The organism is Aquaspirillum serpens DSM 68 (assembly GCF_000420525.1).
Classification (GTDB): Bacteria; Pseudomonadota; Gammaproteobacteria; order Burkholderiales; family Aquaspirillaceae; genus Aquaspirillum; species Aquaspirillum serpens.
The window spans coordinates 1-44,024 of sequence record NZ_ATVC01000013.1 but is presented as its reverse complement, the minus strand read 5'-3'; the positions used below and the strand labels follow the sequence as shown (position 1 = coordinate 44,024).

Genomic DNA, 44,024 nt, shown 5'->3' with positions numbered 1-44,024 from the left:
CAAGGCTTGGCTTGGTGATTCTCTCAGCCAAGCAAATTCTTGCTTCCAGCTGGGCAAAAGATTAGCCAATTTGACGTAAGAAAACTTGCTTGTCGGGTCAGTCTGATACCATTCCTTTTGCAACGCCAACGCCTTATTAAAGACGAACCGACACGAACCCGCAAAGCGCGACATTTGCCGTGTTTGCTGGCCGTTGGGTGTCAGTTGGAATTTGAAGGCTTGGAGTCGTTTCATACGCTCATTATACAAACAGCAAAGCAAACATTGATTTGTTTTTACTTTACAACCACAACACCAAACCCTAAAACAGCTTTGCCGTTTGCGCCTGATATCCCCGCCATGAATGGCGAGGTTTTACGGCGCAGGGGATAAAACCAATCTGTTGTCACTGAATGCCTCGATTGAAGCTGCGCGGGCAGGTGAAGCGGGGAGAGGGTTTGCTGTGGTAGCTGATGAGGTGCGCGTGTTGGCCAGCCAATCGGGGACTTCAGCCAAACATATTGGGCAATTGGCACAAGAAGCACAAAGCTGTGTCGCAGCGCTGTCTGATTCGCTACAACGCCTCAGCCAATCTCAACGCGGCCAAGAACGCTAAAAAAATACCCCCCGCCGCAGCGGGGGGGGATACTCACACAACAAAGCCAAACTTAATCGCGGCTCATGCCTGTGAAGGCCATCAACAGCTGTAACAAGCTAGTGAACAAGTTGTAAACCGCAACAAACAAGGTCAGGGTAGCAGACACATAGTTTGTTTCACCGCCGTGCACGATTTCGGACACTTGGAACAAAATCAGCATCGAGCTAAACAACACAAAGGCCGCGCACAAGGTCAGGTGCAGCGCAGGAATTTGTAAGAACAAATTCGCCACTACCGCCACCATCAACACGACAGCACCGATACTCAAGAAATTACCTAGAAAATTAAGCTGTTTTTTGACTGTAGTGGCAATCGCAGCCATCACAAAGAACACAGCTGCTGTCCCCCCTGCGGCGACTGCAATCAGCTGACCGCCATTCGCCATCCCCAAAGCAAGTTGCAAGATTGGGCCAAGCAACACGCCCATGACAAAGGTAAAGGCCAACAACAGACCCACGCCTAGGCTGCTATTACGATTCCGCTCGACCGCAAACATCAAGCCATAAATCACCGCTAGCATGGCAATGGTTGAGACAATCGGGCTGGACTTCATGAAGCTGAAGTTCAGGTTCACCCCAAACATCGCCCCCGCCATTGTTGGAATCAGCGAGATAGCAAGCAATAGATAAGTATTCCGCAGCACTCGGTTTTGGCTGGCAGAAAGGGGATAAGATGTAGATGATGTCGGGTACATGGTAAGCCTCCTTAGGAATGGCAAAATCGTCTTCCGGCACAGCTAATTTTTATCAAACCTGCCAAATTTCAAGACGTGCTAGCGACTTTTTAACTGAGTTTCCTTGTTTTAAGCTTAAATCTACGTTATTATTCGCCTCCCTCAAGTGCGAGGATGGCGGAATTGGTAGACGCACTGGATTTAGGTTCCAGCGCCTTTGGCGTGAGAGTTCGAGTCTCTTTCCTCGCACCAGCATGATTTTTGACATGCTTCCCACAGTAAGTTCCCAGCAGTTTCCCTACTACGTTTTTCTGTTTCGCTCATTGCACGATCTCGCAGTCAGCCAAGCCTAACAAGGCGATTTTTACTCGCCAAAATTCAAATCAGTATTCACCAAATGATGGTTTTGCTGTGCAGAACGATGAAAAGCACTGCTGATAGTCATCGCAATATCCCAACCAATCTGACCACCGACGCCTAATCCAATCAGCAACAGCACTGCTAGCCAGTATTTTGCTTTCCCTTTCATATCACTTTATCCCTTTCTGTCATCGGCAGAATGCTGTGCACCGGTAAACCAGTGACTGTCCAGCCTTCGAAATGCAAACAAAACCCACAGCGCTTCAGTGCTTCGGCAAAAGTTTGCTGGATTCTCCCAATTATTCTTTGTGTCATCGTCATCATCCCCATACTAAATACGTCTGATGCCTGAAAACTCATAATACAAAAGCATTGTATATGGTTCCAAACCACTTATTGCATTATTTTTCCTAGCATTTTCGGCTGGATGTTGAGAAAACTTGAGAAGTTTTTACTCGAGAGAAGTTTTTACGGATGAAAAGCAAATTCATGACATGAATTTAACAAATAATGTCTTTTTGACTTTATTTATTGGATTAACCACATAAAAACCAAAAACAAGCAAAGAAAGGTAACAGCCTTTGTTACAGCAAAGGAAAAGACTGCTTAGGGATTAAAATGGCATGCAATCTGGCAAATTGACAACAACTGTGCACGCATTTCGGTTAATGACTGTCCTAGATCGACTGTCTTAAATCGGAGACAGTGGCCGTGTAATACCAACCACTCATCCACGTTTTCTGCCACCACCGGATGCAATAACACCCCAGTGGCTGTTTCCGCCAACAGATCGCCACGCCCCTCTTGCGTTCTTAGATAGGCATAGAGCTGGTAGAGATAAGGGCTGTGCAATGTACGTTCACGGTACCAACCGGGCTTTAACAAAGCGGTTAATTTCGTATCTATCACAATGCGATGAGGTGGAAAGGTGTGCTCTAACACAATGTCGGTTTTCATACGCGGCAAGATGCTAGCCATACCACTGCTTTGTGCTTCAACGGGCCAATGCCAATGCTGGCCGGTTTTGACTTTCCATTGTTGAGGATCAAGCACCGCACGATAAAACCCCGCTATCGCCTTTTCAAATAAACGGCGGAGGCTGGTCGCATCTTGAATAGGTTGTGAAATCTCAGAACAACTATCGTTTGGATGGGGTAACCCCAAACGCAATAATAATTCGGCAATCAGCAATAAACGCCGATCGATTGGCTCTCGTATCCCACTTAAACGGGGTAGGTGAGCTAAAGCTTGCTTCGGTGTCAATGTGGTAACACCAAAACGCTGTAACTGCTGTGTCAGCCGCCGGCATTGCCCTTGCTGGGTACGATCGCTGGCCCAGGCCCCCGCCTGTTGCACTGCGGCTAATAGCAGACGATGAAATGCAGTGTCGTAATCTAAGGCAGAAAACTGACAGACAACTTGACCGCGCAACAGACGCTGTTGCACCAACGTCGGCAAAACTTGAATACGCCCACGCACCTGTGCCACAACTGCCTGCTGAGGTAGATGTTCAACGGCTAAGGGGCGGTGTAATTTACGTTCTAGCTCGGGCAAGAACAGTTCAATCAGAACCTGCGGCAAACGATCAATCGCGCTTTCAATACCATGCGGAGCATAATCAGGTTCAACCGCCAATTCCGAGGCATACCACAGCAACCACCACAGGTTACGAATGGGAATGGCAAGATTGTTTGATGACATTAGGGGGTAGCAAGCAATTGTTGGCAGAAAGTTTCCACCTGATCGGGGGCATCAAACCAATATTCTTGCAATAAGGGTTGAATTTCGCTGGTCACACATTGAGACCACCAATCCCATGCCGTATCAGCCGATAGTGTGGTGTGCGGTGTGGCATAGCTATGACCGAGACAAAACGCTGGACCTAACCGCATGTCAGCAGCAATGTGTTCATTTAGGGCCAACATGCGCTGCCGTATCGTGTCAGCCAACGGGAGAGGCACAGCGCAGGTTTGTTCTAACCATTGGAGCCATGATGAATTGAATGCAGGAGTGAGGGTGATAAATGCAAAGCGGCGGCGCAGGGCAAAATCCACTACCGCCAAGCTGCGATCAGCAGTATTCATGGTGCCAATCAGATACAAATTATCTGGCAAATAAAAAGGCCGCAGTTGACCCTCGGCATCGGGATAGCTCAATAATAATGCTTCACTTGGCGTGCGCTTGCTAGCCTCGAGTAGGGTCAAGCACTCGCCAAAAATTTGTGCCGGTTGACCACGGTTGATTTCTTCAATCAACAAGACAAAGGGTACATCGGGACAACGCTGTGCCTGTTGCGCTAATTGCAATAACACCCCATCACGAATCAATAATTTACCTTCTGCCGTTGGTCGCCAACCTCGGACAAAATCTTCGTAACTTACATTGGCATGAAATTGCACCGCACGCAGTTGTTGTTGTCGTTGGTAACCGATCAAGGCAAATGCCAACCGTTTTGCTAACCAAGTTTTACCAGTGCCGGGGGGCCCTTGCAGAATCAGGTTTTTCTTTTGCCGCCAGATGGTAAGAAAACGCGCTAGCGTCTCCTGTGCTAAAAAACAGCCCTCGCTGACAATATCTTCTACGCTATAGCGATCTAGTTCACTCTCTGCGAGTGGTTCTTCGGGTTCGGACAACACATCGGCAGGAGAAATAGCAGGGGATGCTGGCAGAAAGTCAGCAATATTTTGTGGTTGTTGATCGAAGGCAAAGGCAATCAGCGCATCACCGCGTGGATCGAGTCCATAAGTCACCGCTTGAATCGTATTGCGAAAGGTATAGCGGTACCATTCCTTGATCGTTGGAAATTGATACAACCAATTCACCGCAACCGATTTACCATTTAGCGGATTGGCGGTAATGACACCAATGGCCTTGATATTCATCACCGACACCACTTTACCGCGCTGCTGTAACAATGGAGGCAGGCCATATTTGCGGGTGTATGCTGCTTTTACTGCAATATATTCCCCAACCTGCATTTGCCGGACCGCCTCTTGATAGCGATCGTGATAGCCGTTTTCCCAGATACCTTCTGCCAAAAAGCGGGCCAGTTGGTCATCTTGATGACCATACGATGCACCGACAAACCAATGACGAGCAGGTCGCTGAGAAAGCGTAGGGAGAGAAGGAGGTTGACTCATGATAACCGCAGGCCATATCAAACGATGGGCCAGCATCATACGCCAACCACCGGCAGCGAAAAGCGTCGTCTGACTAGATTAAGCAGCGAGGGCGAGCGCCAATTGTCGGCACCGCAATGCAAATTGTTCTAATAACAGCAAACCCTCGGTCCATTCGGTATGGCCGGAAGCGACATTGATATGCCCAGCTTGAGGGAGCCACGTTAATGCCGCCCCCCATTGCTGAGCCATGATCTGTGCCCGCTGTGGCACACAAAACGGGTCGTTATCACTGGCGATAACAGACACCGGACAAGGAAAATTAAGCGCAGGAAGGGGAGCAAAGCGAGCCAAACATTCGGGGGCATGTTGCCGCTCGACATCAGCCGGTGCCACCAAAAACACGCCGGCAATGTTCTTGGCTAGATGATTTTTTAAATAATGCGCAACCGTGACACACCCTAAGCTGTGGGCGATGATAATCACCGGTTTTTGTGCTTGGCTCAAGGTTTGGTGGAGCTGCTGTAGCCATGCCGTGGGTGTAGGGTCGAGCCAGTCATGGTTTTCCACTCGCAAAGCGCCCAGTTGCTGCGCCCAATGGCTCTGCCAATGTTCTGGCTCGGAGCCTTTCCAACCCGGTTGAATCACATAATCAAAGGTATCTAACACTGTCGATTTCCACACGATGGCGCGCCCTTCCCTGATTTCACTGAACAGGAAACAGGATAGCGTGAAACCATTACAACCTAAACGAATAAAAAACGATTTATTTATTCTTTTTAGTGGTTTGCAAATACCTTCGCCGAACGATGGTTTTCAATCAACAGCGTTTGATACGGTTGGTTGGGAACACCAGGCGTTTCCATCCCTGGCGAGCCGGTCACCATCCCCGGCACAGCCAACCCAATGGCTTTCGGCTTTTGTAATAACAGCTGTTTAATGTCCTGCGCTGGAACATGACCTTCAATCAAATAACCACCCACTTTTGCTGTATGACAAGAACCATATTGACTTGGCATCCCTAATTGTTGTCGTGTCTGGTTGATATTAGCAACATGATGAATTTTGACTGCAAAGCCGTGTTGCTCAAGATGCGCCGCCCATTTTTTACAGCATGGGCAACTGGGGTCCATATACATCTCTGCTTGCAGCGGCGGTGTTTGAGCAAATGCCGACAAGCTCAACAGGGCATAACACCCCGCCAACAACCATGGTTTCCACTGAGTCGCCATCGTAATACCTTTCTCTCATCAAACATTGAACGGATCTTTTTGACAGTGCGCTAAGATATCATGTTCCCGTTGATAGACTTGTGTTTGAACTTGCATCAAACCCAGCAAAGTAGAAAAGACATTATCATGGCTGTAAAGACGTGCTGTTTGTTTACCCAAGCAGGTTAGAGAAACACGGTTTTGTTGCTGCCAATTTGCGGAAAACCACATTAGCATTGGAATATGCTTTTGTGCATCAGGTGCAAAAACATAAGGCGTGGCATGTAAATAAAGATTATTTTCTCCCAATGATTCGCCATGGTCAGAGAGATACCACATGGCAGTGGTAATATGCTGTTGTGTATTTAATAAACCAATTATTTTATCCAACACATAATCGGTATATAAAATCGTATTATCGAAAGAGTTAGTAATTTCTGCTTGAGTGCATTTTTGTAACTCAGAGGTTTGACATTCTGGTTGAAAGACAGCAAATTTTTTTGGATAACGCTTGTAGTAGGCAGGGCCATGACTGCCTTTTTGATGTAAGACAATCACCGTATCACGACTAATTTTCTTCAGTTTTTGCTCTAAATTTTCTACCAACACTTCATCAAAACACTCTTGCCCCTCGCAATAGGTAGCTGATGGCTTCGTTTCAAATAGTTTTTCTCCCGCCACACGCTCACAAACCCCTTTGCAGCCTGAATTATTATCCAGCCACAACACATCAATTTTTTTTGTATGTCGTAATACATCGAGCACGTTTTCTTGACCAGCAGCAATATCTAGCTCAAATTTCTCTCGTGGAATACCCGAAAACATGCAAGGGATAGAAACAGCTGTTTCTGTTCCACATGACCACATGTTGGAAAAATTGATGATATCTTGAGCCTGACTAAGCTTTGGATTGGTTTCTCGTGAATAGCCATTTAAAGAAAAATGATCAGCACGCGCTGTTTCGCCAACCACTAACACCAATACCTGTGGCTGATTTGAGCGAGTAAAGTGTTTCGCGTCTTGACCAATTAGCACTAATGCTTTCGGCGTGGCAAAATGCTCTTTCAAATAAGAAGAGGTCGCTTGCAGATAGTTAAAGGGCGTAACAACAAAACGAATTTCACGGTGATTACGAAAAAGCGAGGCAAAATCTTGATAATAACAAAAACCAACAAGAGCAATGGTACAACATGCAGCAAAAACAAAAGCACTTCTTACTAATATCTCACGGTACAAACTGCGATATTGAATTTTAGTTTTTATAATAATCGCGATTGGCAATAAAGCCGTCAAAAAAAGCCAAACGATCATCCCCCAAGAAATAAGGTCGAGAGACTCTAGGAAATCGGTCTGGGCTGCATTCCTCACCATGTTTTTTTCAATCATCACGCCATACTGCATCATAAAATAACTGATAGCCGATGTTGCAAGAATTAGACTGATTACAACCGGCTTAAACAAAAATGGAATGAGCAACAAACAAAAAACCAAATATAAAACAGCACTAATCAGCAAAAACACCATAAAAAAAACAGTTATTTCATAGAATCCTAACGGACTCAACCAAACAGAAAGACGTTGCCAAAAAGAGATATTAAAAACAGTGATAAAAAATAAGGTACAGAATAAAGCCATGTGTTCTGGCTTGTGGCATAGCAGTGATTGGCGATTAATTTTTAACATCATTGAGCACAGGGAAATTGAATGGTGATAGAAAAGCCAGCAGGAGAAGAGAAATTCACTTCAGCCTGATGAAGAGCAGCAATTTCTTTTATCAGTGATAAACCAATTCCAGAACCACTCACCTTTTGACCTGCAGGGCGATAAAAACGATTACCAAGATTTGACAATACCTCTTCGGATACCCCAGGCCCGTTATCTTCTATGGTGAGACAATGATTATTGACAGAAACCTGTACTGTGGTCGCACCATATTTCTCACTGTTATCAATCGCATTCCTTAACATGACAGCAATTAAATCTTCATCGAGCTGTACTGGATAATCGCTTTTGTCTATGGTAGAAAAATCAATTTTTATTCCGCCATCACGCTTGATGTCTTGTAATTTATTTTTTACTACTTCAGCCAAGTCATTTTCTTTAAGTGTTATCACTTTGCTATCAACACGCGCTAACAATAGTAATTGCTCAACCAAACGATGAGCACGTTCTGTTGATAGCCGAATATTGCGTAAACCACGTTGTTTTGCCTCTTGGCGTTGTGTAGTTTCAATCACATCCAAACTCAATAAAATACCTGCCAAAGGGGTACGGAGTTCATGGGCAGCATCTGCAACAAAACGTTGTTCACGCTGCCTAAACTGAGAGATTCGGTTTAATAACTGATTCAGCGCTTGTGGTAATACCTCAATTTCTTTCGGCACCTGCATCATAAAAGCCGATAAATCATCACCCGGACGGCAAGCGACTTCTTGCGAAAATAGTCTTAATGGCGCAAGTCCGCGCCATACGCCAAAAACCATGGCAATACCCAACAACAATAGGCAAATAATGACAACCGGTGAAACATCTTTTGCCACATCCGCAGCAAGATAATTACGCACATCTAATGAAATAGCGACGATAATTTTTTGATCATTTTTTATCTCGCTATGAGTTTGCCAAGTTGTATCATCAAGCACTATTTTTGCTGCAGCATCAAAGGGAAAAGCAGGGTATTGATTACTCGCTACCAGCTGTTGAGTTTTAATATTATATAAACTGTATTTAGCAAATAAGGAATAGTCTTTATCTAAAACCAAATCAGCAGGAAGTTGCTTTAATACTTTTTGCGGTAGTAGTTGATAAAAGCGAGCCGCTTCGACTAATCGAGTTTCTATGATTTCATCGACTTCGTGGCTTACTTGTCTTGCTACCAGTGCCAACATGACAAAAGTAGCAATGATGATACCTAGCAAAATGTTCATGCTAAGATTTAATAAAATAGAGTGTTTTTTTAATTGAGTCGCCACCCTTCACCTCGAATATTTTCTATGTAGGTATCACCCAACATTTTTCTAAGCCGTGATAAATGTGAAGCCAGTGGATTACTGTCATGCTCAACGGTGTTACCATAAAGATAATCATTGAGTTGTTGATACGATAATACTTGTTGTGGATGCGTCATAAATGCGTGTAATAACCGCAACAGGATGGCACTAGACAGTAAAGGCTGATCTGCTTTCCATGCCATCGAACCATCATGAGTCATACGTAAATCACGCCACACAATATAGCTGACCGTTTTTTTATGTGTTCGTCTAATCAATGCCTGTAGCCGAGCAATTAGCTCGGCCAAGTTAAATGGCTTGGCTAAATAATCATCTGCACCAGTATTCAACAATTGAATTTTGCTGTCTAACTGCCCTCGGGCAGTTAATACTAATGTAGGAATGGCATTTCTACCATGTCGCAGTTTTTTTAATAAAACCTCGCCATCCAAACTCGGCAAACCTAAATCTAAAATCAACACATGATAATCTTGGTTATCTTGTAATTGCGCTAGCCCTTGCAAGCCATCTTGACACCAAGTGACCTCAAAGTTGGCATCCCATAGGCCATCTAACAGGCTTTCCCCTAAAACAGGATCATCTTCTAGTAAAAATAGCTTATATTTTTCCGTGGATGGATTGTTCATTGTTTTTGACCTTCTTTTTGCCGTGAATCATGGCAGCAATCAGATTATCTTTTTGCAAGAAACTTTCTAAAATAGCAGCAGCAACATGAACAAAAACCATGACATAAATCATATTGACTAACCATTCATGCAGTTCCTCAACCCATTCTTCACCCCAAAATTGATCTAAAGTCATCATCCAGCCGCTAATAATAAGTGCAGACATCACACCCCATAGGGCTAACATCATCATAGCAGCCAAGGGATTATGTCCTAGACCATGTTTTTCACCATCATGAATATGTTTAATGTGTGACACAACCCGATGAGGTGTGGGGACAAAAGAAGAAAATCTCGCATACGGTGTGCCAATAAATCCCCATATCCATCGAACAAACATAATGGCAAGAATGGCATAACCTAAGTAACGGTGAATCTCATCTCCTTCTTCAGTTAAAAACGCATTAATGAAAAACAGCCCTGCAACTAACCAATGCGAGGCTCGCACCAACTTATCCCACACCAATATTTTATTTTGCATAATATTTTCCTATAGAAAAAGCCAGCACTAGCTGGCTTTTTCACTGACAAAAATTAGGACTCTGTTTTTGTCTTAACAACTTTGCCATCAACAGGGTTGAAATACACTTCAACTTTCTGACCTTGTTTGTTTTTGCCATAGATTTCATAGCAGTTGCCATCGGTCACTTTGAATTTCTTAATCTGATAACCTTGCTCAACCAACTGCGCTTGGAATTTGTCCTGATTTTGCCAAGTGCTTGGCTCTGCTTGGGTACAGGTTGGGCCAGCGACAGCAACACCAGACAACAAAGCCACGGCAACAGCAGATAACAGTTTCTTCATTACATTCTCCCTATCGAGGTCATTACCACAAGTTCGGCAGGTGCTATTAGACAGGGACAGATTCAAACCTAACTTAAGCAGGTAGCAAGCAGCAAAGAAATATAAAATGGTATTGCAGATGGAAAAGTCCATCACGCAATACCGTGTTAAAGGCTAGGAATTATTTGACACCATAAACTTGGTCAAACACGCCACCGTCGGAAAAATGTGCCGTCTGGTTCTTGGCCCAACCGCCTAAATCAGCAATCGAGAATAATTTGACCTGTGGGAAGGTGTTGCGATATTGCGTGGCAACCTGTGGGTCGATAGGGCGGTAGTAATTTTGGGCGATTAACGCTTGTGCTTGTGGCGTATATAAGAATTTCAAATAATCAGTCGCCAACTGTCGCGTGCCTTTTTTATCGACGTTTTTGTCAATAATCGCCACCGGTGGCTCGGCCAGAATCGATAGCGACGGCACCACGATATCAAACTTCTCAGGTCCTAATTCTTTCTTCGCCAAAATGGCTTCGTTTTCCCATGCCAGTAACACATCACCGATTCCACGCTCGGTAAAAGTCATGGTTGAACCACGGGCGCCAGTGTCAAGAACCGGCACGTTTTTATAGAGTGCGCGCAGATAGTCTTTGGCTTTTTGTTCGGTAGCCCCTGGCTGTTTCAACGCCCACCCCCACGCCGCCAGATGGTTCCAACGTGCTCCCCCAGACGTTTTTGGATTCGGGGTAATGACCTGCACCCCGGGTTTAACCAAATCGCCCCAGTCTTTAATTTGTTTAGGATTGCCTTTGCGGACCAGAAAAACAATGGTTGAGGTATAAGGCGAGCTGTTATGGGGCAGGCGGCTTTGCCAATTTGCCGGCAACAACTTCGCTTTTTGGCTGATTTCATCGATATCGTAAGCCAACGCCAATGTCACCACGTCGGCACTTAACCCATCGATGACAGAACGGGCTTGCTTGCCAGAGCCGCCGTGAGATTGTTGAATCGTTAAGGTGTCTTTAGTATTGCGCGCTTGCCAATCTTTGATAAAGGCCGCGTTGATCTCTTTATATAGTTCACGAGTCGGGTCATAGGAGACATTTAAAAGCGTCACCGGAGCAGCCCACACCGATGAAGATAAGCCGACAGCAGCCAGTAACCAAGTCAAACGAGTCATGATGTAGTCCTTAATTGAATTGACTCGCCTAGCTTACTGGATAAAAAACCAAATAAAAAATAATAAATAACACTTCTTTTATTACAAAACAATCTATCTATCCGGTGCCGCCCACAGGGTTAGGGATCTCAAACACCACACAACAGCCGCCATAATAGCTATCTTCAATCCACACCTTGCCGCCACAACTTTCTACAATACGCCGCACAATCGCCAAACCAATCCCCGTGCCGCCACCATCGCGTTCACCAAGGGCATTCGATTGTAAACGCTCAAACACACGAAACACCCTTTCACGATAAGTCGCCTCGATACCCACGCCGTTATCACACACGGTATAGCGGACGCTGTTCACATGACGTTCACCGTGAATGACAATATGCAATGGCAATATCGGTGGTGTTTTCTCTTGATGGGACGGCTGAGCATGCCGCAGGGCGTTTTCTAAAATCGTTTCGAAAATTTGATTGAGGCGTGGCATATCAATCCAAACCGCCGGCAACGCTGGATGCACCTCTACCTCGGCATGATATTGCTGTAAAGCAGGGGTCAGACGTTGTAACAATACAGTCAATAATCGATTGACATCCACCTCCACCATCTGACCACGCGGTTGATCGGCGGCCAAATAACGTTCGACATCACGCAATAAATTCTGTTGGCGCCGCGCCTGTTGGCGAATAAAGTTTAAGGAAAACGCCACTTCGGGATCATCCTCGACGCGATTACCTAGTAGAGAAGTTAAATGATCGGCATACGAGGCAAGACGGCGGGCAGGTTCTTGCAGATGGTGGGCGGTCACTTCAGCGAAACGTTGCAACTCGGCATTACTGCGCGCCAGCTGCGTCATCATCTGTTTTTGCTGGGTAATATCACGGCTGACATGCACCATCCCCATCGCCTGTTCGCCCCATGTCACAGGGGATAATATGACTTCAAACCAGCGTTGTCCTAAGCGATCCTCGACCTCGATACGATGTCCTGTTCCACCTTGATAAATCTGTTGGCACACCGGACAGTCTTGAATCGACAGATGTGAGGCATGTAATACATCATGGCAATGTCGGCCAACACACTCGACCTCGGATAGATTGAACAACTTACGAGCCGCAGCATTGGTTTGGCGGATTTCACCATTCACATCAATCACCACCGTCGGGTCGGGAATGGCATCGTAGGTTGTGGCGGCATGGGCCATTAACCGGAACGGCCCCGCTAGGGCATATTCCACCAGCGCCACATAGATATACCAATAACCGAGAATTTTAAACAAGTGGCCAATCAGGTTGGATAAGCCATAGACATCAATATAAAAAGTAAACGCCAACTCGGCAATAATCGTGGCCACAATCGACACTGAAATCAGCGCCACCATGTGAGGATCAAAGCGTTTTCGCCGCCAATAGAGGTGTAAACCAGCCAATATCAGCAATAACACGATGAGATATTCACTCACGATTTTAAAAGGTGTGAGTCCTTTTCCTTCAATAAAGGCATCGGGAAAATAACCCGACATAATCCATGCCCATACCGCCAGCGCAATCCCTCCCATCGTGATAATCAGCCAACCACGGTGTAGCGTACGCACCCCAAACCACGGCACGGCCAATAACAACAGCGCCTGTAAATAACGGGTTGCAACCCAGACTTGTGTGGGCAAATTGGCATCCGTCACACCGGGATAAATATTCATCCCTTTGTAAACTAAGGTATGAAATAAATCTAAGGCGCCCAACCATAACAAGCCAGTGCCGAGAAAGAGTAAAAACGGATTGCGTGAAAAACCATAGGTATTCCATGCCACGATAAAAGCACTGGTTGCCACTACGATAGACACCAGTTCTGCCACGGTATGGAACAATAAAAAGCTGAAAAAACTTAACGGGATTAACAACATCACCGCCAGCAGGGGCACAATCGCTCGCCGTCCAATTAGCATGGACTTGAGCGATTGTATAATTTCTGAACCATACCCATTCATTGGTTTTCTTTCACGCTTTCAAGCGTCATTTCCGTCAAATAGGGAATTTCAAAGGTGAAACACGAACCCAAGCCTTCGCCAGCTGATTCCACCCACAATCGCCCACCATGATGTTCAACAATTTTGCGACAAATCGCCAACCCTAAGCCAGTGCCTTCATAGGCCGAGCGAGATTGCAAACGCTGGAACATTTGGAACAAACGTCCGGCTTGCTCCGGCATGATGCCAATTCCATTATCTTGAATCGACACCGACCACATACCATCGCCGACCACTGCACGGATTTCAATATGTGGCACACGCTCCGCCACACGAAATTTCAAGGCATTACCGATCAGGTTTTGTAACAAACGCAATAGCTCATCCGGACTGGCAAACAGGCGTGGCCATTCACCCTGCACTGTGATCTGTGCGCCCGACTCACGCACCATTGGCTGTAAGAATAACAGCACTTGTTGCAACACCTCTTGGCTTTCTATCCAAACAGGGGGTTCCCCCTTGCGGCCAACACGCGAATATTCCAACAACCCAATTAACATTGCATCTAAGCGTTTTGCACCATCAATCGCAAAATGACAAAATTGTTGTTGGTCTTCATCTAATTGATTACCCAAACTTTGCCGGAGCAATTGCAAATAACTCGAAATCATCCGCAGTGGTTGCCGCATATCGTGAGAAATACTGTAGCTAAATTGCTCTAGCTCAGCATTGGAATGTTCCAACGCATGGGTTTTTTCTTGCAATTCGGCTTCGCTGGCTTTGAGCGCACTGATATCAATTGCGGTCACCGCCACCAAACACTGTTCGGCTAATTGCACCGGAATGGCATGTAACATCACTTCGATCTGACGGTCCGGTAGCGTAATATTGAGATGGTCAATTGTCGCCAACTGCCCCTGCATGGCCTGAATCAACAACCGCTGCAATGCTGCTTGTTGTTCAACCTGCGGCCAACAAGGTAAGTCAACTAAGGTTGCACCCAGCACTCGCTCCCGTTGCCCATTTAATACCGTCAGCGCCTGTGAATTGACTTCCAACAATCGCCCCTCGCTATCCACAATCGCCGCCATCAAACTCGATTGTTCAAACAAGGCGCTGAATAAGCCTTGGCGATAGGCCAACGCATGGTTAGCTTGTTCGATTCTGAGCTCATCACGCTTCATCCGCATGATAAACAGCACAAACAGCACCATTAACACCACAGCAAACACCGATACCCATGCCACTTGTCGGTACCAATCGGCCAAATAATCCTCATCCGCCAAAGCCACCTGCACATAAAACGGATATTTTTTCAACACACGAAAACTCGCAAGGCGTGGTCTAGCATCGGTGGAGGCGATAAACCGTAATGAACCTGCGCTCACCCCCGCTTCAATTTGTCGGCGCACCGCATTACTCGGTGGAATCGGTTGATTGATGTCTTGCTCTTGTACGCTGCTATAAGGGGTGCGGAAAATCAATCGGAAATTATCCGAGCGCCGTAGCAATGCACGTCCTTGATCGCCGACATCCAATTTAGCGAAATCATCAGCCAAATCGTCAAGGTGAAACAGGGCATTCACCACACCGATCAATTCGCCATCAGCGTTACGAATCGCCAGCGATTGCACCAATGCCCACTTCCCCGTGGCGCGAGCAACTAAGGGATCGGAAAACACATGCTTTAACGAAGGGTTGGCGCGTAAGCGTTGGAAATGGGGACGATCAGCAATGGAAAACGGGCGCCATTCAGGATCAGATGACAACAGCAATTGACCATCGGCATCAAAAATAAACAACCCGGCTACGGCAGGAAAATCAACAATTAAGTTCGCCAGCCGTTTTTGCATCGGCAATAGCGATTCTGAAGGAGTGCGGCTCCATAAGCCTTGGGTACGCACTTCGTCTGCCACAAAAGAAAGAATGCCATCCACACGAGAAAAGTCAGCCGCCACCCGTGTTTCTAAAACCTGCACCAAGTTATCAGTATTGATCTTGGCACTGTTCACGGCCTGTTGATGACTCGCCCACAGGAAATAGACCATTGTGGTGAGAAGACATAGCAAACACAGGCTGAACGCCAACACCGGTGTCCGCATGGTCTGCATAGGCAAGGAGGATGAAGCAGAAAGTGGTGCCATAACGGTAACCCTAACGCTGCAATAGATTGATGTAAAAGTGAAAAAACAATAGAAAAAAGTTTTTTCACTTTAGAAGATCAGCACTGCGATAACTGACATTATTATACAATCTATCATATTTATATTTTTTGCGAAATATCAATAAAAAAGCCCTGTTGTGGCACCCACAACAGGGCCTTGCCAACCGATCAGCAAGCCATTTAGTTTTGAATCACAATTTTTGGCATCCGGCTCGAATAGTCTCGTGCTTTTTCTCCGACTTTAATTGCCACTTTGCGCGCAATTTGACGGTAGATTTCTGCAATTTTGCCATCTGGATCAGCCACCACCGAAGGTTTGCCCTGATCAGTATGCAATCGAATCGACAAATCTAGCGGCAATTGACCAATCAACTCCACGCCATATTGCGCTGCCATTTTTTCACCGCCACCGTGGCCAAAAATTGCTTCCGTGTGGCCACATTGCGAACAAATGTGCATCGCCATGTTCTCCACAATGCCCAGTACCGGAATATTGACCTTTTCAAACATCTTGAGGCCTTTTTTGGCATCAAGCAGGGCAATATCTTGCGGCGTGGTCACCACAATCGCACCGGTAACAGGAATTTTTTGTGACAAAGTCAATTGCACATCTCCTGTGCCGGGCGGCAAGTCGATGACTAAATAATCCACCTCATCCCAACGGGTGTCGTTCAGTAGCTGCATTAACGCTTGCGTCACCATCGGCCCACGCCACACCATCGCCTGATCTTCATCCACTAAATAGCCAATCGACATGGTTTGCACACCGTAGTTTTCAACGGGATAGATGGATTTACCATCCGGTGATTCAGGCCGACGGCCGGCCAACCCCATCATCAACGGTTGCGAAGGGCCATAAATATCAGCATCTAAAATCCCCACTCGTGCCCCTTCGGCGGCCAACGCCAACGCCAAATTGACTGCGGTGGTGGATTTTCCAACGCCACCTTTACCACTGGACACGGCAATAATGTTTTTCACCCCCGCCAGCAAAGCGACTCCACGCTGTACCGCATGGCTCACAATCTCGCTGCGCACCGTAACCCGTGCTTCACTGATGTCGGGTAACTGTAAAAGATGATCGGCGATGTGTTGCTCCAAAGCAGCCCACTGGGTTTTTGCCGGATAAGGCAACACCACTTCCACTTCAACAACGCTGCCTTGTAATTGAATACGGCGAATTGTCTTACCTGTCACAAAATCATGGCCGGTATTTGGATCGATACAGGTTTGCAAATGGTCGCGCAACTGTTGTTCGGTATAGGTCGCCGCAGGCTGACCTTGTAAAAGTTGTTTAATTTTGGCAAACATGGCTGGGCTCCAGAGTAATATCCGACTATTTTAATCAACTTTTATTGATTCTGACCAGCATCACCGGTCTCACCCGTGGCTGCGGTATAATTACGTTTTGACTTCTAACTGTATTCGAGACCGTTACGCCATGACACAACGCAAAATTCTGGTCACCAGCGCCCTTCCCTACGCCAATGGTTCGATTCACCTTGGCCACATGGTTGAACACATCCAAACCGATATTTGGGTACGCTTTCAGAAAATGCGCGGCCATACTTGTCACTATGTTTGTGCGGATGATACTCATGGCACGCCCATTATGTTGGCAGCAGAAAAACAAGGCATCACCCCCGAACAACTGATTGAGCGCGTTCATGCCGAGCATTTCGCCGATTTCCAAGGTTTTCACATCGGTTACGACAACTATTACAGCACCAACAGCCCAGAAAACCGCCATTACAGCTACGACATTTATCAAAAACTGCGCGATGCCGGCAAAATCGTCAGCCGCACCATTGAACAGCTCTACGACCCAGAAAAGGGTATGTTTTTACCCGATCGCTTTGTCAAAGGCGAATGTCCAAAGTGTCATGCCAAAGACCAATACGGCGACTCATGTGAAGTGTGCGGCGCCACTTACAGCCCGACCGAATTGATTCACCCCTATTCCGCAGTCAGTGGCGCTACGCCGGTGTTGCGCGAGTCGGAGCATTTCTTCTTCCGGTTAGGGGAATGTGCCGAGTTTCTGCGTGATTGGACCGCCGGCCACAGCACGTTATCAGATGGCCGTGAACAGCCCCACCTACAGCCAGAATCACTCAATAAAATGAACGAGTGGATTGAGGGCGGTTTGCAAGATTGGGATATTTCACGCGACGCGCCTTACTTTGGTTTTGAAATTCCCAACGCCCCTGGTAAGTATTTCTATGTCTGGTTGGACGCGCCGATTGGTTATATGGCCAGCTTTAAAGCCCTGTGTGATCGCGAAGGGCTGAATTTCGACGAGTATTTCAAGGCTGACTCGAGCACAGAACTCTATCATTTCATCGGTAAAGACATTCTTTATTTCCATGCCCTATTCTGGCCAGCGACCTTGCAATACAGCGGCTATCGCACCCCAACCGGTGTATTCGCCCATGGTTTCTTGACCGTTGACGGTCAAAAAATGTCCAAATCGCGTGGCACATTTATCACCGCCCGTAGCTATCTCGATTGTGGTTTGAATCCAGAATGGATGCGTTATTACATCGGAGCCAAACTCAACAGCAAAATTGAAGATATCGATTTATCGTTGAGCGACTTTGTGGCGCGGGTGAATTCAGATTTGGTTGGGAAATTTATTAACATCGCCAGCCGTGCCGCCGGTTTTATCAGCAAGCGCTTTGATGGCAAGTTGGCCGCCCAGCTCAGCGATACCAGCTTATTAGAAGCCCTCACCGCCCCAGCAGAAAACCTAGCTCAGAGTTTTGAACAGCGTGAATACGCTCGCGCTTTGCGGGATGTGATGGCGTTGGCCGATCAGGTGAATTTGTATGTTGATGCCAACAAACCGTGGGAATTAGCCCGTCAAGAAGGCATGGAACAGCAACTGCAACAAGTGTGTACGGTGTTAATTAACGCATTCCGCCTGCTGACAATTTATCTCAAGCCGGTGTTGCCAAAATTGGCAGAACAAGTCGAACACTTTTTAAATATCGCACCATTGACTTGGGCGGATAGCCAACAGCTGTTGCTCGACCATACCATCCAACCTTATCAACATTTAATGCAACGGATTGAACCGAAATTGATTGAACAACTGATTGAAGCCAATAAGCAAAGCACCCCAACCGTCAGCGAAGCGGCGGCCGATAACTACGAACCCATCGCAGACACCATTGCTATTGACGACTTCGCCAAAGTCGATTTGCGCGTTGGCGAAGTGTTAGCGTGTCAATATGTTGAAGGCTCGGATAAATTGCTGCAATTTACCGTCAACCTCGGCTTTGAAACCCGCAATATTTTCTCGGGCATCCGTAAAGCCTATGCCGAACCAGAAAAATTAGTCGGTCGTAAGGTGATTGTGGTAGCCAACTTAGCGCCACGCAAAATGCGCTTCGGTGTCTCACAAGGGATGATTGTGTGTGCTTCTGGTACCGATGATAGCAGCGGTTTGTTCTTGTTAGATGTCGATCAAGGTGCACAACCAGGGATGCGCATCGGTTAACAATTTTTTCTGAAAATTTTTGAAAACCCACGCCAGCGGCGAAACACCGCTGGCAACGGGTTTTCGCGCAATTACACGCGTGGTGCAGCAGCGGTGAATTCTAAATCTACCGATTCCCCTGCTACAGTTGGATCACTTTCTGTAGTCGCAACAGCCGCCATAGCGGTCATGTCTTCTTGTAAATCGGCTTCAAATTCACTGACTGGTTTCGCATTCACCAAACCTTCTGCCTGTACTAAAGCAGCAATTTCTTCTGGGGTCGCTTCAACGGCAACCGGCTCTTGCTGAGCCAAACCTAAATCAGGGAACGCTTCGTCAGCCGTATCAGCGACTGGTGCCGCCGATGCTTGTGCAGTAGCGGTAATTTCATCCGCTGCCGCTAAAAAGGCTTCTACTGCCGAGGTTTCAGGGGCAGGCGTTGGCATTTCGCCAGCCGCTTGCAACATCGCGGCCACTTCTTGCGAATCTAACAAGGCGCTGTCGGTGGCAACAACGGCATCTTCATTGTCAAACGCTACCGGAAATTCTGGGGCAATCACCTCGTCTGCCGCCGCTTCTACTGGCAAATCATCACTTGCCACCGACTCGGTTTCAGTCTCTACTTCCGCCGCTGCCACTGCCTCAGTCTCAACCATGGCGTTGTCTTCTACAGCAGGCGCTTCCACTACGTCAGGGGTTTCTGATACCAAACTGGCCATCTCTTCTACCGGTGTTGCAGAGGGTTTGACTGCCGCACCGGACAACAGCGAAGCCAAAGCGGCCACTTCTTGCGAATCTAACACCGCGCTCAGATGTTCCTCTAACAATAACACAGCATCGTTTTCGGCCAATTTCGCCTGATCGATCTCTGCGCGCACGTCTTTGATTTTCTGCACCAACACAAAACACAGCTTCCAAGCATGGCTTGGTGCCGCCGGTTGTTTCCCCAAATCAGCAGAACTGACATCAAGCAAGTCAGCATCCGCATCATAGTCGTTGGGTTGGCGTGGAGAGGTGTTTGGGTCTAGTTCAAGTAAAAGTGCATTCAGTTTTTCAGTCAGGGCAATTGCCGCTTTTTGATAAAAGGCCTCGGTATTGGGCTTCATAGGGATTCACCGCTCTCAAGAAAGTACACGCATGGGCGCATGATTCTCTTCCTGTTTGTGTTCACAGATGCACTCAAACAGGCATCACCTTCCCGACTATCTCTAGAACCCCTCCAGAAATAGCACCGCCGTTACCGGCTGGATTCGCCACGGGTAGAGCAGTTACGGTTGCCAGCCGTTCATCAAAACTGATGAGGTCATCGCAAGGCAAACGCTTACGATACGACAATCATGCCACAGCTGAGAGCGAAAAAAACCCCGATGTGGTGACATCGGGGTTTTTCGGGTCATCAAGCTTGGCTTATTTCATGCCACCCACGGTTTGCAGGGTTTCCCACTTGCCGTCTTTCACTTGGTACACCGTCACAGCACCGTTCACCAAGTCGCCCTTGTCGTCAAACTTGACCTTGCTGGTCACACCAGCATATTCGGTTTCAGCCAGTTTTGGAGCAAACGCAGCCGGATCAACCGAGTCGGCTTTTTTCATCGCATCGACCATCACGCGCACTGCGTCATAGGCATAAGGCGAGTACATTTGCACTTCGCCATACTTGGCTTTGAATTTCTCGTTAAACGAAGCAAACCCCGGCATTTGATCGCGTGGCATACCGATGAAGGAGGCGTAGTGACCTTCGGCAGCTTCACCCGCCAATTTCAGGAATTCTGGCGAGTAGATCCCGTCAGCACCCAACAATTTGACTTCGATGCCCAATTTCTTCATCTGTTTTGCCAATGGGCCGCCCTGAGCGTCCATCCCACCAAAGAACACCAGATCAGGCTTCGCGGCTTTGATAGACGTCAAAATCGCCATAAAGTCGGTAGCGGTGTTAGAGGTAAACTCACGCTTCACCACTTTCGCACCTTTAGCCTCGGCAGCCTTCACGAATTCGTCAGCAATCCCTTGACCATAGGCAGTGCGGTCATCAATCACCGCCACATTTTTCACTTTGAGGCTTTCCACCGCAAAGTTACCCAACGATGCGCCTTGTTGCACATCGTTTGCCACCACACGGTAAGCGGTCTTGAAACCTTGCTGGGTGTAAGCAGGGTTGGTAGAGGAAGGCGAAATTTGTGGAATGCCCGCGTCAGCATAAATTTTCGATGCTGGGATAGTCGTACCCGAGTTTAAGTGACCGATCACACCCACCACTTTTTTGTCCACCAAGCGTTGTGCCACTTGGGTTGCAATTTTCGGGTCGGCTTGGTCGTCTTCAGACACCAACTCCAAACGCACTTTTTTGCCGCCGATGGTCAAACCTTCGGCATTGATCTCATCCACGGCCAAACGAGCACCGGATTCGTTGTCTTTACCTAAGTGGGCAATGGGGCCAGTCAATGGCGCCACGCTACCAATCAGTACGGTGGTTTCTTCTGCAGGTGCTGCAGCAACAGGAGCAGGCGCGGCAGCATCGGCAGCAGGCTTAGGTGCCTCGGATTTACCGCAGGCAGACAGGGCTAAAACGGCGGAAGCAATCAGGCTTAAACGGGCATACTTCATGGGGACATCCTTCACGTGAGCTTAAGGGAACGGGGATGATTATTATGAGTGCTTTGCCAGACTGTCAATCATATTGCCACATATGCTCTTAGCTTAACTTGCCACCCAATTCGGGTTGCCGCCGTTCGATAAATAAGCTACACCCGCTGGTTTTTTTCGCGACTTTTTTCGCCTCGGCGGCAACGGCAGAAATATCACGGTGTGAATGATAGAGTGTCGGTTCAATCCGAATTGCACCAATTGATAATGCAGTCAAGGGTAAAAAAGCACTCTCGCCATTACGCTGCACCGCTAAAAACCCTCCAAGATCTAAATGCTCTGGTCGGAAAAAACGTTTCACCTGTTGTTCGAATGCTGTCAAAATGCCACGGCAACGGGCTTCCCAATCATCACTGCGGAATAACACAATAAAATCATCGCCGCCAACATGACCGACAAAATCTTGGTTAGGGTCGGCATGTTCTAATAACAGATGGCCGGTAAATTGAATTAGTTCGTCGCCTTGGCTAAAACCGTATAAATCATTAAACGGTTTAAAATGATCTAAATCACAGTAAGCCACGGTAAATAACCGCCCTGTCAGTAACTCTTGGTCAATCGCTTCGTTAATCGGCACATTCCCCGGCAAACCGGTCAGTGGATTGGCATGGCGGGCAGCACGGATTTGAATTTCGTTGATTTTTTTCATCAGATCAAAACCGGTTCCCATACCGAGATAACGACCTTGATCGGTGATGATAAAACCATCAATCAAATACCGCCGCTCCGCCGCCACCACAATGCTCGACAAGGTTTGAATACTCATCGAAGCATCAACAATCAATGGTTTAGGATCCATCATGCCGGCGCAGGGTTTTTTTGCATATAACTCACGGCTAAACGGACGGGCAAAGGTTTCGAGAACATGATGTCGCCGCAACAACCCCACGGGCCGCCCATCGTCCACCACTGGGATAGCGAATAAATCGGCATCATCAGCAAAAGCACGATAGGCAGTGTCAGCGGGAGCATGTGAAGCGAGAGTATCCACCGCGACTAATAAGTCCCCCGCTCGATCTGCCGTCACAATGATTAAATTGCTTTCTTGCTGGCTGAAAGGGGATTGTTGTTGGTGATGACGGATTTGAAACTGACGAGCCGGTAAAGCCGATGGCTTGCCGAAAAAATAACCCTGACCAAAATTGACTCCGAGTTCGCGTAGGGTTTGATATTCAGCCTGGGTTTCCACCCCCTCGGCCACCACATGGCAACCATTATGCTCAGCAAGTTGAATAATGCTGGTTAAAAAGTGTCGATGAATTGGGTTTTCGTTGATGTTTTGGATAAAAAATTTATCCAGCTTCACAAAATCAGGGGAAATTTCTGCCCAACTACGCAGATTGGAAAAACCTTCGCCCAAATCATCTAATGCCACCCGTAAACCCTGTTGGCGATAGGCATGTAAACGATTGCGTAAGGTTTCAAATTGACCAAAAGGCCGACTTTCGGTTAATTCAATAATCAAACGCTGTGGCGACAAACCTTGTTTCAGCAACTGAGGTACCAACCGATCGGGGTGGAAAGACTCGGTTTGCACTGTATCCGGCCCCAAATTGATCGACAAGGAGCCCTTCAAATCGAGCTCAACAAAGCGTTCGAGTACGGCTGCAAAGCAAGTTCGTTCGAGTGCTTGCGTCATATTGCAGCGGCCTGCGACCTCAAATAAGTCCTGCGGTGAATACAAGCGGCTTGAGGCGGGGCCACGAATTAGACCTTCATAGCCAATGATGGATGAGGTCGAGAAATCGACAATCGGTTGAAACACAGGTGTCAGACGCTCGCCCTCGATGATGGCAATCAATTCGCCAATCAGCGCAGGTTCAAGTTTTTCGGAGAGAGAAGATTGAGGCAGTTCACGGATGACCATCTTTGACAACCCTTATCGCAAGGCAGTGAGCTAAGGGACACAGTGTAGCGAGTGATGATGAATTTTTTTTGACTGGTCATTGAGTACCTGAAATTTGAGAAAAAATTTCAAAATCAGCGTAAAGCAGCGGAAACAACAATATAATGCTGTTACATCACTGCCAAACTGTGACCAAGACCATGCCTACTTTTCGTCTGTCGTTGTTTGCCCCCTGTTGGCATACCCTGTTGATGTTAGGTGTGGGACTGTTATTTTGTATCAGTGTTAGTCAAGCTAACTCGTCCACACCAACATCCCCCCCCACCACAGCCCAACATCGCTTCGTTCTCCAACTCAAATGGCAACACCAATTTCAGTTTGCAGGCTATTACGCCGCCGTACAAAAGGGCTTTTATCGCGAAGCAGGCTTAGAAGTGCAGTTGGTGGAAGCCACCCCCGATACCGATGTGATCAAAGAAGTGTTAGCGGGTCATGCTGATTTTGGTATCAGTAGCACCAGCCTATTGCCACTGCGCACACAGGGGCATCCGGTGGTGGCAATGGCGGCTATCTTTCAGCACTCGGCGCAAATTTTTATCACACGCCCTGTTATCAGCAACGACGACCGCCCGCCGGTGTTTCCCAATTTGCACGGTAAAAAAGTGATGATTGAATCGCATGCAGATGAGCTGTATGCCTATCTGCAGAGAGAAAAGATCGACATCGGCGCCATGACACCGGTGGCCCATAATTTTGGTATCCGTGCGTTAACAGAAGACCGTATTGCGGCGATGTCTGGCTATCTCACCGACGAGCCATTTTTGTTACAACAACAAGGTGAACCCTTTCAAATTTTCAACCCACGCCAAGTTGGGATTGATTTTTATGGAGATATTCTGTTTACCACCGAAGACACCATTGCTAGCTACCCAAAACAGGTGGAGGCCTTCCGTAAGGCTAGCTTAAAAGGGTGGGAATATGCTCTTAATCATCCAGAAGAGGTGATTCAGTGGTTACAACAACGCTATCAAACGCAAAAATCGGCAGCACACTTGCGCTTTGAACATCAAAAAATGCAAGAGCTGATTCAAGCCGATCTGATTGAAATCGGCCATATGCATCGTGGTCGCTGGCAACACATTGTCCGCACCTATGCCGAACTGAATATGCTGCCTGCCAAGTTTTCTTTGGAAGGGTTTTTATACCACCCACCGGTGAAAGAAACCTTACCCACTTGGTTACGCTACGCCATTGCTGGTGGTGTGTTATTGATTGTCTTGGGTATTTTTACTGTCGCGTATATTTTGCGTTTAAACCGAGAATTGGCTGGGCAAATTGCCACCAGCCAGCAAATTGAAGCCGCCCGCCTACGCGATCAAGGCCGCATCCACGCTGCCAATGAACGCTTGCAAGGGATGATGACGCATTTACCGATTGCCTTAGCATTGGTCAATGCCGATACCCAACAATTTATTTTGTTGAATCCAAAATTTGTCGCGACCTTTGGCTATCAACGTGAACAATTACAAGACATGGCAACCTTCTGGGCGCAATGTGCTCCCGAACGTAGCGCCTATTTACAGGAATATTGGCAACGACAAATCAGCAATGTCATTCGGCATGGTGGCGAAATTCCACCGTTTGAATTTCATGCCCAACACCAAACCGGACAGCAACATATTTTGCAATGCCATATGGTGCAATTTGACGATTGGCAATTGCTTGCCTTTGTCGATTTAACCGAGCAAAAACGGTTGGAGTCGCGCCTGCAATATATGGCTTTACACGACGAGCTCACCGGCTTAGCCAACCGTACCTTGTTGCGCGAACAGGTAGAACAGGCAATTCATCATGCAAAACGGCATCAAGCCATGCACTTTGCGGTATTATTTATCGACTTAGATGGTTTCAAAGCAGTGAATGACGAAGCCGGCCATGCCATCGGTGATGAACTATTAAAAGAAGCGGCCCAGCGTATCAAACAGAGTTTGCGCGCCAGCGACCAACCGGCCCGCTTGGGCGGCGATGAGTTTGCGGTCATTTTGCACGATATCCGCCACGCAGAAGATGCCCTTACCGTGGCACAACATGTGCTAGATGTTCTAAAACAGCCCTATGCAGTGGCAGAGCGTGAGTTTGATTTAAGTGCCAGTATCGGCATCGCGCTGTATCCAGATCATGCCACCGAAGTCAAAGCCTTGTTACATGCAGCGGATGATGCGATGTATCAGGTCAAACGCAATGGTAAAAACCAATGCCAACTGGCACAAAACAGTGCCCAACCGTCTGTTTCAATCTAAAGGAAAAGCACTATGGAAGTGATGGTTTTGCTGGCTCTTGCTGTGGTCATCGTGTTAGCCAAAGCGATCAAAGTTGTTCCCCAACAAACCGCGTTTGTGGTCGAGCGTCTTGGCCGTTTCCACGCGGTGTTATCGCCGGGCTTAAATATCATTATTCCTTTTGTTGATCGCTTGGCCTATCGCCATTCTCTGAAAGAAATTCCGTTAGATGTGCCGAGCCAAATTTGTATTACCCGCGACAATACCCAACTGACAGTGGATGGGATTTTGTATTTTCAAGTGACCGATCCACAACGCGCCAGCTATGGCAGCAGCGACTATATTCTTGCCATCACCCAATTGGCACAAACCACACTGCGGTCAGTGATCGGACGGATGGAGTTAGACAAAACGTTTGAAGAACGCGACGAGATCAACCGTGCAGTGGTAGCGGCGCTGGATGAAGCGGCCATCACTTGGGGCGTGAAAGTATTGCGTTATGAAATTAAAGACCTTGTGCCACCCAAAGAAATTTTGCACTCGATGCAACAACAAATCACTGCCGAGCGCGAAAAGCGCGCCCTGATTGCTTCTAGCGAAGGTCGCAAACAAGAGCAAATTAACTTAGCCACTGGTGAGCGAGAAGCCGCGATTCGTAAATCGGAAGGCGAACAACAATCGTTAATCAATCAATCGGAGGGTGAAAAACAAGCACGGATTAACAAAGCCACGGGGGATGCTGAAGCCATTCGCTTAGTCGCAGCAGCCAACGCCGAGGCCATCGCCAAAGTCGCACAAGCGTTACAGCAAAACGGCGGCATTGAAGCAGTCAATTGGAAAGTGGCTGAACAATATGTTCAGGCTTTCTCACAATTGGCCAAAGAAAGTAACACACTCATTATTCCTGCTAATACGGCAGATGTGGCGGGGATTGTCGCCACAGCACTCAACACTATTAAAGCAAGCACTGACCCTCACTTGCCAAGGCTGTGAGCTTGCGAGGATAATCGTTCACTATGAAATTTCTCTCCGACCTCTTTCCGGTCATCCTGTTTTTTGCTGCGTTTTACCTCACCCGCGACATGTTTATTGCGACGGGTGTTGCCATTGTCGCTACCTGTTTACAAGTCGGCATCAGTTGGTTACGGACCCGACGGGTTGAAACCATGCAATGGGTATCACTTGCCCTGATGTTAGTCCTCGGTGGTGCCACACTGTTATTGCACAATAAAGCTTTTATTATGTGGAAACCCACTGTGCTGTATTGGTTGATGGGGCTTGGCCTTGCTTTTGCGCATTGGGTCTTGCGGCGGCAACCTTTACGCGCCATGTTAGGTCAACACCTCAATCTGCCCGAGCCACTGTGGTCGCGTTTGACACTGGCGTGGGTGGGCTTTTTCTTGGCGATGGGTGGCTTAAATCTGTTCGTGGCGTATCAGTTCAGTGAAGAAGTCTGGGTCAATTTCAAGCTATTTGGTGGCATGGGATTGATGTTTGCTTTTGTGTTAGCACAGGGTGTTGTGCTGGCACGTTATATGGAAGACGATAAAACGTGATGTTGTATATGATTTTGGGGAACGATGTCCCCGACTCACTCGCGCAACGTTTAGCAAGCCGGCCAGCACATCTGGCACGGTTGCAAGCGCTACAAACCGAAGGTCACTTAATCATGGCCGGCCCCTTGCCTGCTATCGACAGCCCCGATCCGGGTGCAGCAGGTTTTACAGGCAGCTTGATTGTGGCGGAGTTTCCTTCTTTGGCCGAAGCGCAAGCGTGGGCAGATGCCGATCCCTACTTAGCAGCAGGGGTATATGCATCGGTTGAGGTCAAACCATTTAAAAAGGTTTTGCCATAAATGGATGTCGCACAAGAAATCCATCAGCGTTTAACCGTATTGCAACCAGAGTTGTGTGATCTTGATGATGACAGCGCCGCCCATCAAGGCCATGCCGGTGCTGCAGGCGGGGGTGGACACTATACGTTGACGATTGTCAGCGCCGCTTTTGTCGGGAAAAACCGCATAGCTCGCCATCGCCAAGTGTATGACTTGTTGCAGGACTTAATGCCGCATACTATCCATGCCCTAGCACTTAAAACTTATGCTCCTGGTGAAATTTAATACAACCACCAGTGGTTGCTTTTTTCTGAATTTGTCTTAAAGGACCTGATATGCGTCTGACTCAAATCGCTGCTTTATGTTTGGCTGCCAGCTTAAGTACCGCCGCCTTCGCTAACGATAAAGTGGCCGCAGTCGTCAATGGCACAGAGATTCCACAAGCGGAATTAGATGCGTTTGCCCAACAAGTGGTCAATAGCAGCGGTGGACGGGTAAAAGATTCGCCAGAATTGCGTGCCGAGCTGAAACAACAGATGATTAACCGCACCGTCATCTTGCAAGAAGCCAATCGCCGTGGTTTAGAAAAAACGTCTGAATTCAAAACTCGCATGGAAATTTTCCGCAAGGACTTGTTACAACAGGCCTTGTTTGAAGATATTGCAAAACAAAATCCGGTGAGCGAAGCACAGGTCAAAACCGAATATGACCGCATCAAAGCTCGTTTGGCTGGCCAAAAAGAAATGCGTGCACGCCAAATCGTGTTGAACAGCGAAGCCGAAGCACAAGAAATCATTAGCCAACTGAAAAAAGGCGGCAAGTTTGACGAATTGGCCAAGCAAAAATCGAAAGACCCTGCAGCAAAACGGACTGGCGGTGAAATGGGCTGGGTCAACCTCGGCGCAGTACCACCACAGTTAGCCGATGCGCTCAAAGCCTTGGGTAAAAACCAAGTCAGCAGCCAAGCCCTGCGCTCTGATGTTGGCTTCCATGTCTTTAAAGTTGAAGACATTCGCGATGCTAAAGTGCCAACTTTCGAAGAAGTGCGCCCACAGCTACAGCGTCAAATGCAAAGCGCCCAAATCGAAAAAGTGTTAATCGAACTGCGCAACAAAGCAAAAATCCAGTAAGCTGATCTCGTTTTGTTGATCTCAATGGCCCGTCTCAACGGGCCGTTTTCTGATAAGAAAAATCTCCCTATGCGTAATCTGTTTTCAAAAACTGTTCTTGCTGCCGTCCTTGCTGTTGGCTGTAGTGCTTCTGTATTGGCAGCATCGAATAACACCGTTGCCACCGTAAACGGCATGGCCATCCCACAAGCCCGTGCCGAAGCGATGATGCGTCAATTGACCAGTCAAGGTCAGCCAGATACCGCCGAAGTGCGGGCGATGGTGCGTGATGAACTGATCATGACCGAATTGTTGCGCCAGCAAGCCACGAAAAAAGGTTTGGATAAAACAGCCGAGTACAAAGCCGAATTAGAAGGCTTATCTGCCCGTTTGTTAGCTAATATGTATGTGCGTAACTGGGTCCGTACCAATCCAATCGGCGAAGCCGAATTGCGTACCCGCTATGAACGCTTAAAAGCACAAATGGCACAAAAAGAGTACCACCCACGCCATATTTTAGTGGCAACTGAAGCCGAAGCCGTGGCGTTGTTGGAAGACCTGAAAAAAGGCAAACGCTTTGATGAATTGGCAAAAGCCAAGTCGTTGGATGCAGGTAGCAAAGAAAAAGGCGGTGATTTAGGCTGGATGATGCCAAATGTGCTCGACCAAGCTTTTGCTGCCGCCATGATGAAGCTCGAACGCGGACAAATCACAGCCACCCCAGTCAAGAGCCAGTTTGGTTGGCATATTATTCAGTTGGGTGATGTTCGTGATACCGAATTCCCACCATTGGAAGGCATCCGCGCCCAGTTGACACAACAAATTCAGAATGAGCGTCTGCAAGGACATCTCAACCAGCTGAAACAAACAGCTAAAGTGAATTGATGTGTTGCAGCAACTGCGCTGCCAACCTGATTGAAAAAAGCGACAGTCGAATGGATAAACTGTCGCTTTTTTGTTTTTTGTCATACTACAAAACACGAATTTATATTATTTTTTGTCTTATTTGAAAAATACTCGTGTAATACCTCATTTTCTTTTCTTTTCGCATCATGTCATTTTTGTAGATGGTCGTTATAATCGTTGCAGCCAGATTCTTTCGCTAAGGAACCGCCGTGAGCTTCGTCAACACTTTGCAAGATATTTCTGTTGTGCTGGTTGAACCCTCTCTGATTCAAGCACGCTTAATTCAGGAGCATTTAGCAAAACAAGGCGTCGTCATGGTGAGGCATGTTTGTCAGGGACAAGAAGCCTTAGTCGAACTAGAACGCGCCCCTGTCGATCTACTGATCAGTGCCATGTATCTACCTGATATGTCGGGCTCTGATTTAATTACACAAATCCGTGAAGCACCGTTTCTTGCCGATCTCGCTTTTATTCTGATTTCTAGTGAAACCCGCCCACAGGTGTTAGAACCTGTCCGTCAATCCGGCGCCTCTGCCATCTTGCCTAAGCCGTTCACTGACTTTCAACTGGCCACCGCGCTGCGTGCCACCCTCGAATATATCGCCCCCACCAACAATGCCCTACCCATCGAGCTTGATTTTGATGCACTGAGGGTGTTGATTGTGGATGACAGCCGTTCGGCGCGGCATTTTATCCGTCATGTCTTTGAACAGCTAAAAATTCAAAACTTTTTTGAAGCCGGCAACGGCAAAGAAGCCGTTGCGGTATTGTCAGAAAATTATGTCGATCTTGTTGTCACCGACTACAACATGCCGGAAATGGACGGCCGAGCCTTGGTCGAATATATCCGCCAACAAAGCTGGCAAGCCTCAGTGCCGGTGTTGATGGTCTCAAGTGAACAAGACGAGAGCCGGCTAGCAGCAGTCGAACAAGCCGGCGTATCGGCGATTTTTGATAAACCGTTCGATCCTTCGCGTGTTCGCGAATTAGTGTTACAAGTCTTAACCTCGGGCGGCTAAACGGGTGTGGCGTGTTGCAACAATAGTTGTACCCGCCGTTGCCCACGGAACTCGTTGACTTGTAGTTGATACACGGCTTGGATGGCATTGGGTAAGGGATCGGGATGGTTAAAGAAAATCGCATCCCATGTTTGGCCGGCATAACCCAAGCTTAACTTACGATGTTTTTCTGCCACCACGCGCTGTTCAAGCACAGTAAATTCGCCACTGAATAAGGGTGGCGGAAAACCCTGCCCCCAAATCAAGCTATCCAATTCCTCCGCCTGTTGTAAGGTCATCTCCTGCGCCAACAAAGCGCCATCGGTTTCAATACGGCGGGTGAGATGGTGTTCATCCAACCATAATTGTGCAACTTCTTCGAATGCCGCCGCAAAGCGTGGAAAATCTTGCTCGCGTAAGGCCACCCCCGCCGCCATCGCATGGCCGCCAAAGCGTTGAATTAAATCGGGATGGCGTTTGGCAATCCAATCCACCGCATCGCGCAAATGAAACCCCGGAATCGAACGGCCCGAGCCTTTGATTTGATCGACGTCAGCCGGAGCAAATACAAAGCAAGGCCGGTGGAAACGTTCACGTAGGCGTGCAGCGACAATACCCACCACCCCTTGATGCCAATCATCACGAAACATCGCCACGCTATAGCGGCTGTCGTCTAAGCTATCAGGCAAAGCGGCTAATGCCTCTTGCTGCATACCGCCTTCAATTTGTCGCCGTTCGCGGTTGAGTTCATCGAGTTGTTGCGCCAACTGTTGTGCCCGTTGTCGATCATCAGTCAACAGACATTCAATGCCCACGCTCATATCATCTAATCGGCCAGCGGCATTTAAGCGCGGGCCGAGGGTAAAACCCAAATCGAAGGCACTGGCACGGCCAAGCTGGCGGCCACTGACTTCAAACAAGGCACGAATCCCCTCGGCACATTGCCCTTGCCGCATCCGCAATAAACCTTGTTGCACCAAAATACGATTGTTGGCATCCAAGCGCACCACATCCGCCACCGTACCGAGGGCAACCAAATCCAACCATTGCGCCAAATTAGGCTCTGCCTGTGTGGTGAATGCACCACGCTGCCGCAATTCAGCGCGTAGGGCCATCAACACATAAAACATCACCCCGACCCCAGCCAGATGCTTGCTGGGAAAGGAACAGCCGGTTTGGTTCGGGTTGACAATCAAGGTGTCAGGCACTTGCTCACCAGGTAGGTGATGATCGGTAATCAGGACTTCTAGACCCAAACGATGGGCATGTTCAACGCCTTCGACACTGGCAATGCCGTTATCGACCGTCAACAATAGCTGTGGCGTGGGTTGGCAGACCTGTAAGGCAAGATCAACAATCTCGGGAGTCAGGCCATAACCATATTCAAAGCGATTGGGCACCAGATAATTCACCTGTGCGCCCATTGCACGCAAGCCACGCACCGCACAAGCACACGCCGTTGCACCATCGGCATCATAGTCAGCAATCACGGTTAGGGTTTGTTGGGCAGCAATTGCATCCGCCAACCGCCGCGCCATTGCTTCGATATTGCGCAGTTGTTGAAATGGCACTAAACGATTGAGGCGAGTTTCCAGCTCAGCGCCATCTTGTACCCCTCGGGCAGCAAAAATCCGCGCCAGCAACGGCGATATCCCCTGTTGTTGTAAGCGCGTTACGCTCTCTGGCACTGGACGTACCTCAATCTCTGCCATCGCTTGCTTCCTATTCTGCTGAAAATACCGTGAGAGGGCGGGGCCGCCGCCAAATTTGCCAACGCATACCAGCGGTGAGCTGTGCCACAAAACCGTTATGATCTGGCGCAATGATGGTGAATTGTTGCAATTTACCACTCGACCACGCCTGCCATGCCGGTGCAAACCAGTTTTCTTCTAAGGTAGCCATACGCTGCAACCATTGATAGACGTCTTCATAACGCGCCGGACAATCGAGGCTGTCTAATTCAATCACCACCTCAGCCCGTTCCGGCCAAGCCGCTGCCGCCGCTGCATAGTTATATGGCGCATTGTCGAGTGGGGTGTGGCTGAGTTGTGCCAAGGCAGCCAAAACCGGTTGGTCGGTGGCGACATGAGAAAAGGGCGGTGTAGCGACTTGCGCTGGCAATGGCGTGGTTTCACCCCAAAACCAGATACTGTTTAATGCCGGTTCGCCCTGTTGTTCGCGTTGTTGATTGACCGGATGTTCAAACCACAACATCTGCACTTCATTGAGATAACGCGACCACCGCTTACCCTCGGCACCGCTCGGCATCGCCTGTCGCATCTCTCGCAAAATAGCCCGTTGCAATGGTGTAAACGTGGCCTGTGGCGGTGCGAGAAGGCGGGCATACCAGCGATCGGGCGTCGGGGTGAAAAACTGGATCCCTTCGTCGGCAAAGCTGGCATTTAATGTCGCGGCCAGCGCTTCCGCCTCGGCCAAAGAGAAGGTCAACACATCCGGCCCTACCAGCCGCATCCCCTCTTGGGTAATTTGGACATGCACTGGATCGGCACGCAGATAATAGCCGTCATCAATCGACAGCCCATCGTAATGGGCAGATAAGGCAACCTCGGCTGCTTCAGACACCCCAAACCACGTCTGATAATACGCTGCTCGTGAATGGGAGATAGCTTGTAGGCGACTGCGACCCAAACAACGGGCCAGCCACGGCGCTTCCAGATGGCGATAGACGGCAGCCGCATCATCATGCGGCCACGCCAAGCCAGGGATCAATAGCGTTAAAGCACGCATTAAGCGACAGTCACCTTAGCAAATTTACGTTTACCGACTTGGAACACGATGCAAGCCCCCGTCGCCAATTGCAAAGCTTTATCACTCACCCGTTCACCATCGGCTTTGACCGCACCTTGGTCAATCATTCGCAAGGCTTCCGACGTACTGGCAACCAAACCAGCTTCTTTTAATAAGCGTGCAATCGCAATCTGCCCACCTTCAGAGATGACCGTGATCTCGGGCAGGTCATCTGGAATGGCGTTTTTCTGGAAACGGGCTTCAAAATCGGCCAATGCCGCTTCGGCAGCGGCTTGATCGTGGAAACGCGCCACCAGTTCTTGCGCCAGCATCACTTTCGCATCGCGTGGATTGCGACCGGCTTCGACTTCCGCTTTCAACGTGGCAATCTCTTGGGTCGAACGCAACGACAGCAAATCAAACCAGCGCCACATCAAGGTGTCAGACACCGACATGGTTTTACCAAAAATTTCGTTCGCCGGTTCAGACACCCCGATGTAGTTGCCCAACGATTTAGACATCTTGTTGACGCCATCCAAACCCTCTAACAACGGCATCATAATCACACACTGCGGCTTTTGCCCGTGCTGTTGTTGCAAAGTGCGACCCATCAGCAAATTGAATTTCTGATCCGTTCCGCCTAACTCAATGTCGGCCTTCATTGCCACCGAGTCATAACCTTGCATCAGTGGATACATAAATTCATGGATGGAAATTGGCTGGTTGCTGTGAAAACGCTTATGGAAATCATCGCGTTCTAACATCCGCGCCACTGTGGTGCTGGCGGCCAACTTCAACATCCCATCCGCGCCCAACTGACCTAACCAGTGGGAGTTAAAAAAAATTTCGGTTTTTTCTGGATCGAGAATTTTGAACACTTGTTCAGTATAAGTTTTAGCATTGGCTTGCACTTGTTCCGGCGTTAGCGGTGGACGGGTGGTATTTTTGCCAGAGGGATCGCCAATCATGCCGGTAAAGTCACCAATCAAGAACATGATGTGATGCCCGATGTCTTGGAGTTGGCGCATTTTGGTTAACAGCACGGTATGGCCTAAATGTAAATCGGGTGCCGTCGGGTCAAAGCCGGCTTTGACTCGTAATGGGCGATTTTCCTGTAACTTGGCCACCAATTCGGCTTCAATCAATACTTCATCTGCACCACGACGAATGATGTCGAGTTGTGCTTGTAATGCTTCATTCATAATGTGTTGTCCTAAATGACTTAACCATAGCCAAGCATTTGTTTTCTTTTGAATATCTGCCAGTCGCGCTAGTTTCACCGCTGGCAGCTTTCTGCTAGGATGCATCGTTTATTAGCTATCCTGCAATGCAGCGAAACAGGCATGGATTATCGCAAACCCCTCACGCAAGCGCAAAAAGCGACTTTTCTCTTCGATCAAGATAGCCCTTGGCGCAGTCATCTTGCTTGGCTCAGTGCAACCGCAATTGTACCGGCTTTAGCAATGGCCACGGCTTTTGCCATCGCGCCGAATAGCGCCACCGAAGCGACGCCCAATCGAGCATGGATCACCGAAAGCCTTGCTTTACCTACTGTTAATACCTTGCCGATGAGTGGCAATCGCTATTGGCGAGCCGAGATTATTCAACGCGGTGACCGCTTATTGACAGTCTTGAGTCGGCTTGGCATTCAACGGGCAGACAGCGCAAGCTTGTTGCAACAAGATGAGATGTCGAAAGATTTGCTCAAATTGCCAGCCGGTGCCACTTTACATGTGCAAACCAACGACCAAGGCCAATTATTCGCGGTGCGCTTTCTGAAAGATGACGCCCAAGGCGAAACGCAATTGGTGTGGCTACAGCGTCGTGATGGCAATTGGCAAACCCATGCTGATGCGATTGAACCGCGCCGCTTAGAGGGCGTGGCACACATTCGCTTACAGGGGAAACAATCTTTCCAACAAGCCGCCCAACGCGCCGATCTGCCGCGAGAAGTCTTACAACAGCTGCAAGAAATTTTCTCCGACCGCATGGCACTGCAGAGCTTACGCAGTGGCGATAGCGTGCAAGTGGTATTTGAACGGCTGTATTACGAAGGGGATTTAATCGGCTATGGCCAAGTGCTGGCTGCACATGTGCAACAAGACAAACAAACCTTCACTGCCTTTTATCATCAACATGACAGTGAATCCGGTAGCTATTACGACAGCAACGGCCAACCCTTAAAACAAGGTTTTACCGTCGAACCAGTTGAAGGCGCACGGATTACCTCCGGTTTTGGTATTCGCGTACATCCGGTATTAGGCAGCTTACGGATGCACCAAGGGGTTGACTACGCCGCCGCCATCGGTACCCCAGTGCGAGCTCCCGCCGCCGGTCAAGTGGTCAGTGCCGAATATCAAGATGGCTATGGCAATGTTGTTACCTTGCGCCACCAAACCCGTTATCAAACGCTGTATGCCCACTTATCCCGTTTTGGTGAACAGGCCAAACCCGGCAAAACGGTAAAAGAAGGCGACATTATTGGGTATGTTGGCAATACGGGTCGTTCAACCGGCCCACATTTGCATTTTGAAGTCCGAGTCAATCAACAACCGGTTGATCCAAGCAGTACCGTGCTCAAGACACCACCTTTAAGCGGCCCAGCCTTAGCCCAATTCAAACAAGTTGGACAACGCTATCAACAGCAGCTCGCCATGTTGCGACAGCTGCCAGTGCAACTGGCTCAGGCAGAGTGATGATTTTTGACTGCAAGGCCGAAGATCGGTTTATTGGTTTAATGTCCGGCACCAGTCTGGATGGGGTGGATGCTGTTTTAGTGCAGTTTCCTGCGCCACAGCAGGTGCGAGTATTAGGCCGCGCCAGTCTGCCCTATCCTGTGCCCTTACGGCAGGCATTGTTGCGATTACAAGAAAATCACGCCGGCGAGTTACACCAAGCGGCATGTGTTGGTAAGCAACTGGCAACCTTATATGCTGAAGTGGTGGAGCAATTACTCGGCACTTGCCAACTTTCCCCCAGCGCCATCAAAGCCATCGCCTGTCACGGCCAAACCATCCGCCATGCCCCTGAACACGGTTACACCCTGCAAATTGGTAACCCAGCACGCCTAGCCGAACTCAGTGGAATTGATGTAGTGGCAGATTTCCGCAGTCGTGATATTGCGGCTGGCGGTCAAGGCGCACCATTAGTGCCGGCATTCCATGCCGCCGTTTTTGCTCATCCGCAACAACAGCGGGTGGTGGCTAATATCGGTGGCATCGCCAATATCAGCATTTTATCGCCCAACGACACCGTGCTTGGTTTTGACACTGGGCCGGGCAATATGTTGCTCGATGCTTGGATTCAACAACAACGGGGGTTGGCATGGGATGAAAGGGGGCAATGGGCCAGCCAAGGCCAAGTGTTACCCGATGTTTTGCACCGTCTATTAGCCGAACCTTATTTCAGCCTGCCACCGCCGAAAAGCACAGGCCGTGATTTATTTTCACTGGCATGGCTGCAAAGCATGTTATCGGGCACAGAAAGCGCGGTTGATGTGCAAGCCACCTTGCTTGCGTTCACGGTGGAGAGCCTCAGTCAGGCCATTGAACGTCATGCCACCGAGAGTGAAGCGGTATTTGTTTGTGGCGGTGGCGCGTATAACCACGCTTTGATGGCGGCACTGCAACAACGACTGGCACCGCGTTTCATTAGCACCACCGCCACCTTGGGCATACCCGAAATGGATGTCGAGGCAGTGGCCTTTGCTTGGTTAGGACAAGCGTTTTTTGCTGGTCATGCCGGTAATCTACCCGCTGTCACTGGGGCACGCGGCCCTCGCCGATTAGGCGCATACTATCCGGCTTAAGCCGTTATAATCCGTCCCATTGCCCGTCATTGAGGATGGAAACCATGGCGCTCTTCAAACGTAAAGCAGTGGTGAAAAATCAGGCTTTACCCCCTTACTTGAGCACTTGGCTCAAGCAAAGCCGTTGGGTGCTGTATAGCCTAATCAGTGTCTATCTGATTATGGTGTTAGCCAGTTACACCCCCACCGACCCCGCTTGGTCACACAGCAGCAGTAGCGAAACCCCGATTACGCTTGGAAATTGGGGTGGTAGCTTTGGCGCATGGCTGGCTGATTTATTGCTGTATGGCCTTGGTATGTCAGCGTGGTGGAGCGTGATTTTTTTCGCATGGCAAGCCATCAATAGCCACCCACGCTGGCAACTCCGGCGTTTATTACGCTCGAGTCGGCCTGCTCGTTGGGCCGGATTTGTGTTGTTTTGCATTGCCAGCAGCAGCTTTGAAGCGATTCGTTTTCATAGTCTGACCGCCACCTTGCCCTTAGCCCCGGGGGGGATTTTGGGGAATTTAATTGGTGAGGGTTTGATGCCGGTGTTGGGCTTTACACTGACCTCGCTATTGGTCTTTATCGGGATGGGCGTCGCGTTTTCATTATCAACCGGTCTGTCTTGGTTAGATGCGGCGGAGAAAACCGGCGAATGGATTGAAAATGTGGTGTTGAGCCTTGTCCCTATCTCATCACGTCGTGCTGCACTCGACACCGTGCCGAGTACGGTACCGCCGGTTCAGCTGCAAGAACCGCATTGGGACAGTGCGCCACTGCCACCGACTTTCACCAAAACCGCCGCCGAACCGACATTAGACCGTCTACCCGAGGTTGAAACACCGGCTTTTGATCCCCATGCCATTTTCACCCGCACCGCCGATAGCCCTCCGCCAACGCTAAAAACCACGGTGGTCGAACCAGCCGCACCCACCCCACCGAAGGTTGAGCCGATTCCCGACCCCATCCCAGCGGTGGTTGAAGAAGCGCTACCGCCATTGGCAACCGATACAATCAATCCGCCAGTCTTAGAAACCACCTTGCCACCACCGGTTTTAGAGATGCCAACATTAGACAATGTTGCACCGACCACGCCAGCGGTAACTCGCCACACGCGTAAAAAAGTGGAGGTAGAAAACACCTGCATTTTGCCTGATGCCCCAGCGCATGAACCGTGGGAAGACACCCCAATTTTCTTAGAACTGCCGCCGGTGGACAGTATCGAATCAGACAACTCCACAACCCATAAAAAGAACAACCCACTTAAACAGACTTGACCGATGGCCATATTCGAGTCATTGTCTGATTTTTGTCTAATACAAAACCATGAGCCATTTCTGCACCGAACCTGCTTATCGACACGACCAAGTAGCTAAACTTGGCGTGCTTCTTATCAACCTCGGTCCCCCCGCCGCACCGACTGCAGCGGCGTTGCGGCCTTATTTGGCCGAATTTTTGTCAGATCGGCGGGTGGTGGAAATTCTTCCGCTGGTTTGGAAGTTGATTCTGCACGGCGTGATTTTGCGCGTACGGCCAGCGAAGTCGGCACATAAATATGCTTCCGTCTGGCAAAAAGACGGTTCGCCGTTGGCAATCTATACCCAAGCACAAACCAATCAATTAGCCGCACGTTGGCAACAGCGTTATGGTGATGGGGTGGTAGTGCGCTATGCCATGCGCTATGGCGCGCCAGCAGTGGCCGATGTGATGGCTGAGATGAGAGCACAAGGCGTAACCCGTTTTGTGGTATTGCCGTTATATCCACAATATGCCGCCTCTAGCAGTGGCAGTGCTTTGGATGCCGTGTGTCGGGCATTACTAAAAAGCCGCAATATGCCGGAAGTGCACACCATTCGCCATTTTCACGATGATGCAGGGTATATCGATGCACTCGCGCAGCGCATTGAACAATATTGGGCCGAACATGGACGGGGGGATCATCTATTGATGAGCTTTCACGGTGTGCCGCGCTATACCCTCGATAAAGGCGATCCCTATCATTGTGAATGTCACAAAACGGGTCGCTTATTGGCAGAACGGTTAGGGCTCAACAAATCAGCATACACGGTAGCGTTCCAAAGCCGTTTTGGTAAAGCGGAGTGGATTAAACCGTATACCGCAGAACGCCTCGAGCACTTTGGCCTTGCCAAAACCCGCCGCTTGGATGTGGTATGCCCTGGGTTTGTGGCGGATTGTTTGGAAACACTAGAAGAAATTGCGATGGAAGGCAAAGAAACCTTCCTCGAAGCAGGGGGTGGGGAATATCACTATATCCCTTGTTTGAATGACAGTGAGGGATGGATTGAGGCGCTAGATCGTTTGGTCAGCCAGCACGCTGCGCCTTGGCTACCGCCGATCGTCCCCGACCTCGCCAGCCGCCAACAAACCCTCGCCCGCGCCAAAGCCCTCGGCGCCACTGCTTAAAACGACATGCCACACCGAATACAGTGTGGCATGCTCATTTTTGCTGCTTTACCGCCGCCAACGCCCTGCACTTAACAGCCGTTCTAACAAGTGCATGTCTTGTTCATTTTTCAACAATGCCCCAGTCAACGGCGGCTGTTGCTGGAGCTGTTGTGCATCCACGTCATGCGCCGTCAACAACCGCAGCCAATCCAACAACTCCGAGGTTGAAGGTTTCTTCCGTAGCCCAGGCACTTCACGCAACGCCAAGAAACACGATAACGCCTCTTCTACCAATTCACGCTGTAAATTCGGGTAGTGGACATCGATAATCTGCTGCAAGGTCTCGCGGTCGGGAAAGCGGATGTAATGGAAAAAACACCGCCGTAAGAAAGCATCCGGCAGTTCTTTCTCATTGTTTGAGGTAATAATGATAATTGGCCGTTGTTTTGCCTTGACCAATTCGCGTGTCTCATAGACATAAAACTCCATCTGGTCGAGTTCACGCAATAAATCATTAGGAAACTCAATATCAGCTTTGTCGATTTCATCAATCAACAAAACCGGTGCTTGTTCCGCAACAAACGACTCCCAAAGTTTGCCACGCACAATATAGTTGCCAATGTCGTGTACCCGCGCATCACCAAGCTGTGAATCACGCAACCGCGACACCGCATCATATTCATACAACCCCTGCTGCGCTTTGGTGGTCGATTTAATCGGCCACACAATCAGTTCCCGTGCCAAGGCACGGGCCACTTCCTCTGCCAGCAAGGTTTTACCGGTACCGGGTTCACCTTTAATCAATAAAGGGCGTTGTAAGGTAATGGCAGCGTTGACCGCCATCATTAAGTCAGGTGTTGCAACATAGCGGTCGGTTCCAGAAAAACCCACCGCCGCTGCCGTCGTAGAAACGGTCATGTCCCCTCTCATGCTCTTGAAAATTCGCGTTCCAAAATCTCTAAGGTGAGATGCCAGCGTTTCATCATATGGCGCAATAGGGCCATTTCTGGTTCGCTGATGGTGTCATCGGCCTTGCACAAATCGAGAGCCAAAGCGCAAATCAGCAGCCGCTTTTGATAATCGGTGATTTGATCAAACAGATAGTCAACCCGTTCTGGATCAATCAGATGAATCAAACCATTGTCGTCAGCCTCGGCACTGATGTCATCGCAATAACGCATCAACACCTCTAAGAAGCGTTTGCGCTCAATCCCAATCAGCTCGAACAAATTCAGTTCTTCAATCGTATCCAACTCACGCTCATCCATCACGCCATCGCTGATGATAAACATGGCCAGAATGCGAGCCATCGCTTCTGGGCTATTCACGGGGTAGTCTCTCATGGTTGTCTCTCTTCGCCAGCGCAGGCTTGTAGGAAGCATTCAGGCACTCGCGCCACTTTGCGTGCCTGATAATCAAAGAACACAATTCCGGTTTTGACGCGAGCAATTTCTTGCCCGTCGCTGATACGACACAAACGATACAGTAAATCACAACCGTACTTATTGAAATCTGCACAGCTGACACCGACCTGTAAAACATCACCATGAAACGCCTCGGCTTTGTAAATCACCGCCGCATCGCTCATGATTAACCCTAAGCCACCGATGTCGAGTTCAGAAAATCCTAACGATTTCAGATAACGCAACCGTGCTTCGTGAGCAAGACCCAATACCGCATCATTGCCCAGATGGCCGCCATAGTTAATATCACGAATCGAGACGGTGATTTCGGTGTAAAACGCAAAATGTTCAGGAAGTTCAAGTGTTAAACGTGCCACAGGATGCTTTCTTATAGAGACTCATCGAAAAATGAGTGTAAGACGGTGTTTATAGTTTGCACAAGCCCCGCCCCTCATACCCACTTTGCAAAGGAAAAACCATGTATCAACGCCTCTATGTTCCAGTCGATGACAGCCACACCTCACACCGCGCGCTTGATGAAGCCGCCAAATTAGCCAAAGAATCGGGAGGAATGGTGCGCTTAGTGCATGTGGTGGATTTGGCACAGTTTGGCTGGGGCGGCAGTGAGTTTTTGGATGCCAATGAGTTGCAAAACAATATCCGCGAGGCAGGTCATAAAGTCTTGCAAGAAGCTGCCGACCGTTTGCAAGCAGCCGGCGTACAGCATGACCAGCAATTATTAGAAAGCTGGGGCGAGAAAATCTCGGAAGTGTTGCTGCAAGATGCCGAAAATTGGCAGGCTGATTTAATCGTGATGGGCACACATGGTTGGGGCGAGTTAATGCAATTGCTGCTGGGCAGCGTGGCGGAAGGCGTGCTGCGCAAAGCGAACTTACCGGTGTTGCTGCTACGCAGCCAAGATAGCTAAGACAGCGGCACCCCAACCCAGCCCGCGCTCGCGGGTTGGGAAAAATCATGGATGCCGGTGCCTGTTTCACCGAGGGGCTTAACCCAATCAGATGATTTAGTCTTGTTGGAAGGGATAAATTGAGCCCAGCGCTAACAGTTGCGTCAGTTCGTCCAAAGCTGTCCGTGATTCTTGCAACAATGTTGGATCAGCTAAATCTTCTATGCACAGACGATCACGATAATGTCGATTGACCCAATCGGTTAGCTGTTGATAACACTGGTCGTTGATCCACACTTGAGGATTCACCGCTGCCCGTTCGGCTTCAGTGAGTACCACGCGCAAACGCAAACACGCCGGCCCACCTCCATTTTGCATGGACTGTTGCAGGTCAAATACTTTGAGTTCGGTAATCGGATAGCGGCCAGCATTCAAGATATTCTGTAAATAGCGCCACACTTTTGGCTGCTGCTGACACTCCTCTGGCACCACCAAACACATGCTGCCATCTGGCCGACTCAATAATTGACTATTAAATAAATAACTTTGCACCGCCTCGCTCACACTGACCGCCACCGCCGGCACTTCAATCGCTATCAAATCACTCCCTATTGCCTGTAGTTTTTGCCGTAACTCTGCTAACACCTGCTGCGGTTGATAAAAAGCATTTTGATGGAAAAACAATACATTACGATTGCCGACGGCGATGACATCATTGTGAAACACCCCTGCATCAATCGTCTGTGGCAGTTGTTGGGCATAGACAACGCGCTCAGGCGCTAAACCATGTTGACGGGCAATCGCTTGCGACGCTTCGCGGGTTTGTCGTGCTGGAAAGCGGCAAGGGATGGGGGCGTTGGGGTCGGTCATGGCTTGACCATAGACAAAAAAGGCCACGCCAGCTTGACCATATTCGGCGCAAAAACGGGTGTGGTTGGCAGCACCTTCATCGCCAAACCAAGCATGGCTAGGTAGGGCAGCATGGTGAGCAAAATAACGCTCATCAGCAAAAATCGCCTGCAAGGTGCGCGAGGTTTGCCGATGTTCAATGGCGCGGTGCAATTTATTGTGCAAATTGGCGGCGGTGAAATGTACGCGACCATCCGCCGTATCCGCAGAAGGGCTGACTGTTGCCGCATTCGCCGTCCACATCGCCGAGGCAGAAGAACAAGCAGCTAATAAAAATGGGGCGTGTTGTTGTGCTTGTATCAAGACTTCAGCATCCGAACCGGCAAAACCAGCCGCACGCAACACCGCCAGTGCTGGCCGTTCCTGCGGCGGTAACACTGCTTGCGGAAAACCCTGATCGGCTAATGCTTTCATTTTAGTTAAGCCTTGCAAAGCAGCTTCTCTAGGTGACGAAATTGCAGCACCGTTCTCAGTCGAAGCCACATTACCATACGACAACCCAGCATAATGATGCGTTGGGCCCACCAAACCATCAAAATTCGCTTCATAGGCAACCATCGGTGAAGTCTCCTCATTTATTTTTTATCCCCTGCGCCGTAAAACCTCGCTATTCATGGCGGGGATATCAGGCGCAAACGGCAAAGCCGTTTTTGGGTTTGGTGTTGTGGTTGTAAAGTAAAAACAAATCGATGTTTGCTTTGCTGTTTGTATAATAAACGCATGAAACGACTTCAAGCCTTCAAATTCCAACTGACACCTAACGGCCAGCAAAAACGACACATGTCGCGCTTTGCGGGTTCGTGTCGGTTCGTCTTTAATAAGGCGTTGGCGTTGCAAAAGCAATGGTATCAGACTGACCCGACAAGCAAGTTTTCTTACGTCAAATTGGCCAATCTTTTGCCCAGTTGGAAGCAAGAATTTGCTTGGCTGAGAGAATCACCAAGCCAAGCTTTGCAACACGCCTTGAAGGATTTAGAGCGAGCGTATCAAAACTTTTTTGCCAAACGT

Annotated in this window: 42 protein-coding genes and 1 tRNA gene; 17 read left to right on the top strand and 26 right to left on the bottom strand. The window is 48.8% G+C overall.

Features of this window, described 5'->3' with window-relative positions; translation table 11 throughout:
* The coding region (locus G465_RS15320) for a helix-turn-helix domain-containing protein (RefSeq protein WP_022653252.1) at positions 1 to 234 on the bottom strand (234 nt) is incomplete at its 3' end.
* A 109-nt stretch (positions 235 to 343) separates the two neighbouring features.
* Between G465_RS15320 and G465_RS0104275 the strand changes: the two genes are divergently transcribed.
* Entirely contained in the window at positions 344 to 595 is a 252-nt protein-coding gene (locus G465_RS0104275; RefSeq protein ID WP_022653251.1) for a methyl-accepting chemotaxis protein, read from the top strand.
* Between the two features lie 52 nt (positions 596 to 647).
* Here G465_RS0104275 and G465_RS0104270 read toward each other — a convergent pair whose 3' ends face one another.
* On the bottom strand, positions 648 to 1,331 hold the full coding sequence (locus tag G465_RS0104270; protein WP_022653250.1) for a Bax inhibitor-1 family protein: 684 nt from the start codon (positions 1,329 to 1,331) through the stop codon (positions 648 to 650).
* Between the two features lie 147 nt (positions 1,332 to 1,478).
* On the opposite strand from G465_RS0104270, the gene G465_RS0104265 reads away from it, so the two are divergent.
* A tRNA-Leu gene (locus G465_RS0104265) sits at positions 1,479 to 1,562 on the top strand.
* A 112-nt stretch (positions 1,563 to 1,674) separates the two neighbouring features.
* On the opposite strand, the gene G465_RS15735 is transcribed toward G465_RS0104265, so the two are convergent.
* From G465_RS15735 to apbC, 14 genes are all read right to left on the bottom strand, one after another.
* On the bottom strand, positions 1,675 to 1,839 hold the full coding sequence (locus tag G465_RS15735; protein ID WP_022653249.1) for a hypothetical protein: 165 nt from the start codon (positions 1,837 to 1,839) through the stop codon (positions 1,675 to 1,677).
* Positions 1,840 to 2,276: 437 nt separating this feature from the next.
* The gene (locus G465_RS13470; RefSeq protein WP_022653247.1) at positions 2,277 to 3,371 is read right to left on the bottom strand and encodes a 5-methylcytosine restriction system specificity protein McrC; all 1,095 of its coding nucleotides are present in this window, start codon (positions 3,369 to 3,371) and stop codon (positions 2,277 to 2,279) included.
* The gene (locus tag G465_RS13465) at positions 3,371 to 4,810 is read right to left on the bottom strand and encodes an McrB family protein (protein WP_052165378.1); all 1,440 of its coding nucleotides are present in this window, start codon (positions 4,808 to 4,810) and stop codon (positions 3,371 to 3,373) included. Before G465_RS13465 ends, G465_RS13470 begins: the two co-directional genes overlap by 1 nt.
* 78 nt (positions 4,811 to 4,888) lie before the next feature.
* Complete coding sequence (locus G465_RS13460) at positions 4,889 to 5,473, bottom strand: RBBP9/YdeN family alpha/beta hydrolase (protein WP_052165377.1); 585 nt, start codon at positions 5,471 to 5,473, stop codon at positions 4,889 to 4,891.
* Between the two features lie 95 nt (positions 5,474 to 5,568).
* On the bottom strand, positions 5,569 to 6,021 hold the full coding sequence (locus G465_RS0104235) for a DUF411 domain-containing protein (protein ID WP_022653246.1): 453 nt from the start codon (positions 6,019 to 6,021) through the stop codon (positions 5,569 to 5,571).
* 18 nt (positions 6,022 to 6,039) lie between these two features.
* A complete protein-coding gene (locus G465_RS0104230; protein WP_040399138.1) occupies positions 6,040 to 7,635 on the bottom strand; it encodes a phosphoethanolamine transferase in 1,596 nt (531 codons plus the stop codon).
* 47 nt (positions 7,636 to 7,682) lie between these two features.
* Positions 7,683 to 8,972 (bottom strand): ATP-binding protein, encoded by a 1,290-nt coding sequence (locus G465_RS0104225; RefSeq protein ID WP_022653244.1) that lies wholly within the window; start codon positions 8,970 to 8,972, stop codon positions 7,683 to 7,685.
* Complete coding sequence (locus G465_RS0104220) at positions 8,957 to 9,637, bottom strand: response regulator transcription factor (RefSeq protein WP_022653243.1); 681 nt, start codon at positions 9,635 to 9,637, stop codon at positions 8,957 to 8,959. The genes G465_RS0104225 and G465_RS0104220 overlap by 16 nt, the downstream gene beginning before the upstream one ends.
* On the bottom strand, positions 9,609 to 10,157 hold the full coding sequence (locus tag G465_RS13455; RefSeq protein WP_022653242.1) for a cytochrome b/b6 domain-containing protein: 549 nt from the start codon (positions 10,155 to 10,157) through the stop codon (positions 9,609 to 9,611). The genes G465_RS0104220 and G465_RS13455 overlap by 29 nt, the downstream gene beginning before the upstream one ends.
* Before the next feature lie 53 nt (positions 10,158 to 10,210).
* Complete coding sequence (locus G465_RS0104210; RefSeq protein WP_022653241.1) at positions 10,211 to 10,480, bottom strand: PepSY domain-containing protein; 270 nt, start codon at positions 10,478 to 10,480, stop codon at positions 10,211 to 10,213.
* Between the two features lie 160 nt (positions 10,481 to 10,640).
* Positions 10,641 to 11,636 carry a sulfate ABC transporter substrate-binding protein gene (locus G465_RS0104205; protein ID WP_022653240.1) on the bottom strand — a complete coding sequence of 332 codons (996 nt, stop codon included), beginning with the start codon at positions 11,634 to 11,636 and terminating at the stop codon, positions 10,641 to 10,643.
* 97 nt (positions 11,637 to 11,733) lie between these two features.
* Positions 11,734 to 13,575, bottom strand: a complete 1,842-nt coding sequence (locus tag G465_RS0104200; protein WP_162138809.1) for an MASE3 domain-containing protein — start codon at positions 13,573 to 13,575, stop codon at positions 11,734 to 11,736.
* Between the two features lie 38 nt (positions 13,576 to 13,613).
* Positions 13,614 to 15,740 (bottom strand): ATP-binding protein, encoded by a 2,127-nt coding sequence (locus tag G465_RS14970; protein WP_081642691.1) that lies wholly within the window; start codon positions 15,738 to 15,740, stop codon positions 13,614 to 13,616.
* A gap of 200 nt (positions 15,741 to 15,940) precedes the next feature.
* A complete protein-coding gene (apbC, locus tag G465_RS0104190; protein ID WP_022653237.1) occupies positions 15,941 to 17,071 on the bottom strand; it encodes an iron-sulfur cluster carrier protein ApbC in 1,131 nt (376 codons plus the stop codon).
* A 130-nt stretch (positions 17,072 to 17,201) separates the two neighbouring features.
* Between apbC and metG the strand changes: the two genes are divergently transcribed.
* Positions 17,202 to 19,259, top strand: coding sequence for a methionine--tRNA ligase (gene metG, locus G465_RS0104185; RefSeq protein ID WP_022653236.1), 2,058 nt, complete (start codon positions 17,202 to 17,204; stop codon positions 19,257 to 19,259).
* A 71-nt stretch (positions 19,260 to 19,330) separates the two neighbouring features.
* Here metG and G465_RS0104180 read toward each other — a convergent pair whose 3' ends face one another.
* The 3 genes from G465_RS0104180 to G465_RS13445 all read right to left on the bottom strand — a co-directional run bounded on the left by G465_RS0104180 (position 19,331) and on the right by G465_RS13445 (position 23,748).
* The gene (locus G465_RS0104180) at positions 19,331 to 20,344 is read right to left on the bottom strand and encodes a hypothetical protein (RefSeq protein WP_022653235.1); all 1,014 of its coding nucleotides are present in this window, start codon (positions 20,342 to 20,344) and stop codon (positions 19,331 to 19,333) included.
* A gap of 301 nt (positions 20,345 to 20,645) precedes the next feature.
* A complete protein-coding gene (locus tag G465_RS0104175) occupies positions 20,646 to 21,842 on the bottom strand; it encodes a branched-chain amino acid ABC transporter substrate-binding protein (RefSeq protein ID WP_022653234.1) in 1,197 nt (398 codons plus the stop codon).
* A gap of 88 nt (positions 21,843 to 21,930) precedes the next feature.
* Positions 21,931 to 23,748: a GGDEF domain-containing protein gene (locus G465_RS13445; protein ID WP_022653233.1), complete on the bottom strand. Its 1,818-nt coding sequence runs from the start codon at positions 23,746 to 23,748 to the stop codon at positions 21,931 to 21,933.
* A gap of 179 nt (positions 23,749 to 23,927) precedes the next feature.
* Between G465_RS13445 and G465_RS0104165 the strand changes: the two genes are divergently transcribed.
* The 8 genes from G465_RS0104165 (at position 23,928) to G465_RS0104130 (ending at position 30,874) form a co-directional block, all read left to right on the top strand.
* Positions 23,928 to 26,027, top strand: coding sequence for a diguanylate cyclase domain-containing protein (locus tag G465_RS0104165; protein ID WP_162138808.1), 2,100 nt, complete (start codon positions 23,928 to 23,930; stop codon positions 26,025 to 26,027).
* Between the two features lie 12 nt (positions 26,028 to 26,039).
* Positions 26,040 to 26,999 (top strand): SPFH domain-containing protein, encoded by a 960-nt coding sequence (locus G465_RS0104160; RefSeq protein WP_022653231.1) that lies wholly within the window; start codon positions 26,040 to 26,042, stop codon positions 26,997 to 26,999.
* A gap of 23 nt (positions 27,000 to 27,022) precedes the next feature.
* A complete protein-coding gene (locus G465_RS0104155) occupies positions 27,023 to 27,562 on the top strand; it encodes a septation protein A (RefSeq protein ID WP_022653230.1) in 540 nt (179 codons plus the stop codon).
* A complete protein-coding gene (locus tag G465_RS0104150) occupies positions 27,562 to 27,861 on the top strand; it encodes a YciI family protein (protein ID WP_022653229.1) in 300 nt (99 codons plus the stop codon). The genes G465_RS0104155 and G465_RS0104150 overlap by 1 nt, the downstream gene beginning before the upstream one ends.
* Positions 27,862 to 28,125, top strand: coding sequence for a BolA family protein (locus G465_RS0104145; RefSeq protein ID WP_022653228.1), 264 nt, complete (start codon positions 27,862 to 27,864; stop codon positions 28,123 to 28,125).
* A 50-nt stretch (positions 28,126 to 28,175) separates the two neighbouring features.
* Positions 28,176 to 28,970 (top strand): peptidylprolyl isomerase, encoded by a 795-nt coding sequence (locus G465_RS0104140; protein WP_022653227.1) that lies wholly within the window; start codon positions 28,176 to 28,178, stop codon positions 28,968 to 28,970.
* 69 nt (positions 28,971 to 29,039) lie between these two features.
* On the top strand, positions 29,040 to 29,834 hold the full coding sequence (locus G465_RS0104135; protein WP_022653226.1) for a peptidylprolyl isomerase: 795 nt from the start codon (positions 29,040 to 29,042) through the stop codon (positions 29,832 to 29,834).
* Positions 29,835 to 30,064: 230 nt separating this feature from the next.
* A complete protein-coding gene (locus G465_RS0104130; RefSeq protein WP_022653225.1) occupies positions 30,065 to 30,874 on the top strand; it encodes a response regulator in 810 nt (269 codons plus the stop codon).
* On the opposite strand, the gene recJ is transcribed toward G465_RS0104130, so the two are convergent.
* The 3 genes from recJ to tyrS are packed head-to-tail and all read right to left on the bottom strand — an operon-like array spanning position 30,871 to position 34,908.
* Positions 30,871 to 32,565 carry a single-stranded-DNA-specific exonuclease RecJ gene (gene recJ, locus G465_RS0104125; RefSeq protein WP_022653224.1) on the bottom strand — a complete coding sequence of 565 codons (1,695 nt, stop codon included), beginning with the start codon at positions 32,563 to 32,565 and terminating at the stop codon, positions 30,871 to 30,873. The genes G465_RS0104130 and recJ overlap by 4 nt on opposite strands.
* Before the next feature lie 10 nt (positions 32,566 to 32,575).
* The gene (locus G465_RS0104120; protein WP_022653223.1) at positions 32,576 to 33,601 is read right to left on the bottom strand and encodes a hypothetical protein; all 1,026 of its coding nucleotides are present in this window, start codon (positions 33,599 to 33,601) and stop codon (positions 32,576 to 32,578) included.
* Positions 33,601 to 34,908 carry a tyrosine--tRNA ligase gene (tyrS, locus tag G465_RS0104115; protein WP_022653222.1) on the bottom strand — a complete coding sequence of 436 codons (1,308 nt, stop codon included), beginning with the start codon at positions 34,906 to 34,908 and terminating at the stop codon, positions 33,601 to 33,603. The genes G465_RS0104120 and tyrS overlap by 1 nt, the downstream gene beginning before the upstream one ends.
* On the opposite strand from tyrS, the gene G465_RS0104110 reads away from it, so the two are divergent.
* From G465_RS0104110 to hemH, 4 genes are read left to right on the top strand one after another with little or no spacing between them, the layout of a single operon-like run.
* Positions 34,903 to 36,297: a M23 family metallopeptidase gene (locus G465_RS0104110; protein ID WP_022653221.1), complete on the top strand. Its 1,395-nt coding sequence runs from the start codon at positions 34,903 to 34,905 to the stop codon at positions 36,295 to 36,297. The genes tyrS and G465_RS0104110 overlap by 6 nt on opposite strands.
* A complete protein-coding gene (locus G465_RS0104105; RefSeq protein WP_022653220.1) occupies positions 36,297 to 37,409 on the top strand; it encodes an anhydro-N-acetylmuramic acid kinase in 1,113 nt (370 codons plus the stop codon). The genes G465_RS0104110 and G465_RS0104105 overlap by 1 nt, the downstream gene beginning before the upstream one ends.
* A 44-nt stretch (positions 37,410 to 37,453) precedes the next feature.
* The gene (locus G465_RS0104100; protein WP_022653219.1) at positions 37,454 to 38,668 is read left to right on the top strand and encodes a DNA translocase FtsK 4TM domain-containing protein; all 1,215 of its coding nucleotides are present in this window, start codon (positions 37,454 to 37,456) and stop codon (positions 38,666 to 38,668) included.
* Positions 38,669 to 38,717: 49 nt separating this feature from the next.
* Entirely contained in the window at positions 38,718 to 39,815 is a 1,098-nt protein-coding gene (gene hemH / locus G465_RS0104095) for a ferrochelatase (protein WP_022653218.1), read from the top strand.
* A gap of 48 nt (positions 39,816 to 39,863) precedes the next feature.
* Here the strand turns inward: hemH and G465_RS0104090 are convergent, their stop codons facing one another.
* The 3 genes from G465_RS0104090 to G465_RS0104080 are packed head-to-tail and all read right to left on the bottom strand — an operon-like array spanning position 39,864 to position 41,577.
* Complete coding sequence (locus G465_RS0104090) at positions 39,864 to 40,715, bottom strand: AAA family ATPase (protein ID WP_022653217.1); 852 nt, start codon at positions 40,713 to 40,715, stop codon at positions 39,864 to 39,866.
* A gap of 8 nt (positions 40,716 to 40,723) precedes the next feature.
* The gene (locus G465_RS0104085; protein ID WP_022653216.1) at positions 40,724 to 41,140 is read right to left on the bottom strand and encodes a tellurite resistance TerB family protein; all 417 of its coding nucleotides are present in this window, start codon (positions 41,138 to 41,140) and stop codon (positions 40,724 to 40,726) included.
* Positions 41,137 to 41,577 (bottom strand): acyl-CoA thioesterase, encoded by a 441-nt coding sequence (locus G465_RS0104080; protein WP_022653215.1) that lies wholly within the window; start codon positions 41,575 to 41,577, stop codon positions 41,137 to 41,139. Before G465_RS0104080 ends, G465_RS0104085 begins: the two co-directional genes overlap by 4 nt.
* A gap of 101 nt (positions 41,578 to 41,678) precedes the next feature.
* On the opposite strand from G465_RS0104080, the gene G465_RS0104075 reads away from it, so the two are divergent.
* On the top strand, positions 41,679 to 42,128 hold the full coding sequence (locus G465_RS0104075) for a universal stress protein (RefSeq protein ID WP_022653214.1): 450 nt from the start codon (positions 41,679 to 41,681) through the stop codon (positions 42,126 to 42,128).
* Positions 42,129 to 42,224: 96 nt separating this feature from the next.
* Here the strand turns inward: G465_RS0104075 and astB are convergent, their stop codons facing one another.
* Complete coding sequence (gene astB / locus G465_RS0104070; RefSeq protein ID WP_022653213.1) at positions 42,225 to 43,574, bottom strand: N-succinylarginine dihydrolase; 1,350 nt, start codon at positions 43,572 to 43,574, stop codon at positions 42,225 to 42,227.
* A gap of 162 nt (positions 43,575 to 43,736) precedes the next feature.
* Between astB and G465_RS15730 the strand changes: the two genes are divergently transcribed.
* A partial coding sequence (locus tag G465_RS15730; protein WP_022653253.1) for a helix-turn-helix domain-containing protein occupies positions 43,737 to 44,024 on the top strand: 288 nt, incomplete at its 3' end.

Excerpts from the sequence above, each read along its gene's own strand:
- G465_RS0104275 (WP_022653251.1), top strand. The coding sequence starts at position 344 with ATGGCGAGGTTTTACGGCGCAGGGGATAAAACCAATCTGTTGTCACTG.
- G465_RS0104270 (WP_022653250.1), bottom strand. The coding sequence starts at position 1,331 with ATGTACCCGACATCATCTACATCTTATCCCCTTTCTGCCAGCCAAAAC.
- G465_RS15735 (WP_022653249.1), bottom strand. The coding sequence starts at position 1,839 with ATGAAAGGGAAAGCAAAATACTGGCTAGCAGTGCTGTTGCTGATTGGA.
- G465_RS13470 (WP_022653247.1), bottom strand. The coding sequence starts at position 3,371 with ATGTCATCAAACAATCTTGCCATTCCCATTCGTAACCTGTGGTGGTTG.
- G465_RS13465 (WP_052165378.1), bottom strand. The coding sequence starts at position 4,810 with ATGAGTCAACCTCCTTCTCTCCCTACGCTTTCTCAGCGACCTGCTCGT.
- G465_RS0104235 (WP_022653246.1), bottom strand. The coding sequence starts at position 6,021 with ATGGCGACTCAGTGGAAACCATGGTTGTTGGCGGGGTGTTATGCCCTG.
- G465_RS0104230 (WP_040399138.1), bottom strand. The coding sequence starts at position 7,635 with ATGGCTTTATTCTGTACCTTATTTTTTATCACTGTTTTTAATATCTCT.
- G465_RS0104220 (WP_022653243.1), bottom strand. The coding sequence starts at position 9,637 with ATGAACAATCCATCCACGGAAAAATATAAGCTATTTTTACTAGAAGAT.
- G465_RS13455 (WP_022653242.1), bottom strand. The coding sequence starts at position 10,157 with ATGCAAAATAAAATATTGGTGTGGGATAAGTTGGTGCGAGCCTCGCAT.
- G465_RS0104210 (WP_022653241.1), bottom strand. The coding sequence starts at position 10,480 with ATGAAGAAACTGTTATCTGCTGTTGCCGTGGCTTTGTTGTCTGGTGTT.
- G465_RS0104205 (WP_022653240.1), bottom strand. The coding sequence starts at position 11,636 with ATGACTCGTTTGACTTGGTTACTGGCTGCTGTCGGCTTATCTTCATCG.
- G465_RS0104200 (WP_162138809.1), bottom strand. The coding sequence starts at position 13,575 with ATGCTAATTGGACGGCGAGCGATTGTGCCCCTGCTGGCGGTGATGTTG.
- G465_RS14970 (WP_081642691.1), bottom strand. The coding sequence starts at position 15,740 with ATGGCACCACTTTCTGCTTCATCCTCCTTGCCTATGCAGACCATGCGG.
- apbC (WP_022653237.1), bottom strand. The coding sequence starts at position 17,071 with ATGTTTGCCAAAATTAAACAACTTTTACAAGGTCAGCCTGCGGCGACC.
- metG (WP_022653236.1), top strand. The coding sequence starts at position 17,202 with ATGACACAACGCAAAATTCTGGTCACCAGCGCCCTTCCCTACGCCAAT.
- G465_RS0104180 (WP_022653235.1), bottom strand. The coding sequence starts at position 20,344 with ATGAAGCCCAATACCGAGGCCTTTTATCAAAAAGCGGCAATTGCCCTG.
- G465_RS0104175 (WP_022653234.1), bottom strand. The coding sequence starts at position 21,842 with ATGAAGTATGCCCGTTTAAGCCTGATTGCTTCCGCCGTTTTAGCCCTG.
- G465_RS13445 (WP_022653233.1), bottom strand. The coding sequence starts at position 23,748 with ATGGTCATCCGTGAACTGCCTCAATCTTCTCTCTCCGAAAAACTTGAA.
- G465_RS0104165 (WP_162138808.1), top strand. The coding sequence starts at position 23,928 with ATGCCTACTTTTCGTCTGTCGTTGTTTGCCCCCTGTTGGCATACCCTG.
- G465_RS0104160 (WP_022653231.1), top strand. The coding sequence starts at position 26,040 with ATGGAAGTGATGGTTTTGCTGGCTCTTGCTGTGGTCATCGTGTTAGCC.
- G465_RS0104155 (WP_022653230.1), top strand. The coding sequence starts at position 27,023 with ATGAAATTTCTCTCCGACCTCTTTCCGGTCATCCTGTTTTTTGCTGCG.
- G465_RS0104150 (WP_022653229.1), top strand. The coding sequence starts at position 27,562 with ATGTTGTATATGATTTTGGGGAACGATGTCCCCGACTCACTCGCGCAA.
- G465_RS0104145 (WP_022653228.1), top strand. The coding sequence starts at position 27,862 with ATGGATGTCGCACAAGAAATCCATCAGCGTTTAACCGTATTGCAACCA.
- G465_RS0104140 (WP_022653227.1), top strand. The coding sequence starts at position 28,176 with ATGCGTCTGACTCAAATCGCTGCTTTATGTTTGGCTGCCAGCTTAAGT.
- G465_RS0104135 (WP_022653226.1), top strand. The coding sequence starts at position 29,040 with ATGCGTAATCTGTTTTCAAAAACTGTTCTTGCTGCCGTCCTTGCTGTT.
- recJ (WP_022653224.1), bottom strand. The coding sequence starts at position 32,565 with ATGGCAGAGATTGAGGTACGTCCAGTGCCAGAGAGCGTAACGCGCTTA.
- G465_RS0104120 (WP_022653223.1), bottom strand. The coding sequence starts at position 33,601 with ATGCGTGCTTTAACGCTATTGATCCCTGGCTTGGCGTGGCCGCATGAT.
- G465_RS0104110 (WP_022653221.1), top strand. The coding sequence starts at position 34,903 with ATGCATCGTTTATTAGCTATCCTGCAATGCAGCGAAACAGGCATGGAT.
- tyrS (WP_022653222.1), bottom strand. The coding sequence starts at position 34,908 with ATGCATCCTAGCAGAAAGCTGCCAGCGGTGAAACTAGCGCGACTGGCA.
- G465_RS0104105 (WP_022653220.1), top strand. The coding sequence starts at position 36,297 with ATGATTTTTGACTGCAAGGCCGAAGATCGGTTTATTGGTTTAATGTCC.
- G465_RS0104100 (WP_022653219.1), top strand. The coding sequence starts at position 37,454 with ATGGCGCTCTTCAAACGTAAAGCAGTGGTGAAAAATCAGGCTTTACCC.
- hemH (WP_022653218.1), top strand. The coding sequence starts at position 38,718 with ATGAGCCATTTCTGCACCGAACCTGCTTATCGACACGACCAAGTAGCT.
- G465_RS0104090 (WP_022653217.1), bottom strand. The coding sequence starts at position 40,715 with ATGACCGTTTCTACGACGGCAGCGGCGGTGGGTTTTTCTGGAACCGAC.
- G465_RS0104085 (WP_022653216.1), bottom strand. The coding sequence starts at position 41,140 with ATGAGAGACTACCCCGTGAATAGCCCAGAAGCGATGGCTCGCATTCTG.
- G465_RS0104075 (WP_022653214.1), top strand. The coding sequence starts at position 41,679 with ATGTATCAACGCCTCTATGTTCCAGTCGATGACAGCCACACCTCACAC.
- astB (WP_022653213.1), bottom strand. The coding sequence starts at position 43,574 with ATGGTTGCCTATGAAGCGAATTTTGATGGTTTGGTGGGCCCAACGCAT.